Source organism: Pseudomonas sp. A-B-19 (assembly GCF_019947515.1).
Classification (GTDB): Bacteria; Pseudomonadota; Gammaproteobacteria; order Pseudomonadales; family Pseudomonadaceae; genus Aquipseudomonas.
The window spans coordinates 1-55,562 of record NZ_JAGYGN010000028.1 but is presented as its reverse complement, the minus strand read 5'-3'; the positions used below and the strand labels follow the sequence as shown (position 1 = coordinate 55,562).

The 55,562-nt window shown below is 55.8% G+C and carries 62 protein-coding genes, 1 tRNA gene and 1 pseudogene (1 of these 64 running past the window's edge); 56 read left to right on the top strand and 8 right to left on the bottom strand.

The features are described from left to right. Positions 1-165, bottom strand: the start of a protein-coding gene (locus KGA81_RS24650; RefSeq protein ID WP_223549339.1) for a helix-turn-helix transcriptional regulator. 618 nt of this gene lie to the left of the window's left edge; only the first 165 of its 783 coding nucleotides appear in the window; the start codon lies at positions 163-165; its stop codon lies beyond the left edge, outside the window. A gap of 78 nt (positions 166-243) precedes the next feature. On the opposite strand from KGA81_RS24650, the gene KGA81_RS24645 reads away from it, so the two are divergent. The 42 genes from KGA81_RS24645 to KGA81_RS24440 all read left to right on the top strand — a co-directional run bounded on the left by KGA81_RS24645 (position 244) and on the right by KGA81_RS24440 (position 36,303). Then, positions 244-465, top strand: a complete 222-nt coding sequence (locus tag KGA81_RS24645; RefSeq protein ID WP_223549337.1) for a Cro/CI family transcriptional regulator — start codon at positions 244-246, stop codon at positions 463-465. Between the two features lie 40 nt (positions 466-505). After that, on the top strand, positions 506-1,003 hold the full coding sequence (locus KGA81_RS24640) for a YmfL family putative regulatory protein (RefSeq protein WP_115947875.1): 498 nt from the start codon (positions 506-508) through the stop codon (positions 1,001-1,003). A 1-nt stretch (position 1,004) separates the two neighbouring features. Next, positions 1,005-1,856 carry a hypothetical protein gene (locus KGA81_RS24635; protein WP_223549335.1) on the top strand — a complete coding sequence of 284 codons (852 nt, stop codon included), beginning with the start codon at positions 1,005-1,007 and terminating at the stop codon, positions 1,854-1,856. Then, the gene (locus KGA81_RS24630) at positions 1,837-2,619 is read left to right on the top strand and encodes an ATP-binding protein (RefSeq protein ID WP_223549333.1); all 783 of its coding nucleotides are present in this window, start codon (positions 1,837-1,839) and stop codon (positions 2,617-2,619) included. Before KGA81_RS24635 ends, KGA81_RS24630 begins: the two co-directional genes overlap by 20 nt. After that, on the top strand, positions 2,619-3,119 hold the full coding sequence (locus KGA81_RS24625; RefSeq protein WP_223549331.1) for a hypothetical protein: 501 nt from the start codon (positions 2,619-2,621) through the stop codon (positions 3,117-3,119). Before KGA81_RS24630 ends, KGA81_RS24625 begins: the two co-directional genes overlap by 1 nt. Positions 3,120-3,149: 30 nt before the next feature. Then, positions 3,150-3,359 (top strand): hypothetical protein, encoded by a 210-nt coding sequence (locus KGA81_RS24620; RefSeq protein WP_223533064.1) that lies wholly within the window; start codon positions 3,150-3,152, stop codon positions 3,357-3,359. Beyond that, complete coding sequence (locus KGA81_RS24615) at positions 3,356-4,687, top strand: tyrosine-type recombinase/integrase (RefSeq protein ID WP_223549328.1); 1,332 nt, start codon at positions 3,356-3,358, stop codon at positions 4,685-4,687. Before KGA81_RS24620 ends, KGA81_RS24615 begins: the two co-directional genes overlap by 4 nt. Further along, the gene (locus tag KGA81_RS24610; RefSeq protein WP_223549326.1) at positions 4,656-4,976 is read left to right on the top strand and encodes a hypothetical protein; all 321 of its coding nucleotides are present in this window, start codon (positions 4,656-4,658) and stop codon (positions 4,974-4,976) included. The genes KGA81_RS24615 and KGA81_RS24610 overlap by 32 nt, the downstream gene beginning before the upstream one ends. Before the next feature lie 4 nt (positions 4,977-4,980). Continuing rightward, positions 4,981-5,370, top strand: a complete 390-nt coding sequence (locus KGA81_RS24605) for an antiterminator Q family protein (RefSeq protein ID WP_223549323.1) — start codon at positions 4,981-4,983, stop codon at positions 5,368-5,370. 224 nt (positions 5,371-5,594) lie between these two features. Beyond that, positions 5,595-6,857 carry an AAA family ATPase gene (locus tag KGA81_RS24600; protein WP_223549321.1) on the top strand — a complete coding sequence of 421 codons (1,263 nt, stop codon included), beginning with the start codon at positions 5,595-5,597 and terminating at the stop codon, positions 6,855-6,857. Further along, positions 6,854-7,732, top strand: coding sequence for a DUF4435 domain-containing protein (locus tag KGA81_RS24595; protein ID WP_223549319.1), 879 nt, complete (start codon positions 6,854-6,856; stop codon positions 7,730-7,732). The genes KGA81_RS24600 and KGA81_RS24595 overlap by 4 nt, the downstream gene beginning before the upstream one ends. Positions 7,733-8,260: 528 nt before the next feature. Continuing rightward, positions 8,261-8,596: a phage holin, lambda family gene (locus KGA81_RS24590; protein WP_104449534.1), complete on the top strand. Its 336-nt coding sequence runs from the start codon at positions 8,261-8,263 to the stop codon at positions 8,594-8,596. 128 nt (positions 8,597-8,724) lie between these two features. Continuing rightward, positions 8,725-9,171 carry a DUF1737 domain-containing protein gene (locus KGA81_RS24585; protein WP_223549317.1) on the top strand — a complete coding sequence of 149 codons (447 nt, stop codon included), beginning with the start codon at positions 8,725-8,727 and terminating at the stop codon, positions 9,169-9,171. Positions 9,172-9,638: 467 nt separating this feature from the next. Then, positions 9,639-10,238: a terminase small subunit gene (locus KGA81_RS24580; protein WP_223549315.1), complete on the top strand. Its 600-nt coding sequence runs from the start codon at positions 9,639-9,641 to the stop codon at positions 10,236-10,238. 3 nt (positions 10,239-10,241) lie between these two features. Next, entirely contained in the window at positions 10,242-12,251 is a 2,010-nt protein-coding gene (locus tag KGA81_RS24575) for a phage terminase large subunit family protein (RefSeq protein ID WP_223549313.1), read from the top strand. A 52-nt stretch (positions 12,252-12,303) separates the two neighbouring features. Continuing rightward, positions 12,304-12,510, top strand: a complete 207-nt coding sequence (locus KGA81_RS24570) for a phage head-tail joining protein (protein ID WP_027923826.1) — start codon at positions 12,304-12,306, stop codon at positions 12,508-12,510. Continuing rightward, positions 12,510-13,994: a phage portal protein gene (locus KGA81_RS24565; protein ID WP_223549311.1), complete on the top strand. Its 1,485-nt coding sequence runs from the start codon at positions 12,510-12,512 to the stop codon at positions 13,992-13,994. Before KGA81_RS24570 ends, KGA81_RS24565 begins: the two co-directional genes overlap by 1 nt. Then, the gene (locus KGA81_RS24560) at positions 13,991-15,139 is read left to right on the top strand and encodes a head maturation protease, ClpP-related (RefSeq protein ID WP_223549309.1); all 1,149 of its coding nucleotides are present in this window, start codon (positions 13,991-13,993) and stop codon (positions 15,137-15,139) included. Before KGA81_RS24565 ends, KGA81_RS24560 begins: the two co-directional genes overlap by 4 nt. Further along, positions 15,136-15,480, top strand: a complete 345-nt coding sequence (locus tag KGA81_RS24555; protein ID WP_218478722.1) for a head decoration protein — start codon at positions 15,136-15,138, stop codon at positions 15,478-15,480. Before KGA81_RS24560 ends, KGA81_RS24555 begins: the two co-directional genes overlap by 4 nt. 63 nt (positions 15,481-15,543) lie before the next feature. Then, entirely contained in the window at positions 15,544-16,539 is a 996-nt protein-coding gene (locus KGA81_RS24550) for a major capsid protein (protein WP_090455570.1), read from the top strand. Between the two features lie 2 nt (positions 16,540-16,541). Beyond that, positions 16,542-16,856 carry a hypothetical protein gene (locus tag KGA81_RS24545; RefSeq protein WP_223549306.1) on the top strand — a complete coding sequence of 105 codons (315 nt, stop codon included), beginning with the start codon at positions 16,542-16,544 and terminating at the stop codon, positions 16,854-16,856. Then, positions 16,853-17,488: a hypothetical protein gene (locus KGA81_RS24540; RefSeq protein ID WP_223549305.1), complete on the top strand. Its 636-nt coding sequence runs from the start codon at positions 16,853-16,855 to the stop codon at positions 17,486-17,488. Before KGA81_RS24545 ends, KGA81_RS24540 begins: the two co-directional genes overlap by 4 nt. Further along, positions 17,481-18,044 (top strand): hypothetical protein, encoded by a 564-nt coding sequence (locus KGA81_RS24535; RefSeq protein WP_223549303.1) that lies wholly within the window; start codon positions 17,481-17,483, stop codon positions 18,042-18,044. Before KGA81_RS24540 ends, KGA81_RS24535 begins: the two co-directional genes overlap by 8 nt. Next, entirely contained in the window at positions 18,011-18,571 is a 561-nt protein-coding gene (locus KGA81_RS24530; protein WP_223549301.1) for a phage baseplate assembly protein V, read from the top strand. Before KGA81_RS24535 ends, KGA81_RS24530 begins: the two co-directional genes overlap by 34 nt. 58 nt (positions 18,572-18,629) lie before the next feature. Beyond that, on the top strand, positions 18,630-18,851 hold the full coding sequence (locus tag KGA81_RS24525) for a hypothetical protein (RefSeq protein WP_223549299.1): 222 nt from the start codon (positions 18,630-18,632) through the stop codon (positions 18,849-18,851). 13 nt (positions 18,852-18,864) lie between these two features. After that, positions 18,865-19,191, top strand: coding sequence for a GPW/gp25 family protein (locus tag KGA81_RS24520; protein WP_043302559.1), 327 nt, complete (start codon positions 18,865-18,867; stop codon positions 19,189-19,191). After that, entirely contained in the window at positions 19,188-20,066 is an 879-nt protein-coding gene (locus tag KGA81_RS24515) for a baseplate J/gp47 family protein (protein WP_223549297.1), read from the top strand. Before KGA81_RS24520 ends, KGA81_RS24515 begins: the two co-directional genes overlap by 4 nt. Position 20,067: 1 nt before the next feature. Beyond that, entirely contained in the window at positions 20,068-20,679 is a 612-nt protein-coding gene (locus tag KGA81_RS24510; RefSeq protein ID WP_223549295.1) for a phage tail protein I, read from the top strand. Then, positions 20,672-23,314 carry a phage tail protein gene (locus KGA81_RS24505; RefSeq protein WP_223549293.1) on the top strand — a complete coding sequence of 881 codons (2,643 nt, stop codon included), beginning with the start codon at positions 20,672-20,674 and terminating at the stop codon, positions 23,312-23,314. Before KGA81_RS24510 ends, KGA81_RS24505 begins: the two co-directional genes overlap by 8 nt. Then, the gene (locus tag KGA81_RS24500; protein WP_223549291.1) at positions 23,314-23,886 is read left to right on the top strand and encodes a hypothetical protein; all 573 of its coding nucleotides are present in this window, start codon (positions 23,314-23,316) and stop codon (positions 23,884-23,886) included. The genes KGA81_RS24505 and KGA81_RS24500 overlap by 1 nt, the downstream gene beginning before the upstream one ends. A 98-nt stretch (positions 23,887-23,984) precedes the next feature. Beyond that, complete coding sequence (locus KGA81_RS24495) at positions 23,985-25,148, top strand: phage tail sheath family protein (RefSeq protein WP_223549289.1); 1,164 nt, start codon at positions 23,985-23,987, stop codon at positions 25,146-25,148. Between the two features lie 12 nt (positions 25,149-25,160). Further along, entirely contained in the window at positions 25,161-25,664 is a 504-nt protein-coding gene (locus KGA81_RS24490) for a phage major tail tube protein (protein ID WP_223549287.1), read from the top strand. An 11-nt stretch (positions 25,665-25,675) separates the two neighbouring features. After that, positions 25,676-25,984, top strand: coding sequence for a phage tail assembly protein (locus KGA81_RS24485; protein ID WP_223549284.1), 309 nt, complete (start codon positions 25,676-25,678; stop codon positions 25,982-25,984). Positions 25,985-26,126: 142 nt separating this feature from the next. Next, a complete protein-coding gene (locus KGA81_RS24480; protein ID WP_223549282.1) occupies positions 26,127-28,469 on the top strand; it encodes a phage tail tape measure protein in 2,343 nt (780 codons plus the stop codon). A gap of 9 nt (positions 28,470-28,478) precedes the next feature. Then, a complete protein-coding gene (locus KGA81_RS24475; protein WP_223549280.1) occupies positions 28,479-29,336 on the top strand; it encodes a phage tail protein in 858 nt (285 codons plus the stop codon). Next, the gene (locus KGA81_RS24470; RefSeq protein ID WP_108217354.1) at positions 29,311-29,517 is read left to right on the top strand and encodes a tail protein X; all 207 of its coding nucleotides are present in this window, start codon (positions 29,311-29,313) and stop codon (positions 29,515-29,517) included. Before KGA81_RS24475 ends, KGA81_RS24470 begins: the two co-directional genes overlap by 26 nt. Before the next feature lie 82 nt (positions 29,518-29,599). Beyond that, complete coding sequence (locus KGA81_RS24465; RefSeq protein ID WP_223549278.1) at positions 29,600-30,634, top strand: phage late control D family protein; 1,035 nt, start codon at positions 29,600-29,602, stop codon at positions 30,632-30,634. A gap of 202 nt (positions 30,635-30,836) precedes the next feature. Next, entirely contained in the window at positions 30,837-31,631 is a 795-nt protein-coding gene (locus KGA81_RS24460; RefSeq protein WP_223549276.1) for a DNA adenine methylase, read from the top strand. Positions 31,632-31,917: 286 nt separating this feature from the next. Further along, a complete protein-coding gene (locus KGA81_RS24455; protein WP_223549274.1) occupies positions 31,918-33,408 on the top strand; it encodes an Eco57I restriction-modification methylase domain-containing protein in 1,491 nt (496 codons plus the stop codon). Further along, positions 33,401-34,345, top strand: coding sequence for a BsuBI/PstI family type II restriction endonuclease (locus KGA81_RS24450; RefSeq protein ID WP_223549272.1), 945 nt, complete (start codon positions 33,401-33,403; stop codon positions 34,343-34,345). Before KGA81_RS24455 ends, KGA81_RS24450 begins: the two co-directional genes overlap by 8 nt. Further along, positions 34,329-35,414, top strand: a complete 1,086-nt coding sequence (locus KGA81_RS24445) for a BsuBI/PstI family type II restriction endonuclease (RefSeq protein WP_223549377.1) — start codon at positions 34,329-34,331, stop codon at positions 35,412-35,414. The genes KGA81_RS24450 and KGA81_RS24445 overlap by 17 nt, the downstream gene beginning before the upstream one ends. Positions 35,415-35,616: 202 nt before the next feature. Continuing rightward, entirely contained in the window at positions 35,617-36,303 is a 687-nt protein-coding gene (locus KGA81_RS24440; protein ID WP_223549270.1) for an HNH endonuclease signature motif containing protein, read from the top strand. Between the two features lie 78 nt (positions 36,304-36,381). Here KGA81_RS24440 and KGA81_RS24435 read toward each other — a convergent pair whose 3' ends face one another. The 3 genes from KGA81_RS24435 to KGA81_RS24425 all read right to left on the bottom strand — a co-directional run bounded on the left by KGA81_RS24435 (position 36,382) and on the right by KGA81_RS24425 (position 38,317). Continuing rightward, complete coding sequence (locus KGA81_RS24435; protein WP_223549268.1) at positions 36,382-36,591, bottom strand: hypothetical protein; 210 nt, start codon at positions 36,589-36,591, stop codon at positions 36,382-36,384. 301 nt (positions 36,592-36,892) lie between these two features. Further along, positions 36,893-37,708 carry a hypothetical protein gene (locus KGA81_RS24430; RefSeq protein ID WP_223549266.1) on the bottom strand — a complete coding sequence of 272 codons (816 nt, stop codon included), beginning with the start codon at positions 37,706-37,708 and terminating at the stop codon, positions 36,893-36,895. Positions 37,709-38,107: 399 nt separating this feature from the next. After that, complete coding sequence (locus KGA81_RS24425; protein ID WP_150755771.1) at positions 38,108-38,317, bottom strand: hypothetical protein; 210 nt, start codon at positions 38,315-38,317, stop codon at positions 38,108-38,110. Between the two features lie 450 nt (positions 38,318-38,767). On the opposite strand from KGA81_RS24425, the gene KGA81_RS24420 reads away from it, so the two are divergent. From KGA81_RS24420 to KGA81_RS24405, 4 genes are all read left to right on the top strand, one after another. Continuing rightward, positions 38,768-39,340: a hypothetical protein gene (locus KGA81_RS24420; RefSeq protein WP_223549263.1), complete on the top strand. Its 573-nt coding sequence runs from the start codon at positions 38,768-38,770 to the stop codon at positions 39,338-39,340. A gap of 296 nt (positions 39,341-39,636) precedes the next feature. Then, positions 39,637-40,176 carry a hypothetical protein gene (locus KGA81_RS24415; RefSeq protein WP_223549261.1) on the top strand — a complete coding sequence of 180 codons (540 nt, stop codon included), beginning with the start codon at positions 39,637-39,639 and terminating at the stop codon, positions 40,174-40,176. A gap of 143 nt (positions 40,177-40,319) precedes the next feature. Continuing rightward, positions 40,320-40,802, top strand: a complete 483-nt coding sequence (locus KGA81_RS24410; protein WP_223549259.1) for a hypothetical protein — start codon at positions 40,320-40,322, stop codon at positions 40,800-40,802. 331 nt (positions 40,803-41,133) lie between these two features. Continuing rightward, positions 41,134-41,652 (top strand): hypothetical protein, encoded by a 519-nt coding sequence (locus tag KGA81_RS24405; RefSeq protein WP_223549257.1) that lies wholly within the window; start codon positions 41,134-41,136, stop codon positions 41,650-41,652. Between the two features lie 479 nt (positions 41,653-42,131). On the opposite strand, the gene KGA81_RS24400 is transcribed toward KGA81_RS24405, so the two are convergent. Beyond that, positions 42,132-42,509, bottom strand: coding sequence for an apolipoprotein A1/A4/E family protein (locus tag KGA81_RS24400; protein WP_223549255.1), 378 nt, complete (start codon positions 42,507-42,509; stop codon positions 42,132-42,134). Positions 42,510-43,146: 637 nt separating this feature from the next. On the opposite strand from KGA81_RS24400, the gene KGA81_RS24395 reads away from it, so the two are divergent. Then, positions 43,147-43,269 (top strand) — tRNA-Leu (locus tag KGA81_RS24395). An 82-nt stretch (positions 43,270-43,351) separates the two neighbouring features. Here the strand turns inward: KGA81_RS24395 and KGA81_RS24390 are convergent. Further along, positions 43,352-43,543: pseudogene (locus KGA81_RS24390) on the bottom strand (integrase); the annotation flags it as partial. 123 nt (positions 43,544-43,666) lie between these two features. On the opposite strand from KGA81_RS24390, the gene KGA81_RS24385 reads away from it, so the two are divergent. The 9 genes from KGA81_RS24385 to KGA81_RS24345 all read left to right on the top strand — a co-directional run bounded on the left by KGA81_RS24385 (position 43,667) and on the right by KGA81_RS24345 (position 54,667). Beyond that, on the top strand, positions 43,667-44,494 hold the full coding sequence (locus tag KGA81_RS24385) for a helix-turn-helix domain-containing protein (protein WP_159389616.1): 828 nt from the start codon (positions 43,667-43,669) through the stop codon (positions 44,492-44,494). Between the two features lie 222 nt (positions 44,495-44,716). After that, complete coding sequence (locus KGA81_RS24380) at positions 44,717-46,261, top strand: ABC transporter substrate-binding protein (RefSeq protein ID WP_223549253.1); 1,545 nt, start codon at positions 44,717-44,719, stop codon at positions 46,259-46,261. 177 nt (positions 46,262-46,438) lie between these two features. Further along, positions 46,439-47,455, top strand: coding sequence for an ABC transporter permease (locus tag KGA81_RS24375; protein WP_223549251.1), 1,017 nt, complete (start codon positions 46,439-46,441; stop codon positions 47,453-47,455). Further along, a complete protein-coding gene (locus KGA81_RS24370) occupies positions 47,452-48,336 on the top strand; it encodes an ABC transporter permease (RefSeq protein ID WP_223549249.1) in 885 nt (294 codons plus the stop codon). The genes KGA81_RS24375 and KGA81_RS24370 overlap by 4 nt, the downstream gene beginning before the upstream one ends. After that, positions 48,336-49,367 (top strand): ABC transporter ATP-binding protein, encoded by a 1,032-nt coding sequence (locus tag KGA81_RS24365; RefSeq protein WP_223549247.1) that lies wholly within the window; start codon positions 48,336-48,338, stop codon positions 49,365-49,367. Before KGA81_RS24370 ends, KGA81_RS24365 begins: the two co-directional genes overlap by 1 nt. Positions 49,368-49,391: 24 nt before the next feature. Next, a complete protein-coding gene (locus tag KGA81_RS24360) occupies positions 49,392-50,348 on the top strand; it encodes an ABC transporter ATP-binding protein (RefSeq protein ID WP_223549245.1) in 957 nt (318 codons plus the stop codon). A gap of 6 nt (positions 50,349-50,354) precedes the next feature. Further along, a complete protein-coding gene (locus tag KGA81_RS24355) occupies positions 50,355-51,593 on the top strand; it encodes a serine hydrolase domain-containing protein (protein WP_223549244.1) in 1,239 nt (412 codons plus the stop codon). A 251-nt stretch (positions 51,594-51,844) separates the two neighbouring features. Then, positions 51,845-53,026: a hypothetical protein gene (locus tag KGA81_RS24350; protein WP_223549242.1), complete on the top strand. Its 1,182-nt coding sequence runs from the start codon at positions 51,845-51,847 to the stop codon at positions 53,024-53,026. Between the two features lie 264 nt (positions 53,027-53,290). Next, positions 53,291-54,667, top strand: a complete 1,377-nt coding sequence (locus KGA81_RS24345) for an aspartate aminotransferase family protein (protein ID WP_223549239.1) — start codon at positions 53,291-53,293, stop codon at positions 54,665-54,667. Here the strand turns inward: KGA81_RS24345 and KGA81_RS24340 are convergent. Both KGA81_RS24340 and KGA81_RS24335 read right to left on the bottom strand, forming a co-directional pair. Continuing rightward, positions 54,645-55,067 (bottom strand): aminotransferase class V-fold PLP-dependent enzyme, encoded by a 423-nt coding sequence (locus KGA81_RS24340; protein WP_223549237.1) that lies wholly within the window; start codon positions 55,065-55,067, stop codon positions 54,645-54,647. The genes KGA81_RS24345 and KGA81_RS24340 overlap by 23 nt on opposite strands. 374 nt (positions 55,068-55,441) lie before the next feature. Next, positions 55,442-55,562, bottom strand: a 121-nt coding sequence (locus tag KGA81_RS24335) for a transposase (protein WP_141228961.1), incomplete at its 5' end; no start/stop codon positions are given.

The following is a 55,562-nucleotide window of genomic DNA, read 5'->3' as shown; positions in this document are numbered from 1 at the left end:
AACAGAGAGCGCGATCTCTTCTTGAGTCAGCTTCTCGCCTTTAGGGGCGCGCGCATTGTAGGAAGCCAGCTCCGCTTTTAATGCGGCGCACTCCGTCTTTTCCCATTCAAGTAATGGTCGTCTGTCATTTTTCATTTCCGAAGAGTATTCCCGGTGGAGATACATTGCTATCTCCTTTGGAGTTGATTAAAAAAGCTCCATGGGAGATATTATCGCCTCAGATACACCACCGGAGATCGGACAGTGCGTCAAATCACCCTCAGCCAATTTGCTACCGAGAAGGGGCAGACCAAGGCCGGAAATTTGTTAGGCATGACCCAAAGTTCAGTAAACAAAGCTCTGCAGGCAGGGCGTGACGTTTTTGTTACGGAGCACGCAGATGGCTCTTTCACAGCGGAGGAACTTAGACCGTTCCCGGTTCAAAGCGCGAAAAGGTCGCGTCGCCGGATGTTGCCCACCCAATGAGCCAACTTTGAGCGCAACGGCGCCGAGAGAAAACTAGACGATGAAATCGCCAGTGCTAGACACCCGTCGCAAAGCCGTCATTGCCTCTGCCAATGCATTCCCTGGCGGACTTGCATACGCCTCTGACTTTCTTGGCGAAGAGAATCTCAAGCGCTTCAAAAACCGGATTTACGAGTCGGCAGGCGTCAAGCCTCTCACCGACGATGAGGTCTGCACGCTTGAGACTGAAACCAAAACCACCTTCTTGCCGGACTACATCTGCGCGATGTACGGCGGCGTATTTGTTCGTCTGCCTGAGGTTGGCGATCTGGACAACGTCGACATGCACCAGCGCTCGTTACGTACTTCTGTGAAGCGCGGTCGGGTTGACCAGTTTCTTGCCCTGGCGCTGGAGGACGGCGAAATCACGGCAGCGGAAGCCGCAGAGATTCTGGCTTTGCACGCGAAGCACTTGGCTGCCCGGCATGAAGAGGTGACCGCACTGATTGAGTTGCACAAATCGAAACGCCCAGCCCGACCGCCAAGCGGGAAGGGCTGATATGCAGTTCACGATCACGATCAACCAGGTGAAAGCACTGGAGTGGGGGTTGAACTCCCAGCAGGCGCTGCTGTTTTCGTTTGTCTACGAGTGCCCTAGCTGGGCAAGGCCAATCAAGACCGATAACGGGATTTTCTTTGCCTTGAGCAAGGCAAAGATCGTGGAGGAATTGCCCTTGCTCACCGACAAACCAGATACAGCGTACCGACTTCTCAAAGGGCTCGAGACTGCCGGGCTGATCGAGCTATCGCACACTTCCAACATCAGTTTGTTTCGTTTGACCGAAAAGGCCAAAGAGTGGAATCGCAAGTTGGACGGGTCGGAAAAATATCCGACCTCTGAGACGTGTGAGGGTCGGAAAAAAATCCGATCTACCTCGGAAAAATCTCCGAGTAAGGTCGGAAAAATATCCGAACAGGGTCGGAAAAAAATCCGAGGAGGGTCGGAAAAATTTCCGACAAATCAGGGTACCAGTAATCAGGGTACCAATCAGGTAACCAGTAATCAGGAGAAGCAGGGCGCTGGCGCGCCATGCAAATCGTCAAAATTCGACCCGCTGACCGCCAAACCGGAAAACGTCAGCGTCGAGGTTTGGGGCGATTGGTGCCAGCACCGCAAGGAAGTCCACAAACCCCTTACCGCCAAGAGCTGCGAACAACAGGCCAAGGCCTTGGCGAACCATCCAGCCCCCGATTCCGTTCTGGCCCTGTCGATCAGCAACGGATGGACGGGGATCTTCCCCGACAAAGCAGTCATCCCCTCACCACTTCCGACCAGTCGCCATTCCGGCTTTGACACTCGCGATTACAAGGCCGGTACCAAGGAGAACGCCAATGGCACCTTCCGTCTCTAACTTCGGCGCTCACATGGACCGCAAATTCGGCGTCATCGGCCGTCAGCCAGCGAGCTGCTTCGATCATGGCGAATATTCGGCGGTCATCCTCAAGGGTGGCAACCTGTCTGGGTGTCCCATCTGCGCGAGCAACAAGCGCGACATGCAAGAGCTCGAGCGCAAGCGCTGTCAGTTTCGGATAGTTCAGCAATCAAGCGCCCGGATTCCGAAGCGCTTCGCGGAAAAGACATTCACCGATTTCGTCGTGTCGAATCCGGCCCAGCAGATTGCCCTGGATGCGTGCACCGACTACGTCGACAACTTTTCGAAGCATCGCCGGGAAGGTCGCTGCATGTTGCTGTTGGGGAAGGTCGGCACCGGTAAGACCCACCTGGCCATTGCCTCGGCCAACCACCTGATCAACGAATGCATGGTCAAGGCGATTTACCGCACGGTGGGCACGCTCATCGGCGAGATCCGGGCGACGTTCAATGATCGCTCAGGCGAGTCCGAGGCGCACATCTTGCGTGAAGTGATCGGCGCGGACCTGCTGGTGCTCGATGAAGTCGGCGCGACCAAGCAGAGCGAGTTCGAGCTGGCCACCCTGTTCAGCATCATCAACGGTCGTTACGAGCAATGCCGTCCGACGATCATCGTCAGCAACCTGTCTCCCGCCGAACTGAACGACGCCATTGGTGCGCGCTGTGTCGATCGCATCCGCGAGAACGGCTGCATTGGCGTGCCATTCGAGTGGGAATCTCAACGCGGTAAGGAGGGCTTCTGATGAACGCCGCCAAGCAGCAAAGCGTGCTCGCCGGGCAATCGTCGCTCGCCCGCAAAGTGTTCCGGGTCGTGCCAATCCAGGAGCGCTGGAGTGCCCACGATATTTTTAATTCGTTGGTCGCTGCCGAAGCCACGGGTGCCCAGTTCCCGGCCGTCCGTCGAGGCTTGGGCGAATTGAAGGAGGCCGGTCTCATTCGCGAACCCGTTAACGGTCACTTCCAGCGTACCGCCATCACCATCAAGCCCCTGAGAGAGCAGAACATGTCGAAAGAAACCACGTCGCCCGTCGTTGTCATCAAGAACCCTAAGATCAGTGCTCTGGATACATTGGCGGTGCTGTCTGGCGAGGTCATCAGCTTTTCCGAGGAAGTCGCCCAACGCTTGAAAAAACTGGCGACCCGCATCGAAGAGGTGGCTCTTTCCGTTGAAACGGAGCGCGAAGCCAGCGCCGAGGCGCTCGATAAGTTCAAGCAATTGCAATCTCTACTGAAGGACTTCTAAGTGCACAAGTGCTTTGGGAACAACGTTCTGTTGCCTGATCGCCGCTTGGCTGTTCCGGACCCCGCTAACTATCGGTTTGCCGTGTTCTGCTGCTCGTTCAAGATCGACCTGGGCAGCCCCCCTGATCACGCATTGGCGCTGTTCGTGGATCAGGCAATGGCTGAGCGCTACGGCGCTTGGATGTGGCCAACCACGTTCCAAGTTGTTGACCTTGAAAATCCTACCGGTGCCCGAGCATGACGGCCTTGGTCAAAACCCTGACGGTCAAACTGTCGGATGCTGAGATCGAACGCAACGCCAAGAAGCTGCATGTCCGTGATCTGCGTGATGCTAGCCACCCGGCGTTGCACTTTCGTTTCGCGAAAAACCGCGCTCGCGGGTCCTGGTATTTGCTCAACAAACGCGCCTGGCATCGCATTGGTGGTTTTCCGGATCTGAGCACCAAGCAGGTGGTTGCCGCACTTCCGACTGTTCGCCTGCGAGTTGCCGCCGAAGAAGGCTCGACCCTGTCCAAGTGGGTCACTACCGGAGAGCTGATCGGATGGTTTGCCGAGCGGATGGCGCGTGATCGCAACCTGTCCAGTAAGCGCAAGAAGACCGGCGCTTCGATGATCAAGTGCCACCTGATACCGCGCCTCGGCGAACTGCCATTGACCGCCCTCGACAAGGCGACCCTCGACAGCCAGCTCATGTGGCCTCTGCAGGAAAGCATATCCATCGACTACGTGCGTTCGGTGTTCCAGCTGCTGGCCCTGGCTTTCCGTCAGGCGTTCAAGTTGGGCCTGATTTCGTCCAACCCAATGGCGAGCATCAAGTTCAACGACTTCTCCAAAGCCAAGGTCGGGATCAAGCCTTCTCGATTGCGTGGTACCCAACTCCAAGACCTGATGAGTCGCTTGCTCGGCGCAATGGCGAACAACCCTGCGGACTGCCTGTTGGCTGTGATGATGCTCTGCCATGGCACCCGCATCGGCGAAACCCGGCAGGCACGCTGGTCGCACATCAGTCTGGCTGAGCGTGAGTGGTTCATTCCGGCCGAACACACCAAGACCGGCGTCGAGCATCACCTGCCGTTGACCGACCAGGTGCGCAAGGTGCTTATCAGCTATCGCGAGATCCAGCGGGCCAAAGGGTATGACGGTCAGTTCCTGTTCCCGTCCCGTAACGGGAAGGCGCTCAGTGAAGGGCAGGCGAGTGCCGTGTTCGTGCGGCTGGGGCAGGGCGAGTGGACCAGTCACGACCTGCGCAAGTTGGCGCGTACCGGCTGGGCCGACCTCGGAATTGACCACCTGATCGGTGAACTGCTGATCAACCACGCGATGGGCCACAACGTGAAGGTGTACATCCAGTCGGACGTGATGGGGCGCAAGCGGGATGCTTTGGAGCAGTGGCACGCGCATCTAGATACGAAGGGTTTTGACCAGATTCATATGTTGACCGGCGTTAGATTCGGAGATTCCGGTAATGCGCTGGAAGCCGCAGAATATAAGGCCTGCGAGGCCATTCAAGAATCAACCATAGGCGAGGATTCAAAACATGAAAAAAGCCCAGGACCACGGTTTTCGTAAGGCCCAGATCGACCTGGAGCATTGCTCGATCTGCAAGGGAAAAGCCGTGGTGCAGGGTGTTTTTTATGAGCTGGTTTGCAGTGATTGCAACGGCTCAGGTTGGGTAATGGCGGGGAGTCGGCTGGTGCTTTCTACAGACGAGTTAGTGACACAGCTCAGCCTTAGATTGCAGCAGGCTCAGCGTGAAATTGAAGTATTGCAGCGAAGCCCGTCTGCATCTGCCCCGGCCGAGTACTACCAACAGAACAACCGTCGCGGTGCCGGCGGATCGAATTACACAGGGGATTGAAAGCATGATGATTCGTAAGCCGGCAGGTCGACCATTGGGAGATACCGAGTACTTATTGGAACAGTGGGGATTGTGGCGAATGGATGGTGCTGGGATTCCCCATTACACCTCACCGACCTTTGCCTTGATGCGCCAGGCGATGCCGCAAGTGTCGCCTAGTCAAAATTATTGCATCACTGACGACTGGGCAATGGCCATCGATAATGCAGTGGCCAGACTCGCGCACCGTGATCAACAAATGGGCGATATTATTTGGCTGTACTACGGCGCTCAATGGCCCATGGTCCGCGTTGGCAAACATTACGGCATCAGCGAAGGGAAAACGCGGGAATTGGCGAGAGCAGGAGCGGCATGGATCGATTGCGCTGTCGATGCAATACGTCAAGCCGCTTAATCAACCCGACCACCTGTTTGCAACGAATTTGACCGAGAAGCATCGTTCCTATCCGTCAAAAACGACTCTAAAGCAGCCCGTCGTGAAGGGCTGCCGTAGAGAGCTGTAACTCAGAGCCTGGTGACGGGTGCCCAAAAGCTAAGACCCATATCGGAGATATTCAAAAGCTAATCGCGCTGTGCCATTATGCTGCCATTCGTCAGGGCTCGAGCAATTAGGATGCTATGAATATTATAGAAAGTGTCGTTATCAGAGGTTTTTGGGGAAGTCATGAAATTTCGTTCAAGACAAATGATGACCTTAACTTTATTATAGGTCCAAACGGCTCCGGAAAATCTACCACTCTAAAAATTATTGCGGGCGTGTTGCGCGCCGATAAAGAGTATCTTTCTGAATTAGAATTTGAATATGTTCGTGTAAATCTGAAGGATCCAAAATCCAAGCGCAAACCTTACATAGAAGTTACAAAGAACTTAAGTGTCCCGTTTTTTCATTGTGATTATAAAATTATACAGTCCTCTACCGAAAAGCCTTATGCGTATGTACTAAGTGAAGTTGATGGTTATGATAGTGCGCATAAGAACACATTTTTCTTGCGGGCGCATTTGGCAGGTAACACGAATGCAGGGAGGACACTAGTTACGCACTTGGGTGAAATGGTCTCTTTGACTTGGCTCTCAGTGCATCGGGCGGCCAATTTAAAGTTTGAAAGTTCGATAGATCCTCTGGATCTAAGGCTTGAAGATTTTTCCAATAGGCTAGTTAGGTATTTGTCTTCCCTGAGCAAAAAAGTCAATACTCTCTATGAGAAATTTCAAGAGCAGGTGTTTTTGTCTCTTTTAATCAAGGAAGGAGATAGGCTGGCCCATCTGCCCGATGTAGAAAAAGTAAGAAGCGAGAAACAAGCGTTACTGCAAATATTTTCAGAGTTCAAGGTAGATAAAAAAAATTATCAGCGAAAAGTAGAAGATCATTTTGGAACGCTAGATACTGTTCGGGGGAAAATGACAGGGACTGAAGAGCTTAAGCCTAGTGAAATTATGGCGCTATTTTCGTTGCATCGAATTGAGAGTACTGTCGATTTCTGGGAAGGAATTACTGCTGATAAGAAAAAGCTTTTGGCATCTCGAGATTTGTTTGTATCAATATTGAATGATCTTTTGCTGAAAAAAACCATCTTCCTAAATGAGCGAAACGAGATTTCAATAAAAACCGAATCGGGTAAGCATTTGAAGCCTACTCAATTGTCATCCGGCGAAAAACAAATAATCGTTATTCTTGGTGAAGCACTGTTGCAAGAAGGTGATACTTTTATATACATGGCCGACGAGCCAGAAATTTCTTTGCATGTGGCATGGCAGGAGTCACTTGCTAAGAATATAAAGAGTTTAAATCCTGCAGCCCAAGTCGTGTTTGCTACTCATTCACCAGATGTTGTCGGCCCTGATCAGAGCTGCTTAATTCACATGGATCGCTGCATAAAATGACTTTTACAAGAACTAATTCAGGCAGGTCAAATCTTGCTGCGTTTTTGGGTGTCAAATATGTGGTGTACTCAGAGGGCGGAGAATTTGATAAGGCTTTGGGGCGAAGTCGAACATCGATAGATGCTATTTTTTGGAAAGGGGTGTTTTCAAGGTTTTTTCCAGGTCTGAATTGCACATTTCGACCGATGGGATCTAAGGTTAATTTAATTCCCTTCGCTCAGGATGTAGAAGCATCGAAAATATCAAATTCAATCGTTGTGATGGATAGAGATCATGATCATCATAGAAATTGCTTAATCAAACATCCCTGTGTTTTATATACTTATGGTTATAGTTGGGAGAACGATGCATGGAGAGCAGAGTCAATAATATCTAAGCTTGAAAGAATTTCAGTGGAGGGCGTTTCTCCAGAAGTTGCTGATGATATTCGCAATAAATGTCGAAATTTTTTCTCTGATTTTAACAGGCTTGTATTTGTTGATGTTCTTTGTTCCCTTGCTAGAGTTCAGGGCGTTCATCGTGAAAAATTCTGGGCGATCGTTGATTCGCGAAACCCTCATCGATTAAGAGTGAAAAGGGACGCCTTTAAGGCATTGATATCCGGAATCAAAGCAAATAGGGTTAATCCATTCAGATACATAGGAGATGAGCGAGTCATCCCTGAAAGGGATTGTTATGGAAAGCTTTTGTCAATGTTTATTTATAATATTTTCACTGACTGCTTTAAGGATGTGACCGGCCAAAAAAATCTTTCTAGGGAAATGGCTGATGTTATGGTTGCTGAGCATTTTCAGTACGCTGATCTAAGTGCGGATCCTGATATATATAATTACTATTCCGCAGTTGTGGATTCTTTATCGGCTAGTCTGCAATGAGGCTAGGTGTTGCTCGTAGCTGCTCCGCTTGTAGGTGCTAAAAGTTAATTTTCAAGCTCATGAGATAGTGAGTTTAGTATCCACTATCGGACAGAAGAGACCTCGCTCGCATCGACCCAAAGCTATCTCGATCGAGCATCTACCTCCGGGCCGATTGGTGTTTTTCGCGCGGGACTGAGTGTATAGCCCTTGCCCTACGTGGTTGGAGTTTGATGAGCAAATTTCACGCCTCAGTTGGTCCGCGCGAATGCAAAACGTGAGATAAGTCGGGTGCAATTTCGTATTTACTACGAAAAAAGCCTTTTCCGCGCGGAATAGTTCTGCTTTTATAGCAGCGTGTGTTGCTGTGAACGCAGCGAAACGCCTTCCAAGAACCCGACCATTGAGTCGGTTTTTTTTGTGCCCATTTATGAGCCCTGCCAGCGAGCAGGGCTTTTTCGTTTTTGGTTCCGCCACGCCCTTCGCTCCGAGCTGGGAAGTGCTGCTGGATCCAATCTATTGAGCTTCCCGAACAGGGGAGAGACCCGGATGACCAACATGCCCGATAAACCAGATACATGGTTGCTTGTTCTCGCGTGGCTGGGTCAGCACGCGCCGACGATCTACGCCGGAGCGTTGTCATTCGTCGTCGGTGCCTTGCGGATCATTTACGGCGGCGGCACACGACGACAGGCGCTGCTTGAGGCTTCGCTGTGCACGCTGATCACCATTGGCTTGATTCCGTTACTGGAGTACTTCGGCTTACCGCAGAACTTCGCCACGGCTGCGGGTGTGTTCATCGGATTTCTTGGTGTGAAGAAGATCGCCGATCTGGCTGATCGGTTCGCAGACTTCAAGTTTCCCAAATCGGATTCGGCGCCGTGAAGCGCTGTCCTTGGGTGCTGCCTCTTGTGCTCCTGCTGGCCTACGCCGTCACGGGCCACATCCACTGTGGTGATTCGCCTGCATGTCAGCCGTTCGCCGCTCAATCATTCAATCGAGAGATTTAGAGAATGGCCTACACCCAATACGAAACGGTCGTCGCCAACACTCCCGAGGAGTTGACGGCCAAGCTGGCACAGGCCATTGCCGAAGGCTGGCAGCCATACGGAAGCCCTGTTTCCATCACCGAAGGCTTTCAAGTGCTTCAGGCTGTGGTGAAGGGATCGAGCAATGTCGGTGGAGCACCAGGCGACATAACCTCGGACAGCATCACGGACGCCACGGATGTCGGTAAAGCCGTGTTGGTGAGTGTCGACGCCGCCGCTGCTCGTGCCGTTACAGGCAGTGGGACTTCGGACTTCTCGGGCAGCTACAACGACCTGAGTGACAAACCAGCTATTCCAGCCGAGGGCGATGCCGCGATGCTGGAAGCCGGTATAGACCTCGTCGCGCATACCTGGTCGGCCAAACTGATTCATGACGAGATTGCCCGCCAGATTGCAGCGCTACCGGCATGAGCATCACATCCACAATCTCGACTGCCTCCGTTTCAAACGCGATCTTCAATCTGCTCAGGATCAGGGTTTCCAAACCCACCGGGGACCCTGGCAACTTCCAAGGAACACGGGGCATAAGACTCGCGCAAACGCGTTAGCGGCACCCGGCCAAAGTTAGTTAACTGGTTAACTCGCCGGGTTAACCGGGTTGAAAGCCTTATGGGCTGCGGCTTACAGGGCGGTTAACTAAGGAGTTAACCTGGTTAACTCAGCCAACTGTCGAGTCGGCTGAAAGTCAGGCGGGCCGTGCCTTTCAGCTTGGTTAACTAAGGCAGTTAACCAAGAGTTAACTAAGCAAATGACTGAAAGGCTATGGAATTGGCTGAAAGCCAGACGGGCCGTGGTCTTGAGGTGGTTAACCTAGGAGTTAACCGACTATTTTACTCGGTTAACTCTCGGCCCAGCCGGGTTAACCGTAAGGCATGGACATGACAGCACTCACCAAAGCGGAGTTCGCGGCTCGCCAAGGCTGGTCGAAACCCTATGTGTCGAAGTTGGCCAAGAGCGGTCGTCTGGTTCTGTTGGCGGACGGCATGGTGGATGTCGAGGCCACGGACCGATTGCTGTTCAGCACCGCGGATCCGAGCAAAGCCAATGTGGCGGCGCGACATGAGCGCGAACGGATTCAGCGCAGGCCGGAAGGCAATACCCCGGCACCTAAGATTGAATACGAGCCTTCAGCCGTTCTTTCGCACCAGGCGCCATTGTCCATCGAAGGCATTCCGGACTTTCAGGAGTCTCGAGCCTATCGCGAGTTTTATGAGTCACGCCTGACCGAGAGCGAGTTTCACAAGAATCGCGGCGCCCACGTCGAGTTGGAGGCCGTTAAAACGGCGGCATACACGACCGGGCGGATGTTACGGGATCTGTTGCTGGGTATGCCGCCACAGTTGGCCCCCGAATTGGCCGCCATGAGTGATCACTGGCAAATCGAGAAGCACCTCACTGCCTCATTGCGCCGGGTGTTGGACGATGCCGAACGGATGTCCTCGACAGATCTCATCCATTCTTTGACTGCAGCGAGCTAATCCATGTCAGCGGAAATGCCCGACGGTGCAGCGGTGTACCGGGAGGCTTATTTCCGCGGGCTGCGGCCAGAGCCGGATGTTTGGATCGATCAGTGGGCTGACGAGTTCATGCGCATTCCGCGGGATGCTGGGGCTGCCGAGCCAGGACAGTACCGCACTGCACGGACACCATATGCCCGCGAGCCCATGCGCTGCCTGTCGCCGGCACATCCGTGCAAGCGCGTGGTGACCATGGTGGCCTCGCAGTTGATGAAAACCCAGATTGCCTTGAACTGGATTGGTGGCCTGATCCATATGGCGCCGTCCAACATTCTCACGCTGTTGCCGAGTCTTGGGTTGGCCAAACGAGTCTCGTCGCGCATTGGCAAGACCATCAAGGCCACCCCGGTGCTGCGTGAACGAGTGGCGGCGAACCGTTCGCGAGATGCGCGCAACACCATGGACACCAAAGAGTTCGAAGGTGGTTCGCTGTATGTCACCACCGCCGGTTCGGCAGCGAACCTGTCGGAGTTGTCGGCCCGGTACATCTACGGCGATGAGGTGGATCGCTGGGTGGTGGACGTGGGCGAGGAGGGCGATCCGATTGAACTGGCTGAAACTCGGGGCAGTACGTTTGGCCGTAACGCCAAGTTCTACTTTTCCAGTTCGCCGACGATCCGAGGCGCCTCGCGCATTGCCGATCTGTTCGAGACTAGCGACCAGCGTTTTTACTACGTGCCGTGCCCGAATTGCAGGCACATGCAAGTCCTGGAGTGGGAACGCCTGCATTACTCGACGGATTGCCAATTGGCACACTACGAGTGCGCCGGGCCGAACTGTGATGTGCTGATCGAGGAACACCATAAGGGTGAAATGTTGGCCAAGGGCGAGTGGCGGGCCCATGCCCAGGGCGATGGTGAAACCGTCGGCTTCAATCTCAATGCGTTGTACTCGCCGCCCGGCTGGACCGGTTGGGCCGCGCTGGCCAAGCAGTTTGAGAAGGCCAAAACCGCCATGTCCCGCGGCGATCTGGAGCCGATGCAGGTGTTCTACAACACCCGTCTGGCCAAGGTCTGGGACAGCGCCCAAGAGCAGACCAAAGCCGATGTGCTGATGGCTCGGGCCCGCCTGGAAACCTATGGTTTGGGGTCGATGCCATTCGCCGTGCTGATGCTCACAGCCGCGGTTGATGTCCAGGCCAACCGGCTGGAGTTCATGGTGGTGGGTTGGGGGGCCGGCATGGAGCGCTGGATCATCGACTATCAGGTGATCTGGGGCGATCCCTCCGACGAACGCACCTGGTCAGTGCTCGATGACAAACTCAAGGCGCGTTATCCGCATCCGTGTGGTGCGGAATTAACGATTCGCGCGGCTGGCATCGACTCCGGTGGCAACCACACCGACGAGGTGTACCAGTTCTGCCGGCTACGGCGCTGGCGCAACATCTTCGCGGTCAAGGGCGCGAGCAAGTCGGGTCGGCCGGTGATTGCGCAGCGGCCATCGATGATGGATGTCACGTGGAAAGGCCTGACCGAGCGCAAAGGTGTCGAGCTATGGTTCATCGGTACCGATACGGCCAAGGACTGGATTTACAACCGCTATCCGGTGGAGGACGGTCCCGGCGCGCTGCACTTTGCCAACGACCTGCCGGATGATTTCTTCGCCCAGTGCGTCGCCGAGCGCAAGGTGACTCGGTACATCAAAGGCTACAAAAAAATCGAATGGGTCAAGGGCAAGGCGGAGCGCAACGAAGCCCTCGACTTGATGGTGTACAGCCTGGCGATGGCGCATTACCTGGGCCTGAATCGCTACAAGGAACACGACTGGGAACGGGTGAGAAGCGCCCTGTTGCAGGCGGCGCCTACAAGTGAAAAATCCATAGCAGTCGAACGTGTCCGCGCTCCGGCGCCATCACCGCCGCAACCGGCTGATTCCGTACCGCCACCGGCCAAGCCAGCCGCAGTACTGCTGCCGATTGCACGGCCGCCACAGCGTCGAAGCTCCAGCAGCGGCTACCTCAAAAAACGACGCTGAGTGAAAGCGCACCGTTGCAACTCACGTTGTCTTATTACTTTAGAGCGATCCCATGGCCTTTACCCAACAGCAACTCGATGCGGTCGAGAAGGCAATTGCGCGCGGCGAGAAAATCGTGCGCTACGCCGATCGCAACGTCGAGTACCGCGACATCGACGAATTGCTCAGGGCACGCGACGAAATTCGTAGCTCGTTGATCGCGGCGGCCGGACCTCGTTCGCGCATCGTGCGGCTTTACCATGGAGGCAAGGGACTGTAATGGCTCGTCACTTTCCAACCTTGGGCCGCAGCGGATTCTTGATTCCCTCGAACATCAAGGCTAGCTATGAAGGCGCGGCTGAAGGGCGTCGTTCCGCCAGTTGGGATGCGCCCGACGCCGGTTTCAACAGCATTGCCATTCCGGCGCTGCGTAACCTGCGCTCGCGTTCCCGCGCGGCAGTGCGCAACGACCCGTACGCCTTCAACATTATCGACAAGCGGGTCAGCAACCTGATCGGCACCGGCATCACGCCGCGGCCGAAAACCCAGGATGACGAGCTTCGGCATCTGCTGCAGGAACTCTGGGCCGACTGGACCGAAGAATCCGACGCCGATGGTCTCACCGACTTCTACGGACAGCAGGCGTTGATTGCCCGGACGGTGGAAACGGCCGGCGAATGTTTTGTCCGCCTGCGCCCGCGCAGCCTCGATGAGGGGCTGGTGGTGCCGCTGCAACTCCAGGTGCTGGCGCCGGAGTTTGTGCCACACGACAAGTCCGAAATGGCCCGTAACGGCAACGTCATTCGCGCCGGCATTGAGTTCAGCCCGGACAGTCGCCGGGTGGCGTACTGGATGTATCGCTCGCATCCCGGCGATGCCGCGTCGTTGAACAGTGGCTACAACCAGCTGGTGCGCGTACCGGCGAGCCAGGTGCTGCACATTTTTGAGCCGGTCGAACCGGGTCAGCTGCGTGGTCTGCCGCGTTTATCGCCGGTGCTCAAGCGCCTGCGCAGCCTGGACAACTACGACGATGCGGTGTTGTTCCGCCAAGAGGTGGCCAACCTGTTCGCCGGCTTCATCAAGAAGCCATCACCGGATGACATCCAGACGCCGGTCGACCCAGTGACCGGAGCGCCACTGAACCTCGCTTCGGATGGCTTCACGCCGATGGTGGCATTGGAGCCCGGGACCATGCAGGAGTTGTTGCCGGGCGAGGAGGTCGAGTTTTCCTCGCCGCCAGATGCCGGCAACAACTACCCGGATTTCATGCGTCAGCAATTGATGGCGGCGGCGGCCGGCGCCGGAATGCCGTACGAGATCCTCACTGGCGACATGCGCGAAGTGAATGACCGCGCGCTACGGGTGGTGCTCACCGAGTTCCGGCGTCGACTTGAGCAGCTGCAATTCGGTGTGTATGTGCACCAGTTATGTCGCCCAGTGCGGGCCGCGTGGATGGATATGGCCGTGCTCAGTGGCGCCGTGCTGTTGCCGGACTATGCCCAGCGCCGCCGTGAGTACCTGCGTACACGCTGGGTGCCCCAAGGCTGGGCGTACATCCATCCGGTTCAGGATGTTCAGTCACGCACGATGGAAGTGAACGCCGGCTTTGCCTCGCGCAGCGAAATGGTCCTGCGTACCGGCTATGACGCCGAAACGGTGGACGAAGAAAACGCCGCCGATGCCGAGCGCGCTCGGGGTAAAGGTCTTAATTACAGCACGCTCGTCGAACTGCTCCAGGCGTTCGACGACAAGGAGCAGACATGAGCAAGAAAACGCCGCCGCGCATTTACAACAAGGCCGGCCAGCAAGTGCCGGTGCAGGATAAAAGCTGGTACGCCGTACACGCCAGCGGCGAAGCGACCGAGCGGGTGATTGAAGTTTTTGTGTATGGCGAAATCGGCACCTGGGGCATTACCGCCAGTCAGTTCATGCAGGATCTGCGCGCGGTCGACGACGGCGTGTCGCCGGTGATCGCGGCGTTCAACAGCATCGGCGGCGACCTGTTCGACGGGTTGGCCATGCACAACACCTTGTCGCGGCTGGGCGAACGTTGCACGGCGCGTGTCGATGCATTGGCGGCGAGTGCGGCCAGTGTCGCGGTGTGCGGTGCCCACAAGGTGGTGATTGCGTCCAATGCGATGTTGATGATCCACAACCCGTGGACCTATGCGGCTGGCGACGCCGAGAGCTTTCGCAAGGTGGCGGATGTCCTCGACCAAACCATGGAGGCGATCATCGCGGCCTACAAGGCCAAGGCACCGGACATCGATGAGGTGGAGTTACGGGGTTTGGTGGCCGCCGAAACTTGGCTGACAGCCAGTGAGGCAGTGGCTCTGGGGCTGGCCGATGAGGTGGGCGACGGGGTGCAGGTCAAGGCGTGTCTGGGGCAGGGCGGGGTGATGCAGCGTTATCAGCACACCCCAGCTGAATTGCTGGCCCAGCTCGATGAGTTGCCTGAGCCAGATCCGGAGCCGGCGCCAAACGATCCACCCAAGCCAGTGATGGATTCGGCCAAGCTGGCGTTGTTGATCACTCAACGTTGCACGGAGGCGGGGATCAGCAACCTGGTCGCGCCATTGCTCAGTTCGACCCAGCTTGAAAGCGAAGAAATCGTCCAGGCGGGGCTGACCCGGGCCAAGGCGGTGCATGACCTGTGTGTCGCGGCACGACTGCCAGAACTTAGCCTCGAGTATGTGGCCGCTGGGCTGGATGAGCCCGCGGTACGCGCGCGGCTGTTCGACAAGATCGTCAGCAGCGGCAACGGTTTCGAAATCGACAATAGCGTACCCCTCGACGATGACCCTGCACCAAAGGTGTTGGCGAAACAACCGAATCCCTCTTCGATCTGGGCGGCCCGTCAGGCCGCCCATGCAGGGCAACTCAAAAGTGCAAAAGGAGCACGAGCATGACCGTAAAGTACGAAACGCTACACGCCGGCGAGTTTCTGCTCTCGGAAGGGGCCGGGAAGATCTCTCGTGAATCCATTCTGGTGGCTGCCGGTGCCGCACTGAATGCTGGTCAGGTACTGGGGCTGGTCACGGCGACCAATGAGTTTGCCCCCTACGATCCCGCCGCTACTGACGGCACCGAAGTGGCGGCCTGCATCCTCTACGGGCCACTGGGCGAATCGACCGAAGAGCGTCGCGCCAGTGCCGTGGTGCGGCTGGCCGAGGTCAGCGAGGTGCATTTGACCGGTTTCGATGCTGAGGCCGAGGGTGCCTTGGCGGCACAGTTTGTGATTGCCCGCTAAGGCATTTCCCTTTCATCCAAACCCCGCCTTGAGCGGGGTTTTGCTTTTCTGGAGAGTTCCTTCATGGCCGATATTGGCATTTTTACCGACGATGTTTTTTCCGTGTCTTCGCTGACTGCGGCGATCAATGAGCAGGAATACCTACCGGGCCGCATCAGCAGCCTTGGCCTGTTTCGCGAGGAAGGGATCAGCACCCTGACCGTGCAGATCGAAAAGGACGGCAACACCCTGGCCCTGGTGCCGGCGGGTGAGCGCGGCACCTCGGGTCTGGTCGTGGGTGCAAGCAAGCGTCAGATGATCCCGTTCAACACCGTGCACCTGCCGCAGCGTTTCACTATCAAGGCCGACGAAATTCAGGGCATTCGCGCCTTTGGTACGACCACCGAATTGCAGGCCGTGCAAGGCGTGGTCAACACGCGCCTGAGCAAGGCCAAGCGTCAGCTCGATGCCACCCATGAATTCCAGCGCATGGGCGCGCTGAACGGTCTGGTGCTGGACGCGGATGGCTCGACGGTCCTGCTGAACATCTATCAGGCGTTTGGTGTGGAACAACAAAGTTTGTCCATGGGCCTGAATGACTCAGCCACCAAGATTCGGGTCAAGTGTGCCGAAGCACTCGATATGCAGGACGATGAGCTCGGCAGTGTCACCAGCTCCGGGGCGCGAGCCTTCTGCGGTAAGAACTTCTGGAACAAGCTGATCACGCACAAATCGGTTGAAGAAACCTACCTTAATACGATCCAGGCCGCGGAATTGCGTGGTGATGCGCGGGACAGCTTCGAGCTCGGTGGCATCGTCTGGGAGCGCTACCGCGGGCGCATCGCTGGTGTGTCGTTTATTCATGACGATACAGCCCTGTTGATTCCCGAAGGCGTGCCGGATCTGTACATCTCCTGTTTTGCTCCGGCGGACTACATGGAGACGGCCAATACTCAAGGCCTGCCGTATTACAGCAAGCTGGAACCACTGCCGTTCAACAAGGGCATGGCCGGTGAAGCCCAATCCAACCCGTTGCACCTGTGCACGCGTCCACGGGCACAGATCCTGCTGACGCTCTGACCATGGCCTTTCGAGACCTGGTCGCGGAGATCGACAGCGTGGTGTTCGACACCCTGGCCGATGTCGGCTTCATCGAAGGCCGTCGCGTGCTGGGTATGTTCTCGGCGCCTTGGTTGCAACCCAAGGTCGGCCGCTTGAACACCGGTCTACGCGAGCCATGCTTTCATATTCGCGTGGCCGATGCCGGGGGCGTAGAAAAAGCGCAGACAGTGCTCATCGACTTACCTGTTCTGGACGGTGGCGGGGAGTACACCCTGATTCACCTGGAACCGGCGGGTGATGGTCTGGTGGCCTTGTCGTTGAGGTTAAAAGCATGAGTGCCGTTCCGGTTTCGCTGCAACTCTCGACCAAGGACATGCAGGCCTTCGACAGTCTGGCCAAGGTGGTGCCCAAGGCCGCTGCCGCGGCGCAACGACGGGCGATCAACAAGACGTTGGGCTGGCTGGCCACGCACATGGCGCGCGATGTCAGTAAACAGGAGCGGATCGCCGTCCGGGCGGTGCGTCAGCGCCTGCGCAGCTATCCCATCAAAGGCCAAGGGCAGTTGGGCAAACTCTGGTTTGGCACCAACCCGATGGAGGCCAGCCGGATTGGTAATCCCCGGCAGGGCAAGGCCGGTGTCTCGGTGGCGGGGCGGCGCTACCAGGGCGCCTTTTACAAGCGCGTCTATGGCAACAAGGCGGACATCTGGATCCGCACCTCCAGCAAGCATTTCAACCCGGATGACTATCCCGGCAGCAGCGCGTCCGCGGGTGGAGGCACAAGTTCGGGCTGGATCGCGGAAAACGACAATCGCTTTCCACTGGCCAAGGCCAAGGTCTCGCTCGAAGACGTTGAAGGTCCGTTTTACACCTGGGCCAACAAGGCCGACGAGCGTCTACTGGTCGTGTTCAAACAAGAGATGAACTTTGAACTGCACAAATACCTGAAGGGGAGTGCCCGTGTCTGATCCTGCCTTTTCGCTGGATGCGTTGTACGCCGCCATCGAGGACCACATCCGCCAGGCACTGCCCTCGGTGAGGTTTGTGGCGACCTGTCCGGACATTCAGGACCGGATAGCGTTGCCGGCGGTATTTCTCGAGCCGGTTGAGTTTGAGCCCGGGCCCGACATCGGCACCGGTGAAACCGTGTTGATCCAGCGCTTTGAAGCGCGGGTCATTGTCGCGCCCGAGTTGGCCCGCCATCAGCAACTGGGTGCGCAGTTGGCGGCACAAATTGCGGTTCTATTGCGAGCGCAGACCTGGGGGCTGGATAACGTCGAACAGGCGCAGTTTGTGGCGTCGCGTCAGGACTGGACCAAACCCGAACTGGATGGCTACACCGTGTGGACGGTGGAATGGACCCAGCAGATCTACCTCGGCGAGGTTGAGTGGCTTTGGCCTATCGAGCCCCCGGGCACCCTGTACCTGAACGTCGATGGCTGCACCGGTACCGGCAATGAAGATCACTACTTTCAGCCGGAGGATCTGGCATGGGATACGCCAGCGCCGAACATGACCGGATGATCGCGGCGATGCTAATGCCCTGCGTGGTGGTCGGCATTGATCTGATGGCCGGCCGGGTGCGGGTCAAGGCCGGCACTTGGGTCAGTGCCTGGGTGCGCTGGCACAGCCTGGCCGCGGGCAAGGCCCGTCATTGGCGTGCACCGAGCACGGGGGAGCAGGGCGCGCTGTTCAGTCCCAGCGGTGATCCGGCCATGGGCACGTTTATCCCGGGGCTGTATGGCAACGCCGGGGCCCCGCCGGACAACCGCGATCACGTCGAGGCCTGGTACTTCGACGATGGCGGCTCACTGGTCTACGACTGGCAAGCCGGCAGCTACAGCATCGCGTTACCCGACGGCAGCCGCGCGACGATCACGGTCGGTGGCTCGCAGTTTGAAGTGACGCCGGAGCAAATCCGGGTGACGGCCAGCCAGATCACGCTGTCGGGTGAGGTGAGCATCGACGGTGCGCTGAGTGTATCCGGCGACATCAGCGGCGCCGGCACGATCTTGGACGCCGGGGGCAACAGCAGCAACCACTCGCATTGAGTGAAACATTCACCTTCAGCCCGCCGCGTGCGGGTTTTTTTATACCTGGAGTAAATCCATGACAAGCAAAACCAAGGAAGTATCAGCCGTCAGTGAGGCGCCCGCGCCGGCCACGCTGAGCCTCTTTCGCGACACGCTGTATACCTCGCGGGTGCTGATTCTGCTGGAGGCCGAGCGCACCTTGAAAGTGGAAAAAGGCCAGGTCGCGGTGGCCTCGGATGACACGGTCGCGCTCGAGTATTTGCATGGCCGCAAGGATTTTGTCGCGGTCGAGGGCTGATCCCATGATCGGGATGATCGGACTGGACCGCCGCACCGGCCAACTCATTTCCGGCCTCGATCACCTGCGTCAGTCCATCGAGGACATCTTGTCTACGCCCTTGGGCAGCCGACGCATGCGCCCGGAGTACGGCAGCAAGCTGCGGCGCTTTGTCGACCTGCCGGTCAATGACGGCTGGAAAAGCGCCGTGCAGGCCGAGGTGGCCAGCACCCTAGGCCGTTGGGAGCCACGCCTGAAGCTAGGCCGGGTGCGCGCCGTGGCCATCCTCGACGGGCGTATCACCTTTGAGCTGACCGGGCAGTACCTGGGCAGCGACGTGACTTTGGAGGTGTCCGCATGACCATGGAACTGGCGGCCCTGCCGCCGCCGCAAGTGCTGGAGGACCTCGACTTTGAGGCGGTTTACCAGGAGAAACTGGAAGCCTTCCGCCTGAGCATGGGCGACAACTGGAGCGCGGAGCTGGAAAGCGATCCGGTGCTCAAGCTGATCGAACAGGCCGCGTATGGCGCCTTGCTGAACCGGGCGCGGGTCAACGACGCGGGCAAGGCCTTACTCTTGGCCCATGCCGAGCGGGCCGACCTCGATCACCTGGCCGCCAACGTCAACCTGCAGCGCCTGGTGATTCAGGCGGGAGATCCGAGCACGGTGCCGCCGACGCCGCAGGTGCTCGAAGAGGACGATGCCCTGCGTGAACGGGTGCAGCTGTCGTATGAAGGACTGACCACCGCGGGGCCGCGCAATAGCTACATCCTGCATGCGCGTAACGCCTCGGGTCTGGTGGCTGATGCCACAGCGGAAAGCCCGTCGCCGGCTGTAGTCGTGGTGACCGTGCTCAGCCTCGAAGGCAGTGGCGCGGCCTCGCCGGAACTGCTGGAGCAGGTCCGCCTGCACCTCAATGACGAGGACGTTCGGCCGGTGGCCGATCGGCTCACGGTGCAGAGCGCCGTGGTCATCGACTACCGCATTGAAGCGGTGCTGTACCCGCAGGCACCGGGTCCGGAGAACGAGGCCTACCTGGCTGAAAGTGAGAAACGCCTGAGCGAGTGGATCAACCCGCGCCGTCGCCTAGGTCTGGAAGTGGCGCGCTCGGGGGTCGATGCGCAATTGCACGTACCCGGCATCGCCCGGGTTGAGCTGCTGGGCTGGACCGACATCAAACCGAGCAAGGCCGAGGCGGCGTATTGCACGGGTTACAGCGTGACGCTGGGGGCCTGACATGAGCAGCCAGTTACCGCTCAACAGCACGTCGCTGGAACTGGCCGTCGAGGCGGCCAACTACGAAAACACGCTGATTCCCCTGCGCAGTTTGTACAACGCCGATACCTGCCCCGAGCATTTGATGCCGTACCTCGCTTGGTCCTGGTCGGTGGACCGCTGGAACAACAACTGGACACAGGAAGCCAAACGCACGGCGATCCGTTCGGCGTACGACGTGCATGCACGCAAAGGCACCATCGGTTCGCTGCGTCGGGTGGTCGAGCCCCTGGGCTATCTGATCGATGTCGTGGAATGGTTCGACACCGTGCCGGAAGGCGTGCCCGGCACGTTCGCTCTGGAGGTTGGGCTGAATGACGCCGGCATCACCGAGGAACTGTACGAGGAACTGGCGTGGTTGATCGACGACGCCCGTCCGGTCAGCCGACACATGACCAATCTGGCGCTCAGCCTGCAGACCGAGGGGGTGCTGGGCATTGCCGTGTGCGTGCAAGAAGGTGAAGAGATCGACGTGTACCCGCCGGCCCCGAAAGACATCGACGTGACCGGCACTTTTGGCCCGGCGCTCTGCGTCGATGAAACCGATACTTTGGACGTTTATCCCTATGATTGATAAAACCAGTCAGTTTTTTGCCATTCTCACGGCGGTTGGTGAAGCCAAGCACGCCAATGCCATCGCCATGGGCCTGGACTGGATGTTCACCGAGATGGGCCTGGGTGATGCCAACGGTACCGACCCGATGCCCGACCGTCTGCAAACCCAGCTGGTCCACGAATGGCGCCGGGCGCCGATCAACCAGATCCGCGTCGATCCGGCCAATCCCAACACCGTCATCACCGAGCAGATCATACCGCCCGAAGTCGGCGGTGAATGGATTCGCGAGATCGGCCTGTACGATGTCGACGGCGACCTGGTGGCGGTGGCTAACTGCGCGCCGAGCTATAAACCGTTGCTGGACCAGGGCAGTGGCAAGACCCAAGTGGTGCGGATGAACTTCATCGTCAGCAGCTCGGCGAACATCGTGCTGAAGATCGACCCGGCCGTTGTGTTAGCCACGCGTGAATACGTGGACCTCAAGATCCAGGAGGAGCTGGCCAAGCTGGATCACAAACAGTCAGCGCGGGTGGCGGCTACGGTTCCCATCACCCTGAGCAATGTGCAGACCATCGATGACGTGGCCGTGGCCGCCGGTGATCGCGTGCTGGTGACCGCTCAGGCGCAGGCGCAGGACAACGGTGTCTATGTGGTCAGCGTCGAAGGCTGGGCACGGGCGGATGATGCCGACAACAGCCTGGAAGTGACCCCGGGGCTGTTTATCCATGTGGAAGAGGGCACCGTCAATCGCGACAGCCTCTGGCAGTTGGTCACCGACGCGCCGATCACCCTCGGCACCACCGGTTTGCAATTCGAAATGATCGCGGGCGGCAGTGGGGGCGGCGTTGGCACGTTTCGCAGTGTCACCGTCGATGCCCTTGGGCGGGTGATCGCTGGCACCAACCCGACCACCCTGGACGGCTACGGCATCACCGATGCCTTGGCCGTGAGTGAAAATCTCGCCGATGTCGAGGATGTGGCTGAGGCTCGCGACAACCTTGGGTTGGGAACCGCCGCGATGGCGGACGTGCAATCCGATCTGGACGATGCCACGGTGGATGCGCTGATGAAAGTGGGCGCCTTTGGCTTGGGCGGGGCGGGTATCAGCCTGCCGGACGGTACTGACCTCAACACCATCCGAACCAGCGGTTTTTATCGCCTTGAAGGAACGCCGGAAAACGGGCCATCGGGCGGCACCAACTCCGCGTTGATCGTCGGCAATGGGCGGGACGTGACGCTGCAACTGGTCGTGCAATACAACACCGGGGTGTTGTTCACACGTGGTGGCAGCGGTTCCGGCTCAACCTGGTCGGTCTGGAAAACGCAGTGGGACAGTGGTTCGTTGATTAAACAAACGAACACCACCGATGCTGGCGCTGGGCGCGTCTTGCTCAACGGTGCATTTGGCGTCGGAGGAGTAGCCCCCAATTTACCGGGCAATGACTTCAACGCCGCTCAGGTCGGTGGCACCTATACCTATACGGCCGACACCCTGAACCGTCCGAACATCTCCGGCGGTGATCATGGGCTGATGGTCCACATCGAACGATCGTATGGCAACCTGGCCTATCAAGAGGCGCGGGTGGCGAACAGCGCGAGCGCCTACCGTTACCGAACTGGGGACTTTGCCACCGGAGCCTGGAGCGACTGGCAGAGCGTGTGGGATTCCAGCAATCTGGTTAAACAAACCTCTCCCCAAGATGACACCCCAGGCCACGTACTGCTCGCGGGGGCATATGGCTTGGGCCAAGGGGGGATTATCCTTCCCGAAGGCACCGATCTAGACACAATCACCACCGTGGGCATTTATCGGGTGAACCCCGGCCCGAACGTTCCAGAGGGCGGCCAATTCTCCCCCATGCTGGTTGCGGTCAGTCAAGACACCCTCTGGCAACAAATCATCGGCTATAACACCGGTACAACTCTTACTCGTGGCGGTGTTCGGACCCCAGAGGGATTCGTATTCAGTGAGTGGGTAACGGGTTGGGACACTAGTAACTTTGACCCTGCTGCGTACCAGGCGGCACTGGGTTTCACTCCCGTGCAGCAAGGTGGGGTGGCGGGTCAGGACACCAACAAAATCTACATTGGCTATGAAAACGCCTCGGGCAAAATAAAAATACAGGTTGATGCGCAGGATTTCGGGGGTATCTGGACCGAAACCACCTTTGATCCTGCTTCCATATTTTCGCTTCCCATTGGCGTGCCGTTTCCATGGCCAACCGCTACGCCACCCGACAAATGCGTTTTGATGGGGGGACAGCCGTTCAATGTCGAGTGGTACCCGGCATTGGCAGCCGTGTATCCCAGCGGCTTCCTGCCAGACATGCGCGCCGAGTCGATTCGTGGTTTGGATGGCGGGCGCGGAGTTGACCCCGACTCTGGGCGCCCCGTGTTGAGCCTTCAACTCGACACGCTACAAAACATGACGGGTGAACTCAGGCTACAGGACGATGATTCGATGTTGCTTGTGAATACCGCGACCGGCGTATTTACGGCTACTGGTTACATGACGAGTGATATACCCGCTGCACCACGAGTCAGTACAACGGGCAACATGTCTGTAACTTTCAATCCTTCAGCCGTCGCCCGTGTGAGTACGGAAACCCGTATGCGTAACGTGGCTTACAACTACATCTGCAGGATGTACTGATGACTACTTTAGTGAATGGTTTTTTTGATGAGAGTGGCTGGATCGACGTTTACACGTTCAGTGAAACCACTGGTGAATACCTCGGAAAGAACGAAATCTATGTGAGCCGGGGCTGCGGTCTACCGGCTGGCGCAACGCTGGATGAACCACCACAAGCTTCGGAACAACAGGTGGTCGTTAGGCAGCAGGATGCATGGGGTGTCGTGCCCGACTTCCGGGGCGTGGCTTTCCGCACCACTGATGGTGCCGAGGTGATGCACTCGATGCCAGGCGAGTTACCGGCCGAGCTGACGACCTTGCCGCGACCGAGTGCGGCCTATGTCTGGAATGGTCTTGTTTGGGTATTGGATGCCGCGCGCGATCTGGCGATTCAAAGCCAGCGAGAACGGTCATGGATCGAAAATGAACTGCATTGGGCGGGCAGAGAGATCGACAAGCATCTGGATGCTGACCCAGCCGCGCTCAACACGGAGCTGGCTTGGCGCACCTATCGCAACGAGCTGCGGGCCTGGCCAGCCAGCGCCTTATTTCCTACCAAGGAAGAGCGCCCTGTAGCACCAAGTACCTCCTAAAACGCCTCGCATTGCCGAGGCGTTTTCTTTTCCGTTACGCGTCACGTCACTCACAGCCTCGTTCGTGCGGGGCTTTTTCGTTTCTGGAGCATCACTCTATGAGTTTCTTTCACGGCGTCACCGTGACCCTGGTGGATACCGGGGCACGCCACATCGCCACCCCGTCCGCATCGATCATCGGCCTGTGCAACACCTTCACCGTGGGGCCGCCGGCCACTGCCGCTGCCAACGAACTGCTGCTGATCACCCGCGAAAGCGAAGCGGTGGCGGCCTGGGGCCCGGACGCTGCAATCACCCAGGACTGCAAGGCCATTTTCAAACGGTCCAAAGCGGTGATTGTCGCCGTCGGTGTGCCGGTGCTGGAGGACGAAGCGGAGCAACTGTCGGCAATTATCGGCGGCGTCTGGGCTGACGGCACCCGTACCGGTATGCAGGCGTTGCTCAACGGCAAAAGCAAGTTCAACGCCCAACCACGGTTGTTGGTGACTCCGGGGTACTCGGCGACGCTGGCGGTGGCCACCGAGCTGGTGGCGCTGGGCGACAAGATGCGGGCCATGGCCATCATCGACGGGCCGAACACCACCGACGAAGCCGCGATGGCCTATGCCGCCAACTTCGGCAGTAAACACGCCTACATGGTCGACCCGGGCGTGCAGTTCTGGGACACCGGGACCAGTGCCACGGTCAACGCGCCGGCTTCGGCCTGGACCGCCGGCCTGTTTGCGTGGACCGATGCCACCTACGGCTTCTGGGCCTCGCCGTCGAACAAGGAGTTTGTCGGCATCACCGGTACCACGCGCCCGATCGAGTTTCTCGATGGCGATGCGTCCTGCCGGGCCAACCTGCTGAACAACGCCAATATCACCACGATCATTCGTGATGACGGCTACCGGCTGTGGGGCAACCGCACACTGTCCAGCGACCCGAAATGGAAGTTCGTCACCCGCGTGCGCACGCTGGATATCGTCATGGACGCCATCCTCTACGCGCACAAATGGGCCGTCGACCGCTCGATCACCGCGACCTACGTCAAGGACGTGACCGAAGGCCTGCAGGCGTTCATGCGCGACCTGAAAAATCAGGGCGCGATCATCAACTTCGAGGTCTATGCCGACGAAGAGCTGAACACCTCCAGCGAACTCAGCGACGGCAAGGTGTACTGGAACATTCGGTTCACCGACGTACCGCCGGCCGAAAACCCGAACTTTCGCGTGGAGGTGACCGATCAGTGGATCACTGAAGTGCTGGACACCGCTGCCTAAGGAGGCCGCTTTATGATTCCGGAAGTGCTCTACAACACCAACCTGTTTGTCGACGGCATCAGCCTGCAAGGCGACGTGCCGAGCTTGACCCTGCCCAAGTTGACCCTCAAGACCGACGAGTACCGCGCCGGCGGCATGGACGCGCCGGTCGAGATCGACATGGGCACCGAAAAGCTCGAAGCCAGCTTTATCACCAACGGCGTGCGCCGAGAAGTGCTGAAGTTCTTCGGCCAGGCTGACCTCACTGCGTTCAACGCCTCGTTCCGCGGTGCTTTCAAGGGCCAGAAAGGTTCAGTCAAGGCGGTGGTCGCCACCCTGCGTGGCAGCCTCAAGGAAGTCGATCCGGGGGACTGGAAACCGGGTGAAAAAGGCGAGTTCAAGTACGCCGTTGCGGTGACCTACTACAAGCTGGAAATCGACGGCAGTGTGATGTTTGAAATCGATCCCCTCAACTCGATCCGCGTCATCGATGGCAACGATCAACTGGCCGCCGTGCGGTCTGCCCTGGGCATGTAAGGAGCAACACCATGAGCAACGTGAAAGACAACGTCCTGCCCAAGTGGCTGCAACTGGGCGATGGCATTGCCACCGTGGCCCTGTCCCGGCCGAGTCAGGCCAACGGCATTCAGGTCGACAAACTGACCCTGCGCGAACCGACGGTGCGCGAAATGCGCGCTGCCACCTTGCAGGGCGGTAGCAACGAAGAAGAGCAGGAGATGGTCTTGTTCTGCAGCCTGGCGAGCATCGGCCGTGCGGATCTGGAGGGGCTGCTGATGCGCGATTACCGTCGTTTGCAGACCGCCTATTTTCGTCTGGGAGCAGACGACGGGGTTTAACCCCCACCTGCAAAAGGCCCTGGCCAAACACTTGGCTGTCGAGCTGAATTTTTCGGCGGCCGAGATTCAGGGGCTGTCGTTTTCCGAGATGGTCTGGTGGCTCACGGACTGAGCCCATCCCCTTTGCATACAGGTACCCTGAATGGCGAATAAACTCTCGCTCGGGCTAGTGATTGGCGGCGCCGTGGATTCATCCCTGGGCGCCGCCTTCAAAAACGTCAGCGGCGAAATGAAAAAGCTTGAGGCGCAAACCACGCGCGCCAAGGGCTTGCAGAAAGTCATCGGCGAGACCATGCGTCTGCGCGATGAATGGAAAAAAGCCCATGACAGCGGGGCGGCCAATACCGACTCATTGCTGCGCAAACTGGAAACCAACACCACCAGCCTGCGCAAGCAGGGTGTCGAAGTCGGGCGCCTGCGTCAGGAGTATTTGGCGCTGGGCAAGGTGGTGCGCAGTGCCGAGTTCAAAGCCAAAGGCATGGGGCAGGTCGAAGAGGGACGGGAGAGCCTGCGCAGCGGATTCGGTACGGCGGTGGCCGGTACCACGTTGGCCGCGGTACCGACCAAGGTCAGTGCGGATTTTCAGGCGATCATTCGCGACATCGCAATCAAGTCCGGTACCGCCAACACCCAACAGGAAATGGACACCGCCCGCGACATCGTCCAGACCTCAAAAAACACCGGCATGGCCAACACCCAGGTGGCCGACTTGGTGAACCAGTTGGTCGGCGGCGGCATGGAGTTGGCCGAGGCGCTGAAGTATGCCCCGGTGGCTGCGAAGTTTGCGGTCGGGCAGGGCGCGTCGGGTACCGACACGGCGAGGATGATTCTGGCGATGCAGAACAACGCCAAGATCACCGATCCCCAGAAAATGGAACAGGCACTGGCGTCGGTTGCCCTGCTGGGCCAGCAAGGCAGCTTCGAGGCGGCCGACATGGCCAAGTGGTTTCCGGAACTGTTGGCGCAGATGGCCAGCAGCGGCATAACCGGTCAGGAGGCGGTCACGCAATTGGGTGCGATGCTGCAGGTGCAGATCAAGAGCGCCGGCAGCGCCGATGAGGCGGCGAATAACCTGAAAAACTGGGTCGCGAAAATCGGTTCGGGGGAAACGGTCAAAGGTTATGCCGATGCCGGGATTGACTATCAGGGCTCAATGAACGCCGCCATTGGCAAGGGCTTGTCGACCTTCGAGGCCAGCTTCGAACTGGCGCGCCGGTATGTGGAAAAGACCGACCCGAAAAAGGCCAAGCAGCTGAGTCAGGGGCTGACCCAGATCAGCCAAGAGACGGACCCGGCCAAGGCGCAAGCGATGGCCGATGCCTTGGCCGCCACTTTGCGTACCGGCGATCTGTTTGCCGACATGCAGGTCAAGACGGCCCTGATGGCGTACACCCAGAACAAAAAATTCTACGCGGAGCTGAAAAAAGGCGCTTCGGACCCCGACGGCCCGCGCAAGGACATTCTCGACAAAAACCTGAACGAACGTCGCGAGAGCTCGTCGCAACGTTGGGCCGAAACTGGTCAGGCGTTCAATGATTCGCTGCGTGCGATCGGGGATGCCCTGCGCCCGGCGACAGATGCGCTGGCCACCGGTATCGGTGCGACGGCCCGTGGCTTGACCGCCTTGTCCGAGGAGACGCCCAAGGTGGTGCTGGGCCTGGCGGCGTTGAGTGCCGGAGCGTTGCTGGCGGGCAAGGCCTGGGCCGCGCTGAAGATCGGTCGGGGGCTGGTGAACATTGCCCGTGGTTCGGCCGGCGACCGGTCCAACATCGTGCAGCGGGTGTTCGTGACCAACGCGAATGACGGCGATGACGACGGGGTGGATCACGATTCAGGTCGAAAGAGAAAAGGCCCTGCAAGTCGGCCGTCCCGTGGCATGAAAGTGGGCGGGGCGCTGGCGGTGGTCGGTGCCGGCGTTCAGGTGTTGGACACTTACCAGAACGCCACCACCCGTGATGAAAAGGCCGAAGGCTACGGCGAGGCAGCGGGCGGGCTGGCCGGTGGTTTGGCTGGTGCAGCAGCGGGAGCGGCCATCGGTTCGGTCATCCCGCTTCTCGGTACCGCGGTGGGTGGGATGATCGGTGCCTGGCTCGGGGCGATGGGCGGCGGTGACGTGGGCGCGACCATGGGCAAGGCGTTGTTTGGCGGGGCGGACACTCCGGTTGCACCCAAAGCACCGCTGGGCCTCTTTCCTATGCCCGCCGGTCAGAGGGTTGGCGCGGTCGTGCGCTCGATGGACAGTGCCCCCGCCGCGCCGGTTACGGCGGCGGCATTGATGTCGACCACGACAACAAAAACACCCGAATGGCCCAAGGTCGATCAGCAATTCACCTTCGCCCCGGCTCCGGTGTTTCAGGTGCATGGCGATGTGAAAGACCCGGCACAATTGGTCCAAGAATTGATGCCGTACCTGCGCCGTCAGTTTGAAGACTTCGCCCGGGAGGCGCGCGCCCGGCAGTTGTTTGATGCACCCCACGTGGGTTGAGGACGTGAAATGGCGGATGAAAAAACTTACCTGGAACACCTGCAAGGCGGGCTGAAGTACATGGTCGACGCGGGGGAGGCCGGGCGCACTGACCTGGAGTCCATGACTGGACCCATGAATGGCGCGCTCAATGAGATCAGTGGGGCGGCCGATGCGCTGGAAGGTCTGCCCTTTATCAGCGAGGACCTGAGCGACAAGACCCGGCGTCTGCAGGATGCGATCAACTCGGCGCAGGCCAAGATTGGCAAGGTCGCCAGTTACTACAACCAGACCCAGCGCGCGCTGGCCCAGTTTGATGAGCACTTTTCCGCGCTGACCGAACAGATCGGCCGCTTTGGCGCGGCGTTCAGCAAGGTGGCCGGTAAGGCCAATGCCGCGTTGGGCAACATCCTGCCCACGGAATGGTTTGCCGGCGACATGACGCCGATAGCCGACGCGGTGAAGCCGTTCCCACACCTGCTGATCCTCTACCCGCTCAAGGCCAATGAACGGCCGTATTACTTCAACCTAGACACCGCCGCGTTTGACGAACTGCATCGGCAGACGTCGTTTCGCTGGGCCGCGCAGGAGCGCCTGACCCGACGCCCGGCGCAACAGGCGGTGGGCTTGGGGGAGGAAAAAATCACCATCAAAGGCGCGATCTACCCGAGCTTCAAAGGCGGGCTGAAGCAACTGGATACGCTGCGCAGCATCGGCGCCAAGTTGCTGCCACTGAACCTGACTACCGGTTATGGCGAGGTGTTGGGCAACTGGTGTTTGACCAATATTGAAGAAGAGCAAAGCGCCTTACTGCCCGGGGCGATCCCGCGTAAGCAGGGCTTTTCATTGGAGTTTGTCCGCTATGGCGATGACCTGCAGAACAGCTGACGGGGATCTGCTCGACACCCTGTGTCACCACTATTACGGCCACCTGAACCGCAGCGTCGAGGCGGTGCTGGCAGCCAATCAGGGACTGGCCGATGAGCCACAGCCGTTCCGGGCCGGTGTGCTGATCAGGCTGCCGGACCTGGTGGTCGAGACGGACAGCGTCATTTCGTTGTGGGATTGATGGACTACACTCGTGTCGCTCATCGTTTAAAACTCCTTACTTTCTTGCCCGCCTTGTGCGGGATTTTTTTTGGAAAAAATCCATGACGCCTAATTTTCGCATCGTGGCCGAAGGTGCCGACATCACCAGCCTGATCAATGATCGTCTGGTGTCGCTGCAGCTTTCCGACCGGCCCGGGATGGCCTCGGACTCATTTGAGTTGCGGATCGATGACCGTGACGGCGCGGTGTCGCTGCCCGTGCGTGGTGCGAGTATTGAGGTCTATCTGGGTTATGCCGGCGCCGACCTGACGCGCATGGGCCGCTACACCGTGGACGAGGTGGCCGTCTCCGGCCCACCGGACACCCTGGTGATCAGCGGCAAGGCCAGCGACATGCGCGGCAGCGGCAAAACCACCCGCAGTGGCAGTTGGGAGGATGTCAGCCTGGCGCAGATCGTCGGTGACGTGGCAGCGCGCAATGGCTGGCAGCCGTCATGCCCGGTCGACACCCGGGTGCCGCGCATGGACCAGCTCAATGAGTCGGACTTCAATTTCATCACCCGGGTGGCCAAGAAGCACGACTGCACGGCCAAGGTGGCCGACGGCAAGCTGCTGGTCCTGCCGCGACAGGGCGGGCAAAGCGCCAGTGGCAAGGCCTTGGGTGTGATTACCTTGCAACGCAGTGATGTGACCCGCTGGCAGTTTCGTTTGAGCGACCGCAGCGCCCATCAGGGGGTCAGCACCCAGTACCAGGACTCGGCCAGCGGCGAACTGCTGATTTCGCACCTGGACAACCCCAACGTGCCCGAAGGCCTGCCGCCGGTGCATACCGATCGCCATCTCTACCCGGACCGCACGGCGGCCGATGAAGCGGCCAAGGCACGCCTGGCCGCGTTCAATCGTTCGACTGCCTCGGTGCGTCTGGACCTGCCCGGTCGGACCGACCTGTTTGCCGAAATCATGATTGAGGCGCAAGGCTTCAAGCGCGGCCTCGATGGTGAATACCTGGTGGAGTCGGTGGATCACACCTTCACCCCATCCGGGTGGACGGTGTCGGTGGAATGCAACGGCGGCAAGGAGGGCAAGGCCAAGGCCTCAGGCAAGCCGCAGAAAGTCGTGCTTGAAGTGGCCGATTGATTGTCCGGGCGTGTGAGTCGCCCCGGGTCAAAGAGGGTTTAACCCCGAATTAAAAGGAGCGGCCAGTCTGGATGCGTCAACACCCAGCCTGGCCACCGTCCCCGCAGATTGTCCCTGCAAGTCCCGCCAAGGCTCCTGCTCTGTGCACAAAGCAGAGCGAGCCTAGCACCTGTTTATTTATACAGTAAAGGTCTTGCTATCCATGTCTTCACCCATCATCCCTTGGATGGGCGGTAAACGCCGTCTGGCCGATCGCCTTATCCCGCTTTTTCCACCCCACGAATGCTACGTCGAAGTCTTTGCCGGCGGCGCCGCGTTGTACTTTATGCGACCCCAGGCCGCACCGGTCGAAGTGCTCAACGACATCAACGGTGACCTGGTGACGTTGTATCGCGTGGTGCAAAACCACCTCGAAGAGTTCGTGCGTCAGTTCAAATGGGCGCTCAGCTCGCGGCAGGTGTTCGAGTGGCAGAAGATGACCCGCGTCGAAACCCTCACCGACATTCAGCGCGCCGCCCGATTTTTCTACCTGCAGCACCATGCCTTCGCCGGCAAGGTGTCCGGGCAGACCTTCGGCACCGCGACCACCGGCCCGGCCATCAATTTGCTCCGTATCGAGGAAAATCTCTCAGCCGCCTGGCAGCGTTTGTCCGGCACCTATGTCGAGCATCTGCCTTGGTTGGAGTGCGCCGAACGTTACGACCGGGCCCACACCTTCCACTACATGGACCCGCCTTACTGGCAGACCGCCGGCTATGGGGTGGATTTTCCGTTTGAGAACTATGAGCGGATGGCCGACTTCATGCGCCGCTGCAAGGGCAGGGTGATGGTCAGTATCAACGACCACCCAGACATTCGGCGGGTGTTCGAAGGTTTTCACTTTGAGAGGCTGGACATCCGCTACACCACAACCAATCAGCGGCAGGGTAAGGCTGAGGTCAGTGGTGAGTTGGTGATCATGAACTGGGAGCCAGTAGGACTTGGAGGGCTGTTTTAAGGTGACTGATTTCGACCCAATGCTGCCGGTGGCGAACGGCAGAACCGGCCAAAAACGGACATGCGGATGCGTCTATTGAGTCAGGGGTGGAGTCACAGAATTTCAGGCAAAACGGGAGCGGCTGAGGCTAAATGCAAGCGGCATGCTGTATCATTGACGATTAAAGCTATTCGGAAAAATACCGACCTCTCGACAGAGCTCCGCCATACGTGAACGCTTACTGAAACGGTTCACTTGACGTCCAAATAGAAAAACAGACACCACTATCCAGATAGAGTCAAAACAAGTGATTCTTGCCATTGAAACCATAGATAAGCGCCGCGAGGCAATCGCCCTCGCTACGCCTGCAAAACACAAATCGCAATTCGGCCAGTTCATGACGCCTGGTGTCATTGCGACCTTCATGGGTTCGATGTTCAGTTCTCTCAGCAAGAAGAATATCCGACTCCTAGACGCCGGCGCAGGCATCGGGTCTTTAACCGCCGCATTCGTCCAGAGAGCGGCCAGCGATAAGGCCGTCTCGCTAGCCTGCGAAGTTTGGGAGATAGATCCAAAGCTGCATGAGCCACTCAGCACGACACTAGACGGTTGTGCTGCGCTGATGCGCACCGTCGGGGCAACGTTTGAGTCCGCGATTCAATCTGAGGACTTTATACTTTCCTCGTCCAACTTATTTGCCCATTCCAAGATGGCAAGACCTACACATGTCATTCTCAATCCGCCATACAAGAAAATCAGCAGCGACTCCGCACACCGCCTCGCGCTTCGAGAGTGCGGGATTGAGACGACAAACCTGTACTCAGCTTTCGTCGCGCAAGCCCTTGTCTCTCTGGCAGAACACGGTGAGCTGGTCGCCATCACACCGCGCAGTTTCTGCAATGGCACGTATTTCCGCCCATTCCGCGAATTTATCTTGGCACGCGCAGCCCTAGTCAAAATTCATATCTTCGAATCGCGTACCCATGCATTCAAAGGCGACGAGGTGCTACAAGAAAATGTAATATTTCATCTCGTAAAGGGAGGCAAGCAAGGGGCAGTAACCATCTCTAGCAGCCCGGATGCTACCTTTACAGAGCTGAACACCAAGATAACACCCTTCGATGAAGTTGTTTTACCTGGCGACAAAGAGAAAATCCTTCATCTTTCGACAGGCCAAAACTGCGCAGAAACAGAAGAGGCCATGGCTAAGTATTTTCACACCCTCGAAGACATTGGCTTAAGCATCAGCACAGGGCCGGTTGTCGATTTCAGGATGCGCGAGCATTTACGCGAGACTGAAGATGCAAACTGTGCGCCCCTCGTATATGCCCATCACTTTGAGGATGGTTTTGTTGCACATCCAAAGCCCACAGCCAAGAAGCCAAACTTCATCGAGATCAACGACGCGACTCGCAAGTGGTTGATGCCTAGTGGTTGTTATGTGTGTGTACGCAGGCTTTCATCTAAAGAAGAAAAACGTCGAATTGTTCCTGCCGTTTTCACTCCTAGCTCCGCACCTGGAGCTTTCATAGGCTTCGACAACCATATGAATATCTTCCACCATGCCAAAAAAGGCATTTCAGAAGATATTGCAAAGGGGTTGGCCGTCTATCTAGGCTCGACGTTTGCTGATCAATGGCTGCGTCGTTTCAGTGGTCACACACAGGTTAATGCTGGCGATTTACGTGCATTACGCTATCCCGACATCAGTACGCTTAGGGGCTGGGGTAAAAAGATCAATAAGACCTTACCATCACAACAAGAGATAGATGCACTCGTCGGAGTAACACTTGTCTAAGATAGATGAAGCAATTAACATCATTGCAGCACTCGGGTACCCCCGGGCACAACAAAACGAGCGCTCTGCACTTACGCTTTTGGCACTCATCCAGCTTCAAGAAAGTGGATCATGGCAAATCCTTAAGGAGCCAATGCTTGGTGTTCGCGCCATCCTCGACTTCTGTCGCAACAGCTACCTGAAACCCTACGCTGAAAACTCGCGCGAAAGCTTCCGCAAGGAAACTCTGCATCAGTTTGTCTCGGGAGGTCTTGTTCTTCAGAATCCTGACGAACCCGCTCGTGCACCAAACTCACCCAAATGGTGCTACCAAATCTCACCAGAAGCAAAACAACTTTTGATGAAATACAAAACAGCACATTGGGATGAAAGCCTACAAAAGTACTTGGCAGGCGTTGGGTCACTGGCCGAAAAATACAAGGCAGCGCGCGACTTGGCACTAGTGCCATGCGTACTACCGGATGGGTCAGGGCTTCAGATGTCGCCAGGCGGCCACAGCGAGCTTATCCGAGACATAATTCAAGAGTTTGCCCCTCGATTTGCTCCAGCTGCAAAAGTGCTCTACGTGGGTGATACTGGAAACAAAGGAGTAATCCACGACGAGAGTTTTTTAGCAAAGTTGGGCGTCAATGTGCATGAGCGCGGGAAGATGCCCGACGTCATTCTTTATCTCGAAGAGAAAAAGTGGCTCTTTCTGGTTGAGAGCGTGACGTCAGTGGGGCCTGTCGACGGCAAGCGCCATGCAGAACTCAGTTATCTTTTTAGGGATTCAACCGTTGGCTTGGTGTATGTAACGGCATTCCCAAGTCGTCAGTTAATGGCTCGATTCCTTCCTGACATAGCCTGGGAGACAGAAGTCTGGTGCTCCGACAATCCAACACATCTTATTCACTTCAATGGTGATCGTTTCCTTGGCCCTCATGTCTCAGAGCGATAATTTTAAAATGGATCTATCTGGCCAATACAGACTTGAAGACTTCTTTGGAAGAAAAAGAATACGCGAACAAAAATATGATAACGACCAGTTAACTCGCGTTCTACAGGCCTGCACGATATTAAAGGCACTGGGTCTCGATAGGCGACATTACTACTCCACAGGAGAAACGGACAGATCGCCGTGGGTGTTATTAGCATTGGCAGGCATATCGCGTAATACCTATTGGAAAGAAGCAACAAATAGCCAAATAGGAATTGATGCAATAATTAATTTTATCGAAAAAAATTACAACTTCAAATATAAGACAGGTTCCCGAGAAGGGATTAGAAAAGAGTGCCTTCACCTTTTTTTGTATCGCCGCCTTGTAAATGTAAATGAGGATACACCGCATAGAGCGACTAACAGTAAAGACTACAATTATTCATTAACGCCAGAATTCTTGAAGGTTTTAAAGTCGTTTGAAGAGGATTCGTGGGAAGGTGAACTTAATAGTTTTGCGTCGTCTTTAGGTGAGCTTGAAAAAAAATGGCAAGAGAAAGTTATAAAATCAAAAATTAAGGTTTCTATAAGCCCCACCCATTCGATCCTTCTTTCACCTGGCGAACACAATCAGCTGCAATCCGATATTGTTCACAAGTTTTGCCCTAGATTTATAAAAAATGATTTTTCCGTAATCTATTTGGGGGATGCTGACAAGGCAAGAAATTCAGGTGGCAAACTGCTTCATATGGATTCAAAGGCTTTTGATGATCTGAACATTAAGGTCTTGGATAAGGGAAAGCTGCCAGACGTGATGGTTTATGACCAGAAAAATAACTGGCTGTTTTTGATCGAGGCTGTTACTTCACGTGGAGAATTCTCAGCAACGCGACACGATCAACTGACAAAATTGGTTACCAAATGCAAAGCTGGAATCGTATTTGTCACAGCTTTCCCAACCCGAAAATTACTGCGAAAGTTCGTGGCGGATATCGCTTGGGAAACAGAAGTTTGGATTGCTGAAAACCCAGACCACATGATTCATTTTAATGGTGATCGTTTCTTGGGTCCTCATGATACATTTAGCTAACAAAGTGCTGCACTCGGATAGGTTTCTCTCTTCTATTCTAATTTAGTGGTGAGCGCGGCATTGGCGAGTATCTGCTATAGGGCTCATACAGAAGTGACGGTGCCCCGACAATCTCGTTAGGCTATTACTGATGTGAGCTTCGGCAAACTATTGCAATAACTTGTAATTTGGTCAGAAAAATTTAAATAAAGGTTAAATGCGGATGCGTATTGAGGATGGTTACCTGCTAGGTGCGTGGCAATACGATAAGGAAGACAACAAGATTTACCCCTATCTTTTAACAAAGCTACGTGCTTCTGAACAGACCTTTGATGTTTCTTTAACTGGTAAAAGTTTTCCGGGCAGTTACGCCGGAGTCAAGGTTGATGACTTCATTGAGGGCTTGCGAAACCAAACCTTTCCGTATCCAGCAACCGTACGGATGAAACCACTCAACGTGAAGGGTTCCGGAAATGCTTGGCTGATTCGAAACCTGCGTTTAGACTCGTCTTTCAACGACGGTGGAGATTTTGGTTTGCCTTCCCCAACGGTGCGTTTAAATGATGTAAAATCTGAATTTGAAGATCTACTCCACAATTCTAGATTCCTCTCTGATGAGGAGCTTGAAAAGAAAAGTAGAGAGTTTCCGGATCAACCAATTAAGTTGGCGGTTACATCTTTTGTCTATCAGAGAAATCCATATGTTGTCCTTAGGGCACTACAACGAGCAAATGGTGTTTGTGAACACTGCTTTAGTGCCGCCCCGTTTATTCGTAACTCAGATGGATCACCATATTTAGAGGTCCATCATAAAATTCCATTGGCGCAGGGTGGTAAAGATACGTTTGAAAACACCGTTGCACTTTGCCCAAACTGCCATCGACTAATGCACTTCGGACCAATCGCCTGAAGGGCTCAGTAGTTCGCTATGGCTCATAATCAGCTGGTCGTGAGCACCCGCAATTGCCTGATAGCCGACTGCTTGCTTTCACTCCGGCGTCATCAGCTCCGCGAGTGTCAGCTTGATGAGCTCCTCGTTCCGGTCGATGGCATCTAGAGTGCCGCGCATGTTGTCGTCGACCTCTGGCGACCCGCGCTCCTCGAGCCAGTTCGACAACTCCAGGATAGCGGCTTCGAGGGCGAGCTGGTTTTCGTTGATCTTGAAGAGCTGGGAAGGGAGCAGGTCTGAATTGAACATGTGCTAATTCTCCATGGATGAAGAAAACGTAGCAGTCGGTGACTATTGGGGGGAAAGGGGGGGGAGGCTATGGTCGGCAGGACGCCGTGAGGGTTGTGCGCAAAACCTTCGCTGTAAGCCACGGTTTACCGTTTGCATAAGCACAAAAAAGCAGGTGTTTTGCCGTCCTTAGAAGTGGTTGTATTCTTTTAAAACCAATAGGTTAGGCTGCTACAGCCCCCAACATGGGGTGCTAGTGCACTATAGCTCCCCAAGATCAATCAAACGGCCACTATCGCCTGATCGGCCTAGACCTAGCCAATTAGAGAAACTCCTTAAAGGTGTAATCTCCAAGCCAGGCCATCGTTTCAACAGGTGGATTGATGAGCTCGACGATCGTCGAACCTTTGCGACGCCATAGCCTGATGACATTTGGCGACGTGTGGGGAGTAAGGGTATCTTTAACAGTATTCAATGCAACTTTGGCACTCGCCTCTAGATAAGGTCGTTCCGCCTGACGTACGGCTTCCCAAATCGCTTCAAGTTCGGTCATAGCCCCACGCGGCAAAGGGTCGACAGGAAACTGCGAGCCCAGCTTTCGTAAATCAGCTCTTACCGGCCCCCAAAGGTCACCACCATCGTGTAATAATTGTTCGGCATTGAACAATAAATGCAGGCTGTGCATTGTCATTCCTGAGTTGCCTATTGCCTTGGATTCGAAATCGACAATTCCAACCGGGGTGCCGCAGTGTTGAGAAAAATTTCGAAGCTTATACATAAACCGGTAAGCGAAAACACCATCGAACGAGGTAGCTGTGGACGTGCGAAAGACCGTTAAGACCTCTGAGTTTTCGGCGTATTCTCTCTTAAGACGTGTCTCCGTGTGATCAAGAAACTGTCGGACTGCGGTCAAAAAGTTAAGGAAATGTCGGTTTACTTCAATCATCCCTTCACGCTGTAGCCTGCCACGCTCGCCGGGTCCTGGTTGTCTTTTAGAGAAATCGCTTACGCAACTCTCAAAGGCGGTGAGGTTTCGACGTACGATTTCGATAAGTGAACTCGCCTTGTCGTGATTGAGGAGATGGTTGTGCGCTTTTTGGTAGGCGGCAGCCTCATGTGTAGTGAGTTCGCGACCCATATCGAAGCCGCCCGGGCGTATCGCAGCTAACCGCAGTGCTTTTTCGGGCTTCGCCCCTACCGTCCCTATCATGATTACTCTACCTACCTGTCTTTAATGAAGAGTTCCTCTCAAGAATAATGCCCCAAGCCTTCCCTTGAGGGCTACTGAGTCTATGGCGGATTTAGAACACAGGGAGAGGCCCATCCGCGCCGCAATGGTGTTCTCCTCCAGATGGTCGGCAGGACGCCGGGGAGGGGCCGAAAAAGTGTGGGGACTTTTTCGGGGATTTGCTGTTTTCGTTTTGGCTCCGTAGGGCACCGTTTGCAGCGAACGCCAGTAGAAGACTCAACAAATGCTGGGGATTGCGCCCATTTTCAAGCATGGAGTGCTAGGGGCCGTGTGCGTCGCCGATGAATTTCACTCCGGCGCCATCATCACCGCGAGCGTCATTTTGATGAATTCCTCGTTCTTGTCGATGGCTTCTAGGGCGCAACGAACGTTGTCGGCAACATCGGCTGATCCACGCTGCTCGACCCAGTTCGACAGTTCCAGGATGGCGGCCTCCAAGGCAAGCTGGTTTTCGTTGATCTTGAACAGCAGGGAAGGGAGCAGGTCTGAGTTTGGCATCGAGAATCCTCGGTTATGAGGTCAGCGTAGCACTGTGTTTCATGAAAGATTTTTAACCGTTGGCAGGACGCCGGGGAGAGGGAAAATCAGGAAAGTTTTGTAACGGTTACCAAATAGTTTTGTAACGACCTATTTAAATGCCTTGAGGAAGCGTGGGTCATCGCTTCTCAAGAGCCTTGATTTAGGTTGACTGACTTCCTCAGGGCGTGAAGCGGTCATTCGTAGAGTCTCTCTAGCAAGCTTGCTCGCTTATTTGGGATGCGAACACTCGATCCACCCAATGGTGCAACTCATGACCCCTACAATTTTGCCAGCGACAGTTCTTCGTCCCGAGATGAATGATAGCATTTTGATCTAAGCGTTTTTAACTTGCCGGAATTTTCTTGTCTACGCTCGCATTAGCACCTGATATCTCGATCACAACACACAGGTACCAACTGAGGTTAGGTTATGTCCGATGACGGCTATGGGCGCAGCAGGGCAAGTATTTTTTTTCCAGTTTTCAGTATAGGGCAGACGAAGCTGGTGATTGTGTCGCTTATCCTTTTACTGGTGGCAGTCAGCGCCATTGTGCCCGATACAGCTGAGGGAGGGTGGTTACTGGTCCAGCAGATGATCTTGGTTGGATACAAGGATATGGGAAGTTTTAGTGAAGCATCAAGTCATAGATTGGTAGTAATGGTTGGTTTTTCTATGGCGGTTATTTTGTCTTGGGTTGCTGCCATTGTGACGTCGTTGACTCGTCTTCATATGCATGCTTTTCAGGCTGTTGAGAGAAAAAGCTGTTTATCAAGAGTTCTGACTGTTGGGTTCATTTTAGTATTCTTGTTATTGCCAATTTTTCAAGCGCTGCCAAATAGTGATTTGCACTTCTCATATCATGTGTTTAAGGCAATGTGGGAAAGTAGATTGTTGATAATCGTGGCGAGCATTGTGTATTTTTTGATCTCTATGGTGCTTTGGGTGCTGGTTTTATTTGAGGTTTCTAATGTTCTCGGTCGGAGGTCGTCAACGCGTAGTTGAACTCTGTCATGGTCAAACAGCGAGTTGCTGGCCGTTTGCAGCCGATCGTAACCGGCTGCTTTTGGCCGATCGGTGCCTGTCGCGAAGGGCAGAGTGCGACCCATGGCGGTCAGTCCAGACAGGCAAAAAGCGGCCATGGCTGCCGTCGTGAATAACAATGGCAAATTAGTGGCTATGCTTGGTCAGGTACCTGTACGCGTTGGAGGGGAACACCATCCAGCAGGCTCGTGAAAACGTGATCACCTCGCTTGAGGCGTCATCACAATTTGCCCTTTTGCCACTGAGTCGTCACTAATATGAACAAAAAAGAAGCTAAAGCCAAAGTAAAAGATCTGCTCTCGTCAGGAGTACCTAGATCGGAAGTATTCGCGCAGCTATCAGGCCAAGGGGTCAAGGACAGCCTGCTTGCCAGCTTGATCGCTACAACTGCTGACCCTTACCTCTGCGATATACATGACCGCAAGGTTAATGCCGTTATTACACTAATGTTTATCCAGGCTGCACTCGCTCTTATAATCGGCTTTAGTATAGGTTCAACTATTGGACCTAACGCTAGATGGGTAATTGGCGGTTTGTGCGCACTTGTCCCGCTCTTGTTTGCTTGGGGGTTCTACAATCATCTGGCAGGAGCTTACAATGCATACATTGTTCTATATGCGGGTTCGGCAGCGGGGCAAGTGGAAGGGGTGACTTCAGGCTCCATCGCAATGCTTGTCGGCTCGACCATAGGCATCGGAATGTTTGTTTATGTATGCTACGTTCGCCAGAAGATATTTCCAGATTGGGCTTTTTTTTCACCGAGAAAAGTCAATGGGCGATATGTGTTTTCTAACTGAAGAAACCGTTAAGGATAATTCGATTTAATTGTGCGAAATAAATAATGGGGTTCTTGAGTAAAGGTGCGAGGGCAGATCTGTTTTTCACGTTGACCTGAGCAGTGATGGTTCCAGACTCGCTGCGGGAAAAATGAGGAATTGAAATGCAATGGCCGAAAGGAGGAATTGAGCAGATCAGGTTGACCTTCGGCGCCCTCGGAGTGGTCGCGTTGATTCTGCTCATTTTTGTCGATTCCTATGGCTACCGTGGAGCCGACATTGAGTTCATTCGTGGCAGGGCAGTTCATTTCATCGGTGGTAAAGTGCCCGTAATCACAGTTAGAGATTCGGAGTCAGGTCGATATAAGCAGCTGGATTTTCGATTAACCCGGGCGCCTGGATTGTTCAGAGAGGCAAAAGGTAAAGAGATTGAGTTGTCTTTCATAAATGGCAGTTTGCTGGACTGCAGTGTCGACGGCGTGAAGCTTTGCTCTGCTCGATGTTCTTCAGGAGGTGAGTGCGAAGAGCAATATGAGTCCAGGATGAGTAAGAAGGCTCGTTTTCTCGTATTTATGTTTTTCTCGTTCTCGGCATTTGCTCATCTGATGCTCATATGGAAAAGCTGGAAGCTCAGGCGCGGTCACTGATTCGTCAATGGGTAACTCGATGGCAGGCCAGGACTCCTGGCTTAATAGCTGCAATCGAATATGGTGACTATTCTTTTTGGGTTACCCACGCTGGCTCAGATGCGCGGGAGCGTGCATCCGCCGATCCCGGAAGGCCCTATCCAAAAACTGCCGGTTGGCCGGCTTCCGGGGGCATAGGCGGCGTCCCCTGCTACGCTGAATTCGCATACGGGCATACCTTCACCCCTGCTGCGCCTTGACGCGACCAGATCAAGACGGGCCGAGGGAAACATGGTGCAACCGATGAACTTGACACTGTATGTCGCCTAATTAAGTGCAAGGGAGTTCAGCAATGGCAATCATCAAGTGCAAAGAGTGCGGCAAGGACAAGAGTCAGACGGCTGAGGTATGCCCTCACTGTGGTTTCAAGCAGCGCAAAACAAGTTTTGTCACATGGCTATTCGCCATCCTCATCGGCTTGCCGATGCTTGCCAGCATCTTTATACGCGCAAGCCATGAGAGTCCTGCTCCAAGGTCGATGACGCCAGAAGAATTTGCTGTAAAGAAAAAAGAAGATGCAGCCACCCAACGAGCCGCTGCTGGCGCTGTTCTATTGAAGAAGGCGATGCGTGATCCGGATAGTTTTAAGCTGGAGTCAGCTTTAGTTATCGATGGCAGCGGAGCGGTTTGCTATAACTACCGAGCAAAGAATGGCTTCGGCGGTGTAAATCGGGGCCATGCTGTCCTTTCTACAGATGGTAAAAGATTTAAGACTGATGATATGGATGGCTTTACTACGCTTTGGAACAAAGAATGCGCGAATAAATCAGGCTCAGAAACGGCAACTGCAATTAATTGGTTCACTCTGTAGCACACCAGGTTCCTGGGGGTATATCGCTTCGCGCTGGACTGTTGGAGCCGACGTCGAATTGACCCAGTTGCCGAGATATCACTGGCCCGGTCTGATTTCTCGCGAACCATTACCTTTACTGGATTTGTACCGGTATGGAGGTGGGTTAGTCTTGCGCCAGCACGTGGGTCAATTTGGCGTTGGCGTCAACAGCAGTAGTCAGCCAGGCGTGGCAGGTTCTTTGCTTTCTCGTCGGATTCAATGGGCCCGAAACGCCCTTGGTGTAAAGCAAGTCGAGACGATTTCTGAGAAAAAAATTTTCGAGCAGTGAATCGCGCCAGATTTCGTAGCCACTCTCAGCGGCTGCTGTGGGTCGATTTCAGCCCATCGCAACAGGCGACAGTCGGCCAGAAGCAGTCATTGCCTAACGATTAGGTAAAGGGGCGGGCTTTAGCCAGTCCCTGTGAGCTGGGTATACGGTTTGAGCCGTTTGTTAGGCCTCATTCCGCACATTTCTTAGAAAGAGCCGACACTGACGCTTTGAAGACTTCTATTTCTTGTAAGATATCTTGTCGAACCCGACTTGCACTTTCCTTATACCGTTCTTGATAAGACTGAATGTTTTTCTCAGATGAAGACTGTTCTTCGTAGAATGCCAAGGATTGTCGCAAATTTTCTATTCGAGCGTTGTGTCCTTTAGCTAATTCTTCTGATCCCTGAAGATTGCAGGTGCTGGTCGCAGCGGCCACTACTGCTGCTGCTGGTGCTGCTGATGCAGGTAGATAACCACGAAAAGCAAAGCCTACACTAAAGCCGAGAATAATTAGACTAAACCCAAATACCACCGGGTGAGATTCAAAACTGGACTTAAAACTCATAGTTTTCCTGAAACCTAACTACCTTAGGGTGGCACTACTGTCGTCGTCCTTAAGCCCTTGTCTTGCTTGAAGGCATTCGCGTCAAACGCGACATTGCCCAGCGAGAAGAACGACATGCATGGCGGTAAACTCATCTGCGGTCAAGATTCAGCGCAGAATCTCAACGCTATCAATTTGCCACTGGTCTGTCCACCGGCGGCTAATGGCCGATTGCTGCTCTTGCATGCTCACTCCGGTGCCATGAGTACTTCGAGGTTCGTTTTGATAAATTCTTCGTTTTTGCCGATCATTTGCAGGGAGCCTCGAACGTTTCCGGCTACGGTCGGCCAGACTCCCGGGAGTACCGAAAAAGGTGTGGGGACTTTTTCGGGGATTCGCTAATTTCGGTTTGGCTCTGTAAGGCACCGTTTGCAGCGAGCGCCAGTAGAAGACTCAGCAAATGCTGGGCTTTATGCCCATTTCAAGCATGGGGTGCTTGGGGTCGAGACGACACCAGTAGAGCGCGTGAAGTATGCATGATCGGCATACCACTGATGGTTATCACGCTGCCTGAGTGCACATTTTCGATGCTTGAATCATGGTTTTTTTTGGACCGCAATCTTCTAAGGTTATGCGGAAACATTGGGCTGTATGGCAAGCCAATAGGCTTGATTGCGGTCCGGAAAACCTATTGGAAGCCCCGGTCTGATTGATTTTCCCTCGGGACTTAAAATCCCCCGCTCGTAAGGGCGTGCCGGTTCGATTCCGGCTTCGGGCACCATGAATATCAAGGGCTTGCGTGAGATACTTCATGCAGGCCTTTAGTTTTTTATTGCCGCAATTTTTGAATCTTGCCGCAATTCCTACGTTGTCGACGTGACTTTCTTACCTTTCCGATTGCGGATGTAGTGCTCGGTCATCACAACGGTGGTGTGGCCTAGTTGGTCCATCGCCTCTCGAATGTTGCCAGTCGACTCATCCTTATCAGTAGCTGCTTTTGCCCGCAAATCGCGCATTTGGAAGTCGGCTTTGTCGATCCCAGCTTTCTTCCTTGCTTCGATCACGGGTTGGCAATGCCGAGCTTCTGCGCCACTGTCTTGCACGGAGCTTTTGAAGCCGTGACCCCAAGCGACGATTAGTTCAGCATGTTGTCAATTCTGGCGTTAGGAATACTCGTTATGGTCAGTTCCAGTTCATCCCAGTCGATGCAAGACTTCAGTCAAAACTTGCGCCTTCTCTGCGGATATTATAAGTCGGTGGCGAAGGTGTGCCGCTCCCTTGATATCAACCGCCAGCAGTTCAACAAATACTTGGGGGCGCAAGCGACTCCCTCGTCCTTTACCCTGCGCAAGATCTGCACTTTTTTTGGGGTGGATGAGGAGGAAATATTCTCCGAGCATGAATCCTTCCGCGCTCTGCTCAACAGGCAACGCACGGCGCGAGAGCCGGACAGTGCGGTACCAGCCGATTTTTTCCCGAGCTCCGCGCAGGCGTTGTCGAAGTACCAGGGTTACTACTTTGTCTATTTGATGTCGCCTGCCGCGCCGGGGGAGGTGATCAAGTCGATTACCCGCTTGACCCGCTCCGGCGAAAAGATCCTAAGTAAAACCTACGAGCGGATGAGGCTGGGCGATGACCAGCTGAACAGTTTCGGCATCAATAAATATCGTGGGTTCTGCTTTGCCTCATCGGATCTGATTTACATCGTCGAGCGCGAGTACCTCTCGTCCCGGGGCTATATCTGGTCAGCGCTTTATCCCTCCTACCGCAGTCGTTTCCGTTTTCTCAACGGCTTGGTGCTCGGCGTTTCGGGTGACAATTTCCGCCGTCCTTTTGGTGCCCATATTGTATTTGAGCACCTAGGCGAGTCGATCGACCTGCGTAACGCTCTCACCAGTTGTAGCTGTTTTCCGATTGATGCCCCTGAGATTCCCGACGAGGTGAGGTCGCGGCTGCTGGTACATCCATCAGAAGGTGAGTTCAACCTCGTCCCTCCGCTGTTTTAGTCTTTTTTTAAAATTGACGCTAGGTGACGCTTTGGGGCGTCACCTGGCGTTTTTTTCTTCGTGCTCGCGAAATTGAGCTGGCTGTGCGGCAGATCGATAATGCCATACACCACTCAGAAGTCAGTTTCGTTAACGGCCAATCACATCATTCATTCCAGTTGAATGAGTGCCTGTTTCTACAAGTGATCCGCTGCGCCCGCCATAAAAATAAGAGGAACACCGATGAAATTCAAAAGAACATTGATGGCGGGGTTGATGGCGCTGTCCATTACTGCGCCATTGACCAGTGGTTTGGTGTATGCGGCAAACAATACCTTGGTTGTCGCTGATCGAGCCTCTTTCAAGGATTGGGATCCAGCTTCGGCTTTTTCGGAGGAAGTGCGGGTACTGGGCAATATCTACGAGACACTAGTTGTATATAACGCGCCAGGCAGTGCTGAGGAGTTTTCCCCCGGCCTCGCCACGTCCTGGGAAAGCAGCGACAACGGCAAGACCTGGACCTTCAAGCTGCGGCACGGCGTTAAATTTCATGACGGTTCGGCCTTTAATGCCGCAGCGGTCAAAAAGTCCATTGATTACGTCAAGCAGCTGAAACAGGGCGCTGCGTTTGTATGGAACGGTCTGGATACCGTCGAGGCCCTTGCTGACGATACGGTAGTGCTCAAGTTTAAGAGTCCCACTCCGGCCAATTTGATCGCGGCAGGTCAGTATGCCGCATACATCATTGCCCCGGCGGCGGTGGAGAAAGGTCATGACTGGATGATGGCTCCCAACGCCATCGGTACCGGTCCCTACAAACTTGGGCAGGTCGAACAGGGCCAGCAAGTGGTGCTTGAGCGATTCGATGGCTACTGGGGAGGTTGGAAAGAAGGGCAATTTGATCGGGTCATCGTGAAGGTCGTATCCGAAGCCGCCACTCGTACCCAGATGATCAAAAATGGCGAGGCCGGTGTCGCTTGGGATATCCCTCTTGATCAGCTCAAGGTGTTGGGAGAGAACCCCTCCATCAAGGTGAGCACCGCGCCTTCGTGGAAGAACTTTCAATTTTTGATCAATACCCAGAAGTACCCTACGAACAACCTGGCATTTCGTCAGGCGCTGCAGTACCTCTGGGACTATGAAAGTGTCACCAAAGATATTTTGCATGGCTACGGCAGCGTTCCCAAGGGGCCTTTGCCCACCAGTATCTGGGGGCATGCCAGCGTGCCTATGGCCTCTTACGATCTGGATAAAGCCCGACAATTGTTGGAAGCTTCCGGTGTACCTAAGCAGGACTGGAAGGTCTCGATGCAGTACATCAGTGGCATCTATGCAAACGCTGCTGAACTATTCCAGGCGACGGCGTCTCAGGTTGGCGTTGAGGTGGAGTTACTCCCCGGCGAGTGGGGTGTGATCTGGGATAAGGCAAAGAAGCTGGATACCGCTCCCAACATGCAATCTATGGCTTGGTGGCCGACGTATCCGACACCCAGCGATTGGCTTTTCAGTGAGTTCCATACCGAGAAAACCACGCTATTCAATCTGTCTCACTACAGCAACCCAAGCTTTGATCAGTTGATCGAAGAGGCGGCGGCGCTAGAAGGCAGTGATCGGGCCAAATCCACTGAAAAGTACGTGCAGGCCCAGCAGCTACTGGCCAAGGACGCTCCTGCGATCTGGTACGCCGACGTGCAGCAGATACGTGTCTCCCGCAAAGACATCAAGGGTATGGAGAAGAGCCTGAATCCTGCTTATGAGGCGATTCTCTACTACAGCTTGAATCGCTGAATGCTGAGTCGTCCTTGATGAAGTGGTACGTGTAATACCTGATTTGCCATGTAAATCGATAACCAGGCAGTTAGTTAATTTGCCTGGTCATTCCCTCAAGGGTTAATCCGCTTTTGGGGTTTTATGTAGGGCGTAAGAAGTCAGGGTCAAGTTTTTTAGCCACAAGGGGTATTCCAAATGGCGAAGTATATAGCTCAGCGATTGATAGTGATGTTCTTCATTCTTTTGGGAGTGTTGACCATCACCTTCGTTCTGAGCCGAGCTCTTCCGGGTTCCCCGGTAGAAATGATGCTGGGAAACCACCCCACGGTGGAGCAGATTGCCGTTGCACGGGAAAAACTGGGGTTGGATAAGCCTCTGCCGATCCAATACTTCAACTACGTCGGTGATCTTCTCCGAGGTGATTTTGGCACTAGTCTGCGCACCGGGCGGCCGGTGGTGGAGGAAGTGGTCAGGCGGGTTGGCGCGACTTTTGAACTGACATTCCTGGCGATGTTCTGGGTGGTAGTGCTGGGGGTGCCGATCGGTGTCATCTCAGCGGCGCGGCAGAACTCAGTGGTCGACAATGCGGCACGAGCGGGGTCCATCGCCGGGACGGCGTTTCCAGTTTTCATCCTGGCCATGGGCTTGCAGTTATTGTTCTACGGCAAGCTCAACTGGCTGCCCCTGCAAGGACGTATCGATGCTTCCATTCTTCTCGATAGCCCTTTTGAGCGTGTGACAGGCTTTTACCTGATCGACACTCTGCTGGCCGGTAATTTCGTAGCACTGTGGAGCGCCATCAAACACCTGACGCTACCCGTGCTCACCCTGGTCATCGTGACCTTGGCCACTGTCACCCGGATCACCCGCAACATGATGGTGGAGGTGCTATCCGAGGAGTACATCCGTACGGCCGTTTCTTACGGTGTACCCAAGTGGCGTATCCATTACGCCTATGCCCTGAAGGCGACAATGATTCCGCTCCTGACAGTGGTGGGCCTGACCTTCGGTTACCTGCTCGGTGGTGCGGTCGTGGTTGAGTTCGTTTTCGATTGGCCCGGCCTGGGCGGCTTCGTGGTGTTTTCGATTGCCCAGAATGATTTCCCCGCTGTGATGGGAGCCACCCTGGTGCTGGCCACGACGTATCTGTCGATCAACCTGATCGTTGATCTCTTGTATCACCTTGTTGATCCGAGGTTGCGAGTCCAATGAGTATCCAAGACGTATCCCTGTCCATGTCCTCGCGAGCCCCATCATGGCGTATCAAGGCCCTGGCGTTTGCCAGCGATAACAAGTTGTTTGTATTCGGCGCGCTGTTATTGCTGTTGATCATCCTGGCGGCAGTCTTCGCCCCCTGGCTTGCACCTTATGAACCGAACAAGATTGTCTTTTCCCAGAAATTGCTGGCACCCAACTGGGCACACTGGATGGGCACCGACGAGTTTGGTCGCGACATTCTTTCACGGGTGCTTTACGGCGCACGCACCTCGCTGATCATCGGAGTGAGCGTGACTCTGATTGCGATGCTGATCGGGATTCCGATTGGGCTTGTTTCCGGTTACTTCGGTGGTCGAGTGGATACGCTGATGATGCGTTTCACAGATGTGTTCCTGGCCTTTCCGCCGCTGTTGTTGCCGATCGCTATCACCGCTGCGCTGGGATCGGGATTGGCCAACGCCATGTTAGCGCTCGCTGTCTCTTGGTTTCCCTGGTACGCGAGGATCATGCGCGGTGCGGTAGTACGGGTTCGTTCAGAAACCTATATCCATGCCGCCCGTTCCATGGGCGTCAGTCACGGCCGTATCTTGCTTCGTCATGTACTGCCCAATGCCACCACGCCTGTGATCGTGCAGGGCTCCATGGACTTTGGTTACACCATTCTCGCCGCTGCCTCGCTGAGCTTTATCGGGCTGGGGGCCAAGCCGCCCATGATCGAATGGGGGCTGATGGCCGCAGCGTCGCGCTCGCAGTTACTCGAGAATCCCTGGACGGTGCTGTTTCCCGGAGTGGCGATTTTTGTCCTGGTGCTGGCCGTCAACCTGGTAGGTGACGGGCTGCGCGATGTGCTTGATCCAAAGAAGGGGATGCGCTGATGATCGACGAATCCTTGCAGTATTCGACTATTGAGCGTCTCGCCGCTGCGAATAACGACGCAGCTCAAGACCTGGTGCTGGAAGTGGAAGGGCTGACGGTGTCCTTCCCTGGTTTGTTCAAGACCGTACAGGCCGTACGCGGCATCGACCTTAAGATAAGGCGCGGCGAGATCCTCGGGTTGGTGGGGGAGTCGGGCTCGGGCAAGTCAATGACGGCCATGTCCTGCCTTGGATTGATGCCTGAGGCCGCTCGGCTGGGAGGCAGTGTCAGGGTCGCCGGACAGCAGGTCAACGGCGCGTCGGCATCGCAGCTGGCGGTTTTGCGTGGCGGTGGCGCGGCGATGATCTTCCAGAATCCGATGAAGGCGCTCAACCCGTTCTTCACCGTCGGGCGGCAGATGATCGATGTCATCGGCTGCCATCGGCAACTGAGTAAGGCACAAATCCGCGCCGAGGCGCTGAGCTCGCTGGAAGCGGTGAGCATGCCCGACCCCTCTCTGGCGCTAGCCAAGTACCCGCACCAGATGTCTGGCGGTCAGTTGCAGCGAGTGGTGATTGCGATGGCGCTGGCCTGTCGGCCAAAACTGCTGATCGCCGATGAGCCGACCACGGCGCTGGACGTCACCGTGCAGGCGCAGATCATCGCCCTGCTGCGCAAACTGGCACGGGAGCAGGACCTGGCGATTCTGTTTATCACCCACAACCTTGGGGTAGTGGCTTCGCTCTGTGACCGGGTGGCGGTGATGTATGCCGGCGAAGTGGTGGAGAGCGGTCCGGTGGGCGAGGTGTTCAAGCGACCTGCACACCCCTACACCCTGAAGTTGATGGGTACCGTGCCCAAGTTGGGGCAGGGACCCCAGCCCCTGGGCTTCATCCCGGGGCAGGTGCCGAACATGGCGGCTCCCCCGGCTGGCTGTGCCTTCAACCCACGTTGTGAACGCGCCACCGGACGCTGCAATCATGCTGCGCCGAGGGTTGTCATCGGCAAGGAGCACTGGGCAGCTTGCCACAACATATTGGTCAAGGTGTGAGGCTTCTTTGAAAGGTAAACGGCTATGAATAACAACAAACAGCCCGCACTGTTGAGCGTCAATCAGTTGCACAAGACCTACGCCAGCCGCGACGGCCTGGTGACCGCCATTGACCACATCAACCTGGAGGTGCAGGTCGGTGAGACGGTCGCGCTGGTGGGGGAATCCGGTTGTGGCAAAAGTACGGTGGCCGCGACCTTGCTCGGTCTGCTGCCAGCCGATAGTGGGCAAATTCTGGTCGAAGGTCGGCCGCTGCCCACTGATGCCAGGGCGCGGGGCAGGAGCTTGAGTATGGTGTTCCAGAACCCGTATGCCTCGCTGAACCCGAAAATGACGATCAAGGCGATTGTTGCCGAGCCGCTGAAGGTTGCCTTTGGTTTGCGCGGTAACGCCTTGCACGCGCGCATTCTCACGCTGCTGGGAAATGTAGGGATGGGCGAGGAGCACATGGAACGCTATCCCCATGAATTCTCCGGTGGCCAGTTGCAGCGTATCGCTATCGCCCGGGCCCTGGCGCTGGAGTCAAAACTGCTGATCCTCGATGAGCCTACGGCGGCGCTCGACGTGTCGGTCCAGGCCCAGGTGCTGCAACTGCTCAAGACGCTGCAGACCGACAATGGCCTGAGCTACCTGTTTATCAGCCACGACCTTGCGACGGTCGAGTATCTGGCGCAGCAGGTGCTGGTGATGTACTTGGGGCGCATCGTCGAGGCCGGGCCTGTGGAGCAGGTGTTCGGCCGACCGCGTCATCCCTACACTCGTGCGCTGCTCAATTCAGTGCCCTCCATCGACCCGGAGCGCCGTGACGAGTTGCAAATCCTGAGTGGCGAGATCCCCAGCCCCTTGAACCGGCCTGCCGGGTGCCACTTCGCGCCCCGTTGCCCGCGGGCCAGTGAGCGTTGTCGCCGAGAGGTGCCAGCCGAGACCCAGGATCACGGCCACCGCTTTTCTTGCCACCACCCTCTGAACGATGAGAGCTGAACCCCTATGTACAATAAAAAAGACATGACCGCTCCCGGCATTGGTTATCAGGACCTAAGTTTGATGCAGGGCTATCCGCCGTCCCGGGAAAAGCAAGTCGGCCTGCATAATTGGGACAGTCCGCCCTATAACCGCTGGTCGTTCCAGCACATGAGCCAGTTGTTTCCGGTGGCCGCTATTCATCGCAGTCCCGGGCCGGTCACCGAACTCGAGCGCAACGAACGCTCACTTGACGACGTACGTTTCCAGCGGGTCGACGGCGGGCAAACCGATCTGGCGACCTTCTTGACCGATAGCTACACCGATGGTTTTTTGGTGCTTCATCAAGGCAAGGTGGTTTCGGAGCAGTATTTCAACGGTATGCAGCCGCACACGTTGCATCTGTTGCAATCGGTATCCAAGACCGTCGTCGGTAGCCTGGTCGGCAGGTTGATCGGCCTGGGCAGAATCGATCCCCAAGCGCGTGTCAGCCACTATGTGCCCGAGCTTTCGGCAAGCGGTTATGGCGACGCTCGGGTACAGGATCTGCTGGATATGCGCACGGGAGTGAGATTCAGGGAGGACTACACCGATCCGGATGCTGAATTCATCCAGTTGGATATCGCCTCGGGTTGGCGTGAACGGGGAGAGCTAAAGTCACCTGACAGCATTTATGGTTTGTTGAAGTCACTGAGTAAAGACCGTGAACATGGCCAGTTCTTTGAGTACCGCTCAGTGGATACCGACATGTTGGCCTGGGTTTGTGAGCGGGCTTGCGGCGAGCGGCTGCCCGTTTTACTGAGCCGGGAAATCTGGTCAAGACTGGGGGCAGAACAAGACGCGAATATCACCCTCGATTGCGTTGGAACCGCATTGGCCGATGGCGGGATGAGCGCCACGCTGCGTGATCTGGCGCGCTTTGCCCAGATGTATCTGCAGGGTGGACGTTTCAACGGCCAGCAGATTGTTCCAGAGGAGTTTGTGCACGCATGCGGCCGTGGTTCCACACCGGCTTTTGAAGTCCTCTATGGCTTCTATGTCAAACACTTTCCTGACGCAGCCTATAGCAATCAGTGCTGGGTGCTGGACAGTGAACTAGGTACCTACTCGGCGCGCGGAGTATTTGGGCAGAGTATCTATTGGGATCCGGCCTCTGAAGTGGCAATCGTAAAACTTTCCAGTTGGCCGGACTTTATCAATCCAGAGTGGACGTTGAATACCTTCCGTGCCTGTGCGGCAGTAGTTGAAGAACTGCAACGCAGCTGACGCGGGAGTATGAATGACCGCGGCTTGTCAGACACCTCCCAGCCTTAATGAAGAGGTGCCATATACAGGCTCTGCATAGCTACACCCAGACCCTGCAGGCCGCCGGCGGCTGACCCTCCCGGCCCGCACTTGACGCTGTTAACAGCCTTCGTCCTGGCGGGCCTTACCCCTTTTATCCAGACCGCGCTTTTGCCGTGGCCGGGATAGCTGTTGCCAAAAAAAATAAGACCTAGAGAAGAGATGGAGCGACCATGAACTTGAATACAACCCGGGCCTTGCGCTCATTGACCCCACTGGCGCTATTGGGCGCCCTTTCCAGCCCTGCGATGGCGATCCAGGTTACCGACAACCTCGATCTCGGCGGTGCTGTTCGGGCGCGTTGGGACTATGACCCGGATCGCGACATCCAGACGTTCAACTTCGACGCCGCGATCCTCAGCGCCAAGTACAACTCCGACACCTGGATTGGCGAGGCCAAGTACCGTTTCTACGGGCGAGCCTACCCTTACAAGTATACAAATAATGTCGGTGACGTTCAGTTCGCCGAGTTGGCGTGGATCGGCTACAAGTTCAACCCCGACCAGCAGGTCCAAGTCGGCCTGAACCAGCTGCCGTTCGGTTTGCAGCCCTACTTCGGCAGCACGTTCTATCAAACCCTGGGCAGCGTCATGGGACTGGAAGACATCGAAGAAGTTGGTGCCAAGTACATCCAGCAAAGCGGAGACTGGAATATTCAGGCCGGTTATTACCTGCGCCCGGCCTGGCAGGGCAAAGGCACCAGCAACGGTGAAACCTACTCCACCGTGGTCTCCGAAGCGGACAGCTACGTCACTGACGGCAGCAACAACCAGGAACGCAACACCGTGGTACTGCGGGTGGCCAAGGCGCTGGACCTTGGGCCGTGGAAGTCCGAAGTCGGGATCTCTGGCCTGACCTCGTCCCTGGAGAACCGCGACACCAACAACGATGGCCGGCGCAATGCCATGGCGGTGCACTACATCGGCAAAAACGGCCCGTGGGGCGTGCAACTGCAAGCCGCGCGGCAGCAGATGTCCCCGCGCAACCCCGGCACCGATGAACTGGTGACTTTCGGCGGTTACGACGGCACCTTCAACGTCGCCAGTCGCGGCAACTTGTATGTGGCGGATTTGAGCTACGACGTCAGCGGCAAGTACCTGTTCGATCAGATCAGCGGTGTGAAGCTGTACGCCAACTACAGCGCCTTCGATAAGTCCGCGGACGATTTCAAGACCTCGCAACGGATGATTTTCGGCACCTCGTTCTCCCTCAGCAAACTGTGGATCGCCACGGAATGGTTGTACGGCAAGAATGATCCGGTCATCGGTGGCGGCAGCCTCACCCAGAGTCTGGGGGCTGGTGGTAGTAACCAGTGGGAAAACCAGTTGTACATGAACATCGGTTATTACTTCTGATCCGGATTTTTTGGCAACAGCCCTAAAGTCCTCTTCGCGAGCGCGCTCGCCCACAGGTTTAGCGCATAACCTGTAGGCGAGCCTGAATTGGTCAAGTAAGTCCGGACACCGATTACGGTGTTTATGCCGCTTTTTGCTCCATGGCTATTGGCGACAGGTAGTTGTTGTAGCTGTGGAGCCTTGTGCGGTTGCCTGGGTATTTAATTTGGGTTTCTACACGGCCCTTGGTTTAACGAATCCTCTCTCAACTTCGAGGCATTAATCATGACGGATTTGCTTGCACAAAAAGATATTAAAAATCACCTCCATCCTTATACGGATGCTCGACTTCATGAGGCGGATGGCCCCCTCATTATCGAGCGTGGAGAAGGAGTTCATGTTTATGATAATCAAAATAAGCGATACATCGAGGCGATGTCAGGGCTATGGAGTGTAGCGCTTGGTTTCAGCAACCAGCGGCTGATCGAGGCTGCCGAAAAGCAGCTACGTACACTGCCGTTCTATCATGTGTTTTCCAGCAAGGCACACCGCCCCAGCATCGAGCTCGCCGAAAAATTGGTGGAGATGGCTCCGGTGCCGATGAGCAAAGTGTTTTTCACCAACTCCGGCTCTGAGGCAAACGACACAGTAGTTAAGCTTTTGTGGTACCGGAACAATGCTCTGGGGAAGCCCGCCAAGAAAAAGTTCATCAGTCGGCAGAACGCCTATCACGGTATCACTACCGTAAGTGCGAGCCTCACTGGGTTGCCGGCAAATCAGCGCGGTTTTGACGTTCCCCTGCCGGGCTTCCTGCATGTCAGCTGCCCACACTTTTACCGATATGGTCGAGCAGGTGAAACAGAAGAACAGTTCGCCGATCGCCTCGCCCGAGAACTGGATGATCTGATCATCAAGGAAGGCCCTGAGACAGTCGCAGCGTTTTATGGCGAACCGCTGATGGGAGCGGGTGGGGTGATCATTCCGCCGAAGACCTACTGGGAAAAGATCCAGAAGGTGTGCCGCAAGCATGACGTCTTGATTGTCGCGGACGAGGTCATCTGTGGTTTCGGTCGAACCGGCAATATGTTCGGTTGCGAGACCTTTGATATCAAACCAGACGTGATGGTGGTATCCAAACAGCTGTCGTCCTCCTATCAGCCCATTGCAGCCATATTGATTAACGACGCTGTTTACCAAGACATTGCCGACCAGAGCCATTCGATCGGCACGTTAGGGCATGGCTTCACTGGTAGCGGGCACCCGGTAGCTACTGCAGTCGCCCTGGAGAATCTTAAAATTATCGAAGAGGAGGGCCTGGTTCAGCATGCTGCTGAAATGGGGATTATCCTTCGCAAAGGGCTTCAGCAGTTTGCTGATCATCCAATGGTTGGCGAGGTTCGTGGTGTGGGGTTGATTGCTGCCGTTGAGTTGGTAGCCGACCGGCACACAAAAGAGCCTTTTGAGGCTGTTGGCAGACTCGGGCGGTATCTGTCCTCTCAGACCCAGGAGCGTGGAATGATCAACCGAGTCATGGGAGATGCATTGGCATTCTGTCCTCCGTTGATCTCAACGGAGAAGGATATCAATGAAATCCTTGGATTTTTTGCGGCTTCTCTGGATACGACACAGCACTGGTACCTCAAACACACTGCACAGTATTAACGCCACTCACTAGACGCCGCCAAACCCCATTGTTGGCTTCATGATCCTGGTTGGTGACGATGACTTCGTCACCAACCTCAAGACGATTTTCGAATGCTTCGGCGAGAACATAAATGTTCTGGGAGGAGGAAGGGTCGAGATGGATTTCTTCAGCTGAAACACCCAGGTATGCCGCTAATTCCGCATGCGAGTGATCCATCTCTTCACCGCCTCGGCGTGATGCAGGATGAGCTCCGTACGGCTGCATTTTGTTCTGGCGGTAGAAGCGGTTCAGGTTGTCGATGACGTCTTGACAGGCATAGGAGCCGCCAGCGTTATCAAAGAAAGCTTGGCCTTCGAGCGACGGCTCGGCGAACGCCGGGAACTGGCTACGATTAAACGAAAGGTCAATAGTGGACACGGTGGTACTCCGTCTAAGCAGGTAGGATCTGACGGCTCATATGCTAATGGTTGAGCCATGCATGAGGGAGGCGAAAGCACATCGAAACAAACAGCCAATGCATGAATCATGTATTTATAGCTGGAAGAATGCGTAGTTTGCGTCTCTCAAAAAAACACCATGATCCATAATCCGTATCGCAGATATGTGACGTCCGGGACACCCCTAACATGCTAGTGGTGAGACCGAGGCTCATGGTGCAGGTGCTGTGGCAAAAAATTCACTGCGGTCATCGGACATGAGACCGATCATGCAAGCGGAGCGTGCCGGCCGCAGGCCAGAGAGATAGAATCCTGGCTTACCAAGTGATTTTGGTTTGAGTAAAAAAAGGTTCTTCACGGATTACCGGGAAAGACGCTCTTGATCTTCATGAAAAAGAATTCGCTGTCCCGGTAACCGTACGCCATCCGCTTAATGACCTTGATTCGATTGTTGATGCCTTCCAGCTGGCCCGTA

Excerpts from the sequence above, each read along its gene's own strand:
- KGA81_RS24580 (WP_223549315.1), top strand. The coding sequence starts at position 9,639 with ATGACAGCACTCACCAAAGCGGAGTTCGCGGCTCGCCAAGGCTGGTCG.
- KGA81_RS24520 (WP_043302559.1), top strand. The coding sequence starts at position 18,865 with ATGATCGGACTGGACCGCCGCACCGGCCAACTCATTTCCGGCCTCGAT.
- KGA81_RS24415 (WP_223549261.1), top strand. The coding sequence starts at position 39,637 with ATGAACAAAAAAGAAGCTAAAGCCAAAGTAAAAGATCTGCTCTCGTCA.
- KGA81_RS24480 (WP_223549282.1), top strand. The coding sequence starts at position 26,127 with ATGGCGAATAAACTCTCGCTCGGGCTAGTGATTGGCGGCGCCGTGGAT.
- KGA81_RS24615 (WP_223549328.1), top strand. The coding sequence starts at position 3,356 with ATGACGGCCTTGGTCAAAACCCTGACGGTCAAACTGTCGGATGCTGAG.
- KGA81_RS24460 (WP_223549276.1), top strand. The coding sequence starts at position 30,837 with ATGTCTTCACCCATCATCCCTTGGATGGGCGGTAAACGCCGTCTGGCC.
- KGA81_RS24350 (WP_223549242.1), top strand. The coding sequence starts at position 51,845 with ATGAACTTGAATACAACCCGGGCCTTGCGCTCATTGACCCCACTGGCG.
- KGA81_RS24635 (WP_223549335.1), top strand. The coding sequence starts at position 1,005 with ATGCAGTTCACGATCACGATCAACCAGGTGAAAGCACTGGAGTGGGGG.
- KGA81_RS24485 (WP_223549284.1), top strand. The coding sequence starts at position 25,676 with ATGAGCAACGTGAAAGACAACGTCCTGCCCAAGTGGCTGCAACTGGGC.
- KGA81_RS24420 (WP_223549263.1), top strand. The coding sequence starts at position 38,768 with ATGTCCGATGACGGCTATGGGCGCAGCAGGGCAAGTATTTTTTTTCCA.
- KGA81_RS24505 (WP_223549293.1), top strand. The coding sequence starts at position 20,672 with ATGATTGATAAAACCAGTCAGTTTTTTGCCATTCTCACGGCGGTTGGT.
- KGA81_RS24565 (WP_223549311.1), top strand. The coding sequence starts at position 12,510 with ATGGCTCGTCACTTTCCAACCTTGGGCCGCAGCGGATTCTTGATTCCC.
- KGA81_RS24575 (WP_223549313.1), top strand. The coding sequence starts at position 10,242 with ATGTCAGCGGAAATGCCCGACGGTGCAGCGGTGTACCGGGAGGCTTAT.
- KGA81_RS24590 (WP_104449534.1), top strand. The coding sequence starts at position 8,261 with ATGACCAACATGCCCGATAAACCAGATACATGGTTGCTTGTTCTCGCG.
- KGA81_RS24425 (WP_150755771.1), bottom strand. The coding sequence starts at position 38,317 with ATGCCAAACTCAGACCTGCTCCCTTCCCTGCTGTTCAAGATCAACGAA.
- KGA81_RS24550 (WP_090455570.1), top strand. The coding sequence starts at position 15,544 with ATGGCCGATATTGGCATTTTTACCGACGATGTTTTTTCCGTGTCTTCG.
- KGA81_RS24540 (WP_223549305.1), top strand. The coding sequence starts at position 16,853 with ATGAGTGCCGTTCCGGTTTCGCTGCAACTCTCGACCAAGGACATGCAG.
- KGA81_RS24475 (WP_223549280.1), top strand. The coding sequence starts at position 28,479 with ATGGCGGATGAAAAAACTTACCTGGAACACCTGCAAGGCGGGCTGAAG.
- KGA81_RS24495 (WP_223549289.1), top strand. The coding sequence starts at position 23,985 with ATGAGTTTCTTTCACGGCGTCACCGTGACCCTGGTGGATACCGGGGCA.
- KGA81_RS24405 (WP_223549257.1), top strand. The coding sequence starts at position 41,134 with ATGGCAATCATCAAGTGCAAAGAGTGCGGCAAGGACAAGAGTCAGACG.
- KGA81_RS24595 (WP_223549319.1), top strand. The coding sequence starts at position 6,854 with ATGACTTTTACAAGAACTAATTCAGGCAGGTCAAATCTTGCTGCGTTT.
- KGA81_RS24630 (WP_223549333.1), top strand. The coding sequence starts at position 1,837 with ATGGCACCTTCCGTCTCTAACTTCGGCGCTCACATGGACCGCAAATTC.
- KGA81_RS24410 (WP_223549259.1), top strand. The coding sequence starts at position 40,320 with ATGCAATGGCCGAAAGGAGGAATTGAGCAGATCAGGTTGACCTTCGGC.
- KGA81_RS24530 (WP_223549301.1), top strand. The coding sequence starts at position 18,011 with ATGGGATACGCCAGCGCCGAACATGACCGGATGATCGCGGCGATGCTA.
- KGA81_RS24570 (WP_027923826.1), top strand. The coding sequence starts at position 12,304 with ATGGCCTTTACCCAACAGCAACTCGATGCGGTCGAGAAGGCAATTGCG.
- KGA81_RS24370 (WP_223549249.1), top strand. The coding sequence starts at position 47,452 with ATGAGTATCCAAGACGTATCCCTGTCCATGTCCTCGCGAGCCCCATCA.
- KGA81_RS24400 (WP_223549255.1), bottom strand. The coding sequence starts at position 42,509 with ATGAGTTTTAAGTCCAGTTTTGAATCTCACCCGGTGGTATTTGGGTTT.
- KGA81_RS24585 (WP_223549317.1), top strand. The coding sequence starts at position 8,725 with ATGGCCTACACCCAATACGAAACGGTCGTCGCCAACACTCCCGAGGAG.
- KGA81_RS24610 (WP_223549326.1), top strand. The coding sequence starts at position 4,656 with ATGAAAAAAGCCCAGGACCACGGTTTTCGTAAGGCCCAGATCGACCTG.
- KGA81_RS24360 (WP_223549245.1), top strand. The coding sequence starts at position 49,392 with ATGAATAACAACAAACAGCCCGCACTGTTGAGCGTCAATCAGTTGCAC.
- KGA81_RS24430 (WP_223549266.1), bottom strand. The coding sequence starts at position 37,708 with ATGGGTCGCGAACTCACTACACATGAGGCTGCCGCCTACCAAAAAGCG.
- KGA81_RS24625 (WP_223549331.1), top strand. The coding sequence starts at position 2,619 with ATGAACGCCGCCAAGCAGCAAAGCGTGCTCGCCGGGCAATCGTCGCTC.
- KGA81_RS24525 (WP_223549299.1), top strand. The coding sequence starts at position 18,630 with ATGACAAGCAAAACCAAGGAAGTATCAGCCGTCAGTGAGGCGCCCGCG.
- KGA81_RS24345 (WP_223549239.1), top strand. The coding sequence starts at position 53,291 with ATGACGGATTTGCTTGCACAAAAAGATATTAAAAATCACCTCCATCCT.
- KGA81_RS24380 (WP_223549253.1), top strand. The coding sequence starts at position 44,717 with ATGAAATTCAAAAGAACATTGATGGCGGGGTTGATGGCGCTGTCCATT.
- KGA81_RS24355 (WP_223549244.1), top strand. The coding sequence starts at position 50,355 with ATGTACAATAAAAAAGACATGACCGCTCCCGGCATTGGTTATCAGGAC.
- KGA81_RS24465 (WP_223549278.1), top strand. The coding sequence starts at position 29,600 with ATGACGCCTAATTTTCGCATCGTGGCCGAAGGTGCCGACATCACCAGC.
- KGA81_RS24515 (WP_223549297.1), top strand. The coding sequence starts at position 19,188 with ATGACCATGGAACTGGCGGCCCTGCCGCCGCCGCAAGTGCTGGAGGAC.
- KGA81_RS24385 (WP_159389616.1), top strand. The coding sequence starts at position 43,667 with ATGGTCAGTTCCAGTTCATCCCAGTCGATGCAAGACTTCAGTCAAAAC.
- KGA81_RS24510 (WP_223549295.1), top strand. The coding sequence starts at position 20,068 with ATGAGCAGCCAGTTACCGCTCAACAGCACGTCGCTGGAACTGGCCGTC.
- KGA81_RS24375 (WP_223549251.1), top strand. The coding sequence starts at position 46,439 with ATGGCGAAGTATATAGCTCAGCGATTGATAGTGATGTTCTTCATTCTT.
- KGA81_RS24600 (WP_223549321.1), top strand. The coding sequence starts at position 5,595 with ATGAATATTATAGAAAGTGTCGTTATCAGAGGTTTTTGGGGAAGTCAT.
- KGA81_RS24435 (WP_223549268.1), bottom strand. The coding sequence starts at position 36,591 with ATGTTCAATTCAGACCTGCTCCCTTCCCAGCTCTTCAAGATCAACGAA.
- KGA81_RS24605 (WP_223549323.1), top strand. The coding sequence starts at position 4,981 with ATGATGATTCGTAAGCCGGCAGGTCGACCATTGGGAGATACCGAGTAC.
- KGA81_RS24500 (WP_223549291.1), top strand. The coding sequence starts at position 23,314 with ATGACTACTTTAGTGAATGGTTTTTTTGATGAGAGTGGCTGGATCGAC.
- KGA81_RS24555 (WP_218478722.1), top strand. The coding sequence starts at position 15,136 with ATGACCGTAAAGTACGAAACGCTACACGCCGGCGAGTTTCTGCTCTCG.
- KGA81_RS24560 (WP_223549309.1), top strand. The coding sequence starts at position 13,991 with ATGAGCAAGAAAACGCCGCCGCGCATTTACAACAAGGCCGGCCAGCAA.
- KGA81_RS24365 (WP_223549247.1), top strand. The coding sequence starts at position 48,336 with ATGATCGACGAATCCTTGCAGTATTCGACTATTGAGCGTCTCGCCGCT.
- KGA81_RS24440 (WP_223549270.1), top strand. The coding sequence starts at position 35,617 with ATGCGTATTGAGGATGGTTACCTGCTAGGTGCGTGGCAATACGATAAG.
- KGA81_RS24445 (WP_223549377.1), top strand. The coding sequence starts at position 34,329 with ATGTCTCAGAGCGATAATTTTAAAATGGATCTATCTGGCCAATACAGA.
- KGA81_RS24470 (WP_108217354.1), top strand. The coding sequence starts at position 29,311 with ATGGCGATGACCTGCAGAACAGCTGACGGGGATCTGCTCGACACCCTG.
- KGA81_RS24490 (WP_223549287.1), top strand. The coding sequence starts at position 25,161 with ATGATTCCGGAAGTGCTCTACAACACCAACCTGTTTGTCGACGGCATC.
- KGA81_RS24640 (WP_115947875.1), top strand. The coding sequence starts at position 506 with ATGAAATCGCCAGTGCTAGACACCCGTCGCAAAGCCGTCATTGCCTCT.
- KGA81_RS24545 (WP_223549306.1), top strand. The coding sequence starts at position 16,542 with ATGGCCTTTCGAGACCTGGTCGCGGAGATCGACAGCGTGGTGTTCGAC.